Source organism: Pseudomonas sp. WT-JTC (genome assembly GCF_056711565.1).
In genome coordinates this window covers 5,537,973-5,595,643 of the sequence record NZ_CM160042.1, presented here as the reverse complement: position 1 = coordinate 5,595,643, position 57,671 = coordinate 5,537,973, and the positions used below count along the sequence as shown (strand labels likewise).

General features: G+C 60.2%; 50 protein-coding genes, 1 other RNA gene and 2 pseudogenes (2 of these 53 cut by a window edge). 35 read left to right on the top strand and 18 right to left on the bottom strand.

Going from position 1 to position 57,671, the window contains the following annotated elements; translation table 11 throughout:
• Together AC06G5_RS25365 and AC06G5_RS25360 are read left to right on the top strand one after the other, a co-directional pair.
• Positions 1–101, top strand: the 3' end of a protein-coding gene (locus tag AC06G5_RS25365) for an MBL fold metallo-hydrolase (RefSeq protein WP_413427778.1). It extends 544 nt beyond the left edge of the window; only the last 101 of its 645 coding nucleotides appear in the window; its start codon lies off the left edge, out of view; it ends in the stop codon at positions 99–101.
• 103 nt (positions 102–204) lie between these two features.
• A complete protein-coding gene (locus AC06G5_RS25360; RefSeq protein WP_413427777.1) occupies positions 205–945 on the top strand; it encodes a YiaD family glycine zipper/OmpA-like lipoprotein in 741 nt (246 codons plus the stop codon).
• A gap of 249 nt (positions 946–1,194) precedes the next feature.
• Here the strand turns inward: AC06G5_RS25360 and AC06G5_RS25355 are convergent, their stop codons facing one another.
• Entirely contained in the window at positions 1,195–1,629 is a 435-nt protein-coding gene (locus AC06G5_RS25355; protein ID WP_008016678.1) for a Z-ring associated ZapG family protein, read from the bottom strand.
• Positions 1,630–1,773: 144 nt separating this feature from the next.
• On the opposite strand from AC06G5_RS25355, the gene AC06G5_RS25350 reads away from it, so the two are divergent.
• The 3 genes from AC06G5_RS25350 (at position 1,774) to zapE (ending at position 4,968) form a co-directional block, all read left to right on the top strand.
• Complete coding sequence (locus AC06G5_RS25350; RefSeq protein ID WP_413427776.1) at positions 1,774–2,403, top strand: alpha/beta hydrolase; 630 nt, start codon at positions 1,774–1,776, stop codon at positions 2,401–2,403.
• 24 nt (positions 2,404–2,427) lie between these two features.
• Positions 2,428–3,783 carry a tryptophan--tRNA ligase gene (locus AC06G5_RS25345; protein WP_413427775.1) on the top strand — a complete coding sequence of 452 codons (1,356 nt, stop codon included), beginning with the start codon at positions 2,428–2,430 and terminating at the stop codon, positions 3,781–3,783.
• Between the two features lie 90 nt (positions 3,784–3,873).
• A complete protein-coding gene (zapE, locus tag AC06G5_RS25340; RefSeq protein ID WP_413427774.1) occupies positions 3,874–4,968 on the top strand; it encodes a cell division protein ZapE in 1,095 nt (364 codons plus the stop codon).
• A gap of 195 nt (positions 4,969–5,163) precedes the next feature.
• Here zapE and AC06G5_RS25335 read toward each other — a convergent pair whose 3' ends face one another.
• From AC06G5_RS25335 to AC06G5_RS25315, 5 genes and pseudogenes are all read right to left on the bottom strand, one after another.
• Positions 5,164–6,147, bottom strand: coding sequence for an asparaginase (locus tag AC06G5_RS25335; RefSeq protein WP_413427773.1), 984 nt, complete (start codon positions 6,145–6,147; stop codon positions 5,164–5,166).
• A 77-nt stretch (positions 6,148–6,224) separates the two neighbouring features.
• Positions 6,225–7,418: a hypothetical protein gene (locus tag AC06G5_RS25330; protein WP_480458540.1), complete on the bottom strand. Its 1,194-nt coding sequence runs from the start codon at positions 7,416–7,418 to the stop codon at positions 6,225–6,227.
• A gap of 16 nt (positions 7,419–7,434) precedes the next feature.
• Positions 7,435–8,322 (bottom strand): nitrilase family protein, encoded by an 888-nt coding sequence (locus tag AC06G5_RS25325; protein WP_480458539.1) that lies wholly within the window; start codon positions 8,320–8,322, stop codon positions 7,435–7,437.
• A 207-nt stretch (positions 8,323–8,529) separates the two neighbouring features.
• A pseudogene (locus AC06G5_RS25320) lies at positions 8,530–10,475 on the bottom strand (flavin monoamine oxidase family protein).
• Positions 10,476–10,673: 198 nt separating this feature from the next.
• Entirely contained in the window at positions 10,674–11,594 is a 921-nt protein-coding gene (locus AC06G5_RS25315; RefSeq protein ID WP_178120848.1) for a GlxA family transcriptional regulator, read from the bottom strand.
• Between the two features lie 221 nt (positions 11,595–11,815).
• On the opposite strand from AC06G5_RS25315, the gene AC06G5_RS25310 reads away from it, so the two are divergent.
• Entirely contained in the window at positions 11,816–12,952 is a 1,137-nt protein-coding gene (locus AC06G5_RS25310) for an acyl-CoA dehydrogenase family protein (protein WP_413427719.1), read from the top strand.
• Positions 12,953–13,055: 103 nt separating this feature from the next.
• Here the strand turns inward: AC06G5_RS25310 and AC06G5_RS25305 are convergent.
• Positions 13,056–14,095: pseudogene (locus AC06G5_RS25305) on the bottom strand (NADP(H)-dependent aldo-keto reductase).
• Positions 14,096–14,340: 245 nt separating this feature from the next.
• On the opposite strand from AC06G5_RS25305, the gene rplM reads away from it, so the two are divergent.
• From rplM to AC06G5_RS25270, 7 genes are all read left to right on the top strand, one after another.
• Positions 14,341–14,769: a 50S ribosomal protein L13 gene (rplM, locus tag AC06G5_RS25300; RefSeq protein WP_003228062.1), complete on the top strand. Its 429-nt coding sequence runs from the start codon at positions 14,341–14,343 to the stop codon at positions 14,767–14,769.
• A gap of 14 nt (positions 14,770–14,783) precedes the next feature.
• On the top strand, positions 14,784–15,176 hold the full coding sequence (gene rpsI, locus AC06G5_RS25295) for a 30S ribosomal protein S9 (protein WP_003228056.1): 393 nt from the start codon (positions 14,784–14,786) through the stop codon (positions 15,174–15,176).
• Between the two features lie 268 nt (positions 15,177–15,444).
• Entirely contained in the window at positions 15,445–16,038 is a 594-nt protein-coding gene (petA, locus tag AC06G5_RS25290; protein WP_008016685.1) for a ubiquinol-cytochrome c reductase iron-sulfur subunit, read from the top strand.
• Positions 16,038–17,249 carry a cytochrome b gene (locus AC06G5_RS25285; protein WP_008016686.1) on the top strand — a complete coding sequence of 404 codons (1,212 nt, stop codon included), beginning with the start codon at positions 16,038–16,040 and terminating at the stop codon, positions 17,247–17,249. Before petA ends, AC06G5_RS25285 begins: the two co-directional genes overlap by 1 nt.
• Positions 17,249–18,031: a cytochrome c1 gene (locus tag AC06G5_RS25280; RefSeq protein ID WP_413427718.1), complete on the top strand. Its 783-nt coding sequence runs from the start codon at positions 17,249–17,251 to the stop codon at positions 18,029–18,031. Before AC06G5_RS25285 ends, AC06G5_RS25280 begins: the two co-directional genes overlap by 1 nt.
• 150 nt (positions 18,032–18,181) lie before the next feature.
• Complete coding sequence (locus AC06G5_RS25275; protein ID WP_007989864.1) at positions 18,182–18,799, top strand: glutathione S-transferase N-terminal domain-containing protein; 618 nt, start codon at positions 18,182–18,184, stop codon at positions 18,797–18,799.
• Between the two features lie 16 nt (positions 18,800–18,815).
• Positions 18,816–19,229, top strand: a complete 414-nt coding sequence (locus AC06G5_RS25270) for a ClpXP protease specificity-enhancing factor (RefSeq protein WP_085715923.1) — start codon at positions 18,816–18,818, stop codon at positions 19,227–19,229.
• 149 nt (positions 19,230–19,378) lie between these two features.
• On the opposite strand, the gene AC06G5_RS25265 is transcribed toward AC06G5_RS25270, so the two are convergent.
• The 4 genes from AC06G5_RS25265 to AC06G5_RS25250 form a co-directional block, all read right to left on the bottom strand.
• Positions 19,379–19,957 carry a BON domain-containing protein gene (locus tag AC06G5_RS25265; RefSeq protein ID WP_413427717.1) on the bottom strand — a complete coding sequence of 193 codons (579 nt, stop codon included), beginning with the start codon at positions 19,955–19,957 and terminating at the stop codon, positions 19,379–19,381.
• Positions 19,954–20,547 carry a phosphoheptose isomerase gene (locus tag AC06G5_RS25260; protein WP_007972584.1) on the bottom strand — a complete coding sequence of 198 codons (594 nt, stop codon included), beginning with the start codon at positions 20,545–20,547 and terminating at the stop codon, positions 19,954–19,956. The genes AC06G5_RS25265 and AC06G5_RS25260 overlap by 4 nt, the downstream gene beginning before the upstream one ends.
• 104 nt (positions 20,548–20,651) lie before the next feature.
• Positions 20,652–21,014 carry a YraN family protein gene (locus AC06G5_RS25255; protein ID WP_413427716.1) on the bottom strand — a complete coding sequence of 121 codons (363 nt, stop codon included), beginning with the start codon at positions 21,012–21,014 and terminating at the stop codon, positions 20,652–20,654.
• The gene (locus AC06G5_RS25250) at positions 21,014–22,825 is read right to left on the bottom strand and encodes a penicillin-binding protein activator (protein WP_413427715.1); all 1,812 of its coding nucleotides are present in this window, start codon (positions 22,823–22,825) and stop codon (positions 21,014–21,016) included. The genes AC06G5_RS25255 and AC06G5_RS25250 overlap by 1 nt, the downstream gene beginning before the upstream one ends.
• A gap of 177 nt (positions 22,826–23,002) precedes the next feature.
• Between AC06G5_RS25250 and rsmI the strand changes: the two genes are divergently transcribed.
• From rsmI to lpxC, 18 genes are all read left to right on the top strand, one after another.
• Positions 23,003–23,908, top strand: coding sequence for a 16S rRNA (cytidine(1402)-2'-O)-methyltransferase (gene rsmI / locus AC06G5_RS25245; RefSeq protein ID WP_413427714.1), 906 nt, complete (start codon positions 23,003–23,005; stop codon positions 23,906–23,908).
• A gap of 75 nt (positions 23,909–23,983) precedes the next feature.
• Positions 23,984–24,337: RNase P RNA component class A (rnpB, locus tag AC06G5_RS25240), an RNA gene on the top strand.
• Positions 24,338–24,736: 399 nt separating this feature from the next.
• Entirely contained in the window at positions 24,737–25,192 is a 456-nt protein-coding gene (gene mraZ / locus AC06G5_RS25235) for a division/cell wall cluster transcriptional repressor MraZ (RefSeq protein WP_007917012.1), read from the top strand.
• Positions 25,189–26,136, top strand: coding sequence for a 16S rRNA (cytosine(1402)-N(4))-methyltransferase RsmH (rsmH, locus tag AC06G5_RS25230; RefSeq protein WP_008016693.1), 948 nt, complete (start codon positions 25,189–25,191; stop codon positions 26,134–26,136). The genes mraZ and rsmH overlap by 4 nt, the downstream gene beginning before the upstream one ends.
• Positions 26,133–26,426: a cell division protein FtsL gene (ftsL, locus tag AC06G5_RS25225; protein WP_008016694.1), complete on the top strand. Its 294-nt coding sequence runs from the start codon at positions 26,133–26,135 to the stop codon at positions 26,424–26,426. Before rsmH ends, ftsL begins: the two co-directional genes overlap by 4 nt.
• Entirely contained in the window at positions 26,426–28,165 is a 1,740-nt protein-coding gene (locus AC06G5_RS25220; RefSeq protein WP_181456704.1) for a peptidoglycan D,D-transpeptidase FtsI family protein, read from the top strand. The genes ftsL and AC06G5_RS25220 overlap by 1 nt, the downstream gene beginning before the upstream one ends.
• Positions 28,165–29,628, top strand: a complete 1,464-nt coding sequence (locus tag AC06G5_RS25215; RefSeq protein WP_413704032.1) for a UDP-N-acetylmuramoyl-L-alanyl-D-glutamate--2,6-diaminopimelate ligase — start codon at positions 28,165–28,167, stop codon at positions 29,626–29,628. Before AC06G5_RS25220 ends, AC06G5_RS25215 begins: the two co-directional genes overlap by 1 nt.
• Complete coding sequence (locus tag AC06G5_RS25210; protein WP_413427712.1) at positions 29,621–30,988, top strand: UDP-N-acetylmuramoyl-tripeptide--D-alanyl-D-alanine ligase; 1,368 nt, start codon at positions 29,621–29,623, stop codon at positions 30,986–30,988. The genes AC06G5_RS25215 and AC06G5_RS25210 overlap by 8 nt, the downstream gene beginning before the upstream one ends.
• Complete coding sequence (gene mraY / locus AC06G5_RS25205; protein WP_007989886.1) at positions 30,988–32,070, top strand: phospho-N-acetylmuramoyl-pentapeptide-transferase; 1,083 nt, start codon at positions 30,988–30,990, stop codon at positions 32,068–32,070. The genes AC06G5_RS25210 and mraY overlap by 1 nt, the downstream gene beginning before the upstream one ends.
• Positions 32,071–32,076: 6 nt before the next feature.
• On the top strand, positions 32,077–33,423 hold the full coding sequence (gene murD, locus AC06G5_RS25200) for a UDP-N-acetylmuramoyl-L-alanine--D-glutamate ligase (protein WP_413704034.1): 1,347 nt from the start codon (positions 32,077–32,079) through the stop codon (positions 33,421–33,423).
• Positions 33,420–34,637: a putative lipid II flippase FtsW gene (ftsW, locus tag AC06G5_RS25195; protein WP_413428108.1), complete on the top strand. Its 1,218-nt coding sequence runs from the start codon at positions 33,420–33,422 to the stop codon at positions 34,635–34,637. Before murD ends, ftsW begins: the two co-directional genes overlap by 4 nt.
• Complete coding sequence (murG, locus tag AC06G5_RS25190; protein ID WP_413428109.1) at positions 34,627–35,697, top strand: undecaprenyldiphospho-muramoylpentapeptide beta-N-acetylglucosaminyltransferase; 1,071 nt, start codon at positions 34,627–34,629, stop codon at positions 35,695–35,697. Before ftsW ends, murG begins: the two co-directional genes overlap by 11 nt.
• Positions 35,690–37,150, top strand: a complete 1,461-nt coding sequence (gene murC, locus AC06G5_RS25185) for a UDP-N-acetylmuramate--L-alanine ligase (RefSeq protein WP_413428110.1) — start codon at positions 35,690–35,692, stop codon at positions 37,148–37,150. Before murG ends, murC begins: the two co-directional genes overlap by 8 nt.
• Positions 37,147–38,130, top strand: coding sequence for a D-alanine--D-alanine ligase (locus AC06G5_RS25180; protein WP_480458538.1), 984 nt, complete (start codon positions 37,147–37,149; stop codon positions 38,128–38,130). The genes murC and AC06G5_RS25180 overlap by 4 nt, the downstream gene beginning before the upstream one ends.
• A gap of 4 nt (positions 38,131–38,134) precedes the next feature.
• Positions 38,135–39,001, top strand: a complete 867-nt coding sequence (locus tag AC06G5_RS25175; protein ID WP_413428112.1) for a cell division protein FtsQ/DivIB — start codon at positions 38,135–38,137, stop codon at positions 38,999–39,001.
• Positions 39,002–39,015: 14 nt separating this feature from the next.
• On the top strand, positions 39,016–40,275 hold the full coding sequence (gene ftsA, locus AC06G5_RS25170; protein WP_007989901.1) for a cell division protein FtsA: 1,260 nt from the start codon (positions 39,016–39,018) through the stop codon (positions 40,273–40,275).
• 73 nt (positions 40,276–40,348) lie between these two features.
• Positions 40,349–41,542 (top strand): cell division protein FtsZ, encoded by a 1,194-nt coding sequence (gene ftsZ, locus AC06G5_RS25165; RefSeq protein WP_223548556.1) that lies wholly within the window; start codon positions 40,349–40,351, stop codon positions 41,540–41,542.
• Between the two features lie 112 nt (positions 41,543–41,654).
• Complete coding sequence (lpxC, locus tag AC06G5_RS25160) at positions 41,655–42,566, top strand: UDP-3-O-acyl-N-acetylglucosamine deacetylase (RefSeq protein WP_008016709.1); 912 nt, start codon at positions 41,655–41,657, stop codon at positions 42,564–42,566.
• A gap of 174 nt (positions 42,567–42,740) precedes the next feature.
• Here lpxC and AC06G5_RS25155 read toward each other — a convergent pair whose 3' ends face one another.
• From AC06G5_RS25155 to AC06G5_RS25125, 7 genes are all read right to left on the bottom strand, one after another.
• Entirely contained in the window at positions 42,741–44,243 is a 1,503-nt protein-coding gene (locus tag AC06G5_RS25155; protein WP_480458537.1) for a sensor domain-containing diguanylate cyclase, read from the bottom strand.
• Positions 44,244–44,490: 247 nt separating this feature from the next.
• Positions 44,491–44,715 carry a hypothetical protein gene (locus AC06G5_RS25150; RefSeq protein ID WP_480459928.1) on the bottom strand — a complete coding sequence of 75 codons (225 nt, stop codon included), beginning with the start codon at positions 44,713–44,715 and terminating at the stop codon, positions 44,491–44,493.
• A 143-nt stretch (positions 44,716–44,858) separates the two neighbouring features.
• The gene (locus tag AC06G5_RS25145) at positions 44,859–46,223 is read right to left on the bottom strand and encodes a heavy metal sensor histidine kinase (RefSeq protein ID WP_413428114.1); all 1,365 of its coding nucleotides are present in this window, start codon (positions 46,221–46,223) and stop codon (positions 44,859–44,861) included.
• Entirely contained in the window at positions 46,213–46,890 is a 678-nt protein-coding gene (locus AC06G5_RS25140) for a heavy metal response regulator transcription factor (RefSeq protein ID WP_007998286.1), read from the bottom strand. Before AC06G5_RS25140 ends, AC06G5_RS25145 begins: the two co-directional genes overlap by 11 nt.
• A gap of 9 nt (positions 46,891–46,899) precedes the next feature.
• Entirely contained in the window at positions 46,900–50,001 is a 3,102-nt protein-coding gene (locus AC06G5_RS25135; protein WP_413428115.1) for a multidrug efflux RND transporter permease subunit, read from the bottom strand.
• Positions 49,998–51,158 carry an efflux RND transporter periplasmic adaptor subunit gene (locus AC06G5_RS25130; RefSeq protein ID WP_413428116.1) on the bottom strand — a complete coding sequence of 387 codons (1,161 nt, stop codon included), beginning with the start codon at positions 51,156–51,158 and terminating at the stop codon, positions 49,998–50,000. Before AC06G5_RS25130 ends, AC06G5_RS25135 begins: the two co-directional genes overlap by 4 nt.
• An 871-nt stretch (positions 51,159–52,029) precedes the next feature.
• On the bottom strand, positions 52,030–52,998 hold the full coding sequence (locus tag AC06G5_RS25125) for a LysR family transcriptional regulator (RefSeq protein ID WP_413428901.1): 969 nt from the start codon (positions 52,996–52,998) through the stop codon (positions 52,030–52,032).
• Positions 52,999–53,329: 331 nt separating this feature from the next.
• Between AC06G5_RS25125 and AC06G5_RS25120 the strand changes: the two genes are divergently transcribed.
• The 4 genes from AC06G5_RS25120 to AC06G5_RS25105 all read left to right on the top strand — a co-directional run.
• Positions 53,330–54,829, top strand: coding sequence for an efflux transporter outer membrane subunit (locus AC06G5_RS25120; RefSeq protein ID WP_480458536.1), 1,500 nt, complete (start codon positions 53,330–53,332; stop codon positions 54,827–54,829).
• A gap of 139 nt (positions 54,830–54,968) precedes the next feature.
• Positions 54,969–57,173 carry an FUSC family protein gene (locus AC06G5_RS25115; RefSeq protein ID WP_480458535.1) on the top strand — a complete coding sequence of 735 codons (2,205 nt, stop codon included), beginning with the start codon at positions 54,969–54,971 and terminating at the stop codon, positions 57,171–57,173.
• A complete protein-coding gene (locus tag AC06G5_RS25110; protein ID WP_413704039.1) occupies positions 57,163–57,363 on the top strand; it encodes a DUF1656 domain-containing protein in 201 nt (66 codons plus the stop codon). The genes AC06G5_RS25115 and AC06G5_RS25110 overlap by 11 nt, the downstream gene beginning before the upstream one ends.
• Before the next feature lie 24 nt (positions 57,364–57,387).
• Positions 57,388–57,671, top strand: the 5' end (the start) of a protein-coding gene (locus AC06G5_RS25105; protein ID WP_413704040.1) for an efflux RND transporter periplasmic adaptor subunit. It continues 580 nt past the right edge of the window; 284 of the gene's 864 nt are visible here — the first part of the coding sequence; the start codon lies at positions 57,388–57,390; the stop codon falls past the right edge of the window.

The following is a 57,671-nucleotide window of genomic DNA, read 5'->3' as shown; positions in this document are numbered from 1 at the left end:
GGCTGTACACCCTCGACGAAGAGGCGACGGTGGTAGCCGGGCATGGTCCTGACACTCGTCTGGGCGATGAAATGCGCGAAAACCCGTTTGTACGGGCATGATTTGTAACGAGCGGAATTTTTAATCCAGGAAGTGATCCAACGCCCGCAAAGGCTGATGCCTTGGTCCGTTGCACCACAGAATGCAAAAACGTAGGAGCTTTACATGTTCACCACGCGTCGTTTGATTATTGTCGCTACAGCTGTGGCCGTTTTGTCCGGTTGTGCCTCGCCTAACCCTTACGGCGGTCAGGGCCAGGCTCAGGGCCAGGCGGAAAGCGGCTCCGAAGGCATGAGCAAGACCGCGAAATACGGTGGCCTCGGCGCTCTGGCCGGTGCGCTGGCCGGTGCTGCCATCAACCACGATAACCGTGGCAAGGGTGCGCTGATCGGTGCTGCAGTGGTCGGTGCTTCCGCCGCCGGTTACGGCTACTACGCCGACCAGCAAGAGAAAAAGCTGCGCGCCAGCATGGCCAACACCGGTGTTGAAGTGCAGCGCCAGGGCGACCAGATCAAACTGATCATGCCGGGTAACATCACGTTCGCTACCGATTCGGCGAACATTGCTCCAGGTTTCTATCAACCGCTGAATAACCTGGCGGGCTCGCTGAAAGAGTTCAACCAGAACCAGATCGAAATCGTCGGCTATACCGACAGCACCGGTAGCCGCCAGCACAACATGGACCTGTCCCAGCGTCGTGCGCAAAGCGTGGCAACCTACCTGACCTCGCAAGGTGTCAGCGGGACCAACCTGAGCGCTCGCGGCGCAGGTCCCGATAGCCCGGTTGCCAGCAACGGCGACGTCAATGGCCGGGCGCAGAACCGCCGTGTAGAGGTCAACCTCAAGGCGATTCCGGGTCAGGAGTATGGTGCTCAGCAGCAGGGTACAGTTCAGCAGTATCCATAAGCGTCTGACTGAATCCCGGGTGTAAAAGAACCGTTCGGTCCTTATGGGGGGCGAACGGTTTTTTTGTGCTGTCAGTTCCGGCCTCTTCGCGGGCAAGCCCGCTCCCACAGGGTTCTGGGTCGATCACGGATACTGTGGGAGCGGGCTTGCCCGCGAAGGGGCCCTGACAAACACCGAAAATATTGGATCAGAAACAAAAAAGCCCCCGGACAATCATTTGTCCGGGGGCTTTTTATTGCGCAGGTCTGCTTACTTCTTCAGGCCGTAATGCTCATCGAGCATGCCCGGCGCGTTCGGGGCTTTCGGTGCGTAGTCGCGAGGCGGTTCCTGATTGCGTGGCGGCGTCAGGCGTTCCCGTGGAGCCTGCGCCGCATCGGCGTGAAGGGAGGCCAGCAGGCGTTGGCGAGTCTGTTCGTCCAGGGCCAGGCGGTTGGCGCCCTCGGCGAGATGGTCCTGCACTTCCTGATAGCTCGCAGTCAGTTTCTTGACCAGCGTTGCAGTGCTGTTGAAGTGAGTTACCACTTCGTTCTGATAACTGTCGAAACGTTCCTGAATGTCGTCCAGCTGACGTTGCGTGCTGCTAGGCGCGGCATTCGGCGCAAGGCGAGCGATCAGAAACCCAATGGCGACACCCACAACCAGGGCAAGAGTCGGTAACAACCAAACTAAGAGCGAGTGTTCCACGAGTCCTTCCTCTATAAACGGCTTTGCTTTACGTTAACGGCTCGAACCTGCGCTGTATACCGCGATTCACTCGCAATAGACAGCCACAGACAATTTGCTAGACGAGTCGACCCGATTCGAGGTCACGGAGTTCCTTCCTTGCTTATGCGCGAAACCCCTGTAGTGATTGATGGCCCGGTCGGCCAACTGGAAGCACTGTACCTGGACAATGAGCAACCGCGTGGCCTGGCGCTCATCTGCCATCCGAACCCGGTGCAAGGCGGCACCATGCTCAACAAGGTGGTCTCGACCCTGCAGCGCACCGCGCGCGACGCCGGACTGATCACCCTGCGCTTCAACTATCGTGGCGTCGGTGCCAGCGAAGGCTCCCACGACATGGGCACCGGTGAAGTCGATGATGCCCAGGCTGTCGCCGCATGGATTCGCGCCAGACACCCGGAATTGCCGCTGACCCTGTTCGGTTTTTCCTTCGGCGGTTTTGTTGCAGCAAGCCTTGGCGGGCGCCTCGAGGCCAAGGGCGAGCAGCTCAAGCATCTGTTCATGGTCGCGCCAGCGGTCATGCGCCTCGGTGATCAGGATCGGTTGCCGCAGCACGGCGAATTGACCTTGATCCAGCCGGAAACCGACGAAGTGATCGATCCACAAGTCGTTTACGAATGGTCCGACAAGCTCGAACGCCCCCATGAGCTGCTGAAAGTGGCAGAATGCGGACACTTTTTTCATGGCAAGCTGACCGATCTCAAGGATCTGATCCTGCCGCGTCTCTCGAATTGATTGCAGTCTGACAAGCGATTACCCATGACGACTCGTACCCGTATCCTCACCGGCATCACCACCACCGGCACGCCGCACCTGGGCAACTACGCTGGCGCCATCCGCCCGGCAATCCTTGCCAGCCGTGACAGCAATGCCGATTCGTTCTACTTCCTGGCCGACTACCACGCCCTGATCAAGTGCGATGACCCGCTGCGCATCCAGCGCTCGCGTCTGGAAATCGCCGCGACCTGGCTGGCCGGTGGCCTGGATGTCGATCGCGTGACCTTCTATCGCCAGTCCGACATCCCGGAAATCCCCGAGCTGACCTGGCTGCTGACCTGCGTCGCCGCCAAGGGCCTGCTCAATCGCGCCCACGCCTACAAGGCTTCGGTGGACAAGAACGTCGAGACCGGTGAAGACCCGGACGCGGGCATCACCATGGGCCTGTACAGCTACCCGGTGCTGATGGCCGCGGACATCCTGATGTTCAACGCGCACAAGGTGCCGGTCGGTCGTGACCAGATCCAGCACGTGGAAATGGCGCGGGACATCGGTCAGCGCTTCAACCACCTGTTTGGCCAGGGCAAGGAATTCTTCACCATGCCCGAGGCGCTGATCGAAGAGAGCGTCGCCACCTTGCCGGGCCTGGATGGCCGCAAGATGTCGAAGAGCTACGACAACACCATTCCGCTGTTCAGCAGCGCCAAAGAGATGAAGGACGCGATTTCGCGGATCGTCACCGACTCCCGCGCGCCGGGCGAAGCCAAGGATCCGGACAATTCGCACCTGTTCACCCTGTTCCAGGCATTCGCCACCCCGGCGCAGGCCGACGAGTTCCGCAGCGAGCTGTTGCAGGGCCTGGGTTGGGGCGAGGCGAAGAATCGTCTGTTCCAGCTGCTGGACGCCGAACTGGGCGAATCCCGCGAGCGCTACAACCAGCTGATCGAGCGTCCGGCGGATCTGGAAGACATCCTGCAACACGGCGCGAAAAAGGCCCGTGCGGTGGCGACGCCGTTCCTCCACGAACTGCGTGAAGCGGTGGGCCTGCGCTCCTTCGTTGCCCAGACTCAAGTGGCGGCGACTACCAAAAAGAAAGCCGTGAAGGCCGCACGTTTTGTCAGCTTCCGCGAAGACGACGGCAGTTTCCGCTTCCGTCTGCTGGCGGCCGATGGCGAACAGCTGCTGCTGTCGCGCAACTTCGCCGATGGTAAAACCGCCGGTCAGGTGACCAAGCAACTGCAAGCGGGCCAGGCATTGGACGTGCGCAGTGACGAACTGTGCTTCAGCCTCTGGCTGGAAGGCGAGTGTGTTGCCGACAGCCCGGCCTTCGCCGACAGCGCCGCACGCGACGCGGCCATTGAAGCCTTGCGCATTGCCCTGACGCCGGTTCAGGAATAAACAACGGTTCGGCCTGACCAAGGGCCGATTGCCATTCCTGCGGGCCGTCGCTACAGTGTCGGCCCGTTTTTGTTGCCTTGCTAACGAATTATGACGCCCCTAGAACGATATCAAGCTGATCTGAAACGCCCGGAATTCTTCCATGATGCCGCGCAGGAAACCGCCGTGCGTCATTTGCAGCGCCTGTACGACGACTTGGTCGCGGCCGAGCAAAACAAGCCGGGCCTGCTGGGCAAGTTGTTTGGCAAGAAGGATCAGGCCCCGGTCAAGGGTTTGTACTTCTGGGGTGGCGTAGGTCGCGGCAAGACTTACCTGGTGGACACCTTCTTCGAAGCGCTGCCCTTCAAGGAAAAGTCCCGTACGCACTTCCACCGTTTCATGAAGCGCGTGCACGAAGAGATGAAAACCCTGGGCGGCGAGAAAAACCCGCTGACCATCATCGCCAAGCGTTTCGCCACCGAAGCCCGGGTAATCTGCTTCGATGAGTTCTTCGTCTCCGACATCACCGACGCCATGATCCTGGGCACCCTGATGGAAGAGCTGTTCAAGAACGGCGTGACCCTGGTCGCGACTTCGAACATCGTGCCGGACGGCCTGTACAAGGATGGCCTGCAACGCGCGCGCTTCCTGCCGGCCATTGCGCTGATCAAGCAGAACACCGAGATCGTCAACGTCGACAGCGGCGTCGACTATCGTCTGCGTCACCTCGAGCAAGCCGAGCTGTTCCACTATCCACTCGACGAAGCCGCCAACGAAAGCCTGCGCAAGAGCTTCCGTGCGCTGACACCGGAATGCACGGCAGCGGTCGAAAATGACGTGCTGATGATCGAAAACCGTGAAATTCGTGCCCTGCGCACCTGCGATGACGTGGCCTGGTTCAACTTCCGTGAACTGTGCGACGGCCCGCGCAGCCAGAACGACTACATCGAGCTGGGCAAGATCTTCCACGCCGTGCTGCTCAGCGATGTCGAGCAGATGAGCGTCACCACCGACGACATCGCCCGCCGCTTCATCAACATGGTCGACGAGTTCTACGACCGTAACGTGAAGCTGATCATTTCTGCCGAAGTCGAGCTCAAGGATCTGTACACCGGTGGTCGCCTGAACTTTGAATTCCAGCGGACCCTCAGCCGACTGCTGGAAATGCAGTCCCACGAATTCCTGTCCCGGGCGCATAAGCCGTAGGACGATTCGGAAAATGAAAAAGGGCCTGCAAATGCAGGCCCTTTTTTTGTACGCGGAAGAACCCCATGGGTTCATCACAATACCCTGTGGGAGCGGGCTTGCTCGCGAAGACGTCGTGTCAGTTGATGCTCTTTTTGCTGACACTCCGCTTTCGCGAGCAAGCCCGCTCCCACAAGCTCGTACATTGTCTTGAAGTCAAATGTCTTCGTTGAGATACCGCGCAAGCTCGTGCTGCCGTTGGCAACCGAGCAACAGCCAAAGCAGAATCCGGGCTTTTCGCGGACAGAGAAAACCCGCCATCGATGCACCCTTGCGGATCAAGTCCATCTCACCGCCACCAAAACCGTAAGAGGCAAGTGCAGTGGAGCCGGAACCGGTTCGGGTCGCAATGATCACGGGGATTCGTTTGGCAATATGCTCAATCATTGTCGCCCAGCGCTGCGAGATGTGGCCGGCGCCAAAACCGCCGATCACCAGTCCGTCGTAATCGAGTGCGAGAATATTCTCCAGTAGCAGGGTGTCGGCCGAAAGTGAGGCCTCAAGCAGCGCAACCTTCTGCGTGGTCTGTTGCGGCAACGGCAACACCGTGCGCGGCCCCGGCGGGCGCAGGTAGCGAACACGGTCTTCCAGCAGCAGGCCCGCGGGTCCCACGACCGGAGAGGAAAACGCCTGCAATGCCAGCGAATCGGTTTTGCGTACGCTGCACGCTTGATGAATCTGTCCGTTCATCACGACCTGGACACCGCGTTGCCGGCTGTTCTGCGCCAGGGCAACGCGACATGCATCCAGCAGATTGGCCGGTCCATCGGCACCTGGCTGTGCTGCGGAACGCATGGCACCGGTCAGCACCAAGGGGGTGCCGTAGGGCCACAGATAATCCAGAAACACCGCGGCTTCTTCGAGGGTGTCAGTGCCCTGGGTTATCACGACCCCAACGGCGCCCTGTTTGACCTGAAACTCAGCCCAGGACAATACGTTCAGCAAAAACCCGAAATCCAGGGACGCACTGGGCAGCAGGCCGAGGGTCTCGACAGTGACTTCGGCCAGCGTCGTCAGTTCCGGTATGGAAGTCAGCAGGGCTTCGCCGCTGACGGTCGGGATGACACCTTCACCGGCATTGCTCGCTTGCATGCTTACCGTGCCGCCAAGTGCCGCGATGGACAGTTTGGGCAGGTCCATGGGTTACCTCGCTTGTTTGTAATGAAAAGTGGCTGTATCCGCTTTTGAGGCCGCGATACAGCCGAATGGCTGGGACATCAATCAGCGATCAGAAAGCCGATCAGCGGCACGATCAGCAGTGTGCTGATGGCCATCGACAATACATTGGCGATGTAGGCGTGCATGTCGGCCGGTAATTTCCTGGCAATCACACAGGCCAGCGGTGGTGCGAGCAATGCCCCCAGCAGTGCACTTGAGGCGATAATCTGCCAGCTGCCGCCATAGGCCAGGATCGCCGCGGGCACCACTGAAACCAGCGGGATGTAAGTGGGATACCAGCCGCGCAACATCCATTGTCGACGCCAGATCAGCACGCCGATGGCCGAGGCCAATGCCTGCGCGCCGATGATGTGCAGCAACAGGCCCGATCCGTACGCGGGGCTTGAAGGGTTCAAGCTGTACGCCAGCAATGCCCCCAGTATCAGGCCAAGGCTGGCCAGTTCATTGCCGAAGAACGGTGCTTCGGAAAAGTCCGCCAGAATCCTGCGCAGGCTCCAGATGACGCCATAGTCGGGGGCCTTGGCGGGGGCGATCGGGGTGGGTGGTGTTTCCGACGACCTGAATTTCACCAGGTTCGGCCAATAGCGGCAGAACAGAAACGCCAGGACGCTGGCAACCGCCATGCCCAGCACATTGCCGATCACCGCAGGCAAGGCCAGCGGTTGGCACACGTAGTTGACGATCAGCAGGCACATCGGTGTGACGAGTACGGCGCCCATGAGTGCGCCGTTGATCGTGATTTTCCAGCCTGCGCCAAACATCAGCACCATCGCCGCTGGCAGCGAGACGAACGCTACGAATGTGGGTTGCCAGGTTGTGGCTGTCACCGTCCAGCCCCACAGCAGATTGCTCAGCAGCAGCCCGAGCAACGAACTGGTGACCAGCCAGGGCCAAAGTCCGGTTCCATAGGAGATGGCAAACCCTTGCCAGGATTTCCCCGTTCGATTCGCCCAGTAAGCCAGATAAGCGCCCGCCAGCAGGCCGATCGAGGCGAACTCGTGCTTGTAGAAAGCCACCTCGCTGATGTCACCTAACACCCAGCGCAACCAGGCACTCGGTTCGGGTAGCAGCGATACCATGTCACCGTACCCGGGCCAATGCGCTCCCCAGAAAGTCCGGTTGCTGAAAGAAAGCCAGACGATCAGCAGTGTCGCGCCGATCATTAGCAGGACGACGGCTGTATCAATCGGCGATTTGCGCGACGGTTGGTTTTTGTCGGTTGTAACTTCCATGCGATAGGCCTCCTGATCAGCGTGGGAGGCAAGGGTGTTGGGTGTAACCGAGCATCTGATCGTAAAGATCGGCCCGGCGATCACGATGCAGGTCGTTCAGGTTGTTCCAGATGGGCGCGCTGCGGGAGTTGGTCAGGTCGACATCGGCAAACAGGATTTTCTGTTTGTCTGCGGAAGCCACGGCACCAATCGGCCAGCCGTTGGTTCCGGCAATCAACGAGCAACCCAGGTAGCGCGCGCCGCGCTCCTCGCCGATCCGGCTGGCGGCAGCGATAAATACGTTGTTGACGTGAGCGGCCGTCATCGTCAGATACGACGCCATGCACTTACCGGCATCGTCGAACAGCGGCGGCGGTGTCCAGACCCAGTTGTTCAGGCTGCAAATGATGTCCGCGCCTTGCTGGGCGAGGATCCGAGGCACCTCCGGGAACCAGATGTCCCAGCAGATCAACAGCCCGATGCGGCCGATGGGTGTGTCGAAAACCGGGAAACCCAGGTCGCCGGGGGTGAACCAGAGCTTCTCCATATTCCACAGATGGGCTTTGCGATACTTGCCGATAAAACCGTCTGGTCCCACCAGAACGCCGGTGTTGAAGAGTCGCATGCCGTCGCGTTCGGCCAGGCCGGCCACGAGGTAAACGTTGTGCTCGCGGGCGAAGTCGATCCAGCGCTGCACGCTTGGCCCGTCGGGAACCGCTTCTGCATGGGCGAAGGCATCCTGCCGATTGCTGAAGAAATAGCCGGTATTGGAAAGCTCGGGCAGAACGATGAGATTCGCACCGCCGTTTACCGCTTCAAGCGCCAATTCCAGGCTGCACCGCAGATTACCTACACATTTCTCGATGCCGACTTGTGGATCGAATTGCACGACTGCTACACGAACAGGGCTTGTTGGCTCGGTCATTCCGGCGTTCCTCTTTTAATTGTTTTTCAAGGTGTTAAATGGCGTGTTTATAAGAGGGGAATCAGGAATGGGGCGTAAGTCAGCTACTTCCGTTTAGGTCGTAGTCCTTGTCCGAAAATGGATCAACGTGATGTTTGATTGCAGTGGGTAGCAGGCGCGAGAGGTAGAGCCATGTATTGCGAGCATGGCTCTGGAGCGGGGATGTGATCAGGTTTTGAGTTGGTAGTGCGGGTAGTCGCTCAAGGAAAATCCGCCATTGAAGTTCGCGGCGGTTTTGTTGCAGATATGGATCACTGCATCGACAGCACCGCGAAAACATGGCTCCGTCCAACCGGCGTCGACGGAAAATGACTCGCCGGACAAATACAAGCCTGAGACATGCGCGAAGTCCCGGTTGTACTTCATCAGGCCGACGGCATCGTAGTAGGTGCCCGGTCGGTAAAGCTTGGCACAGCCCAGAGCATTTTTATCAGTGATCCAGCGCTGAACCACCGCTTGATCAATGCCTATGTAGGGAGAAATTTTCTCCTGGATGTTGGCAGAGTTCATGAGTATGCGATCCAGCTCTTCGGCGCATTTTGATACCAACTCCTTATCGCTGAATGAGGCGAGCTTGGTTGCGTCATCTTCCCAGGTATAACTCAGCAGGATGCAGTCATAGCTGTAGTTGTTGTTGTAGCGGTAGGTATAGACATCGTGGATAAAACTGTCGGTTACGATGGCTTGCGGGATGTTTTTGTTTTTCGAGAGAAATGATTTTTTCAGCGGTGCAAACACTTTGCAGCTGGTTTCCCAGTGTGCGGTCTTGTAGGCGTTGATCGTTTCGAAAGGCAGCATCTCCCGAGTGAAATTTTCGAGCTTGAGTCGAGTTTCAATCAGCCAGGAAGGTAGTGTCATGATGACCGAGTCGAAGTCGTCAAATTGCTCCCGGATTTGCTCGGGGTGACGTGTTTCCAGTTGTAATGGACGCGTATTTTTTGATTGGTCAGCTTTTCCAGTTTTGTGACGGATGAGTCGGTGAGAAGCCCATTGCTTCTTTCGAGGCTATGTTCGTAGATGGACTTTCCGGTTTCGTCGGTTTTCACAAACAACAGGCATTCGTCCAACGCGGCGAGGCCGATGTAGCGGGGGCTGTCGAAACGCTGCCCCATTGAGTCAAAAACGGCTTCGCTATTCAGGTAGGGCGAATCCAGTGGATCGCCGTTTGAGTCCACTCGACCATGGATCAGTTGCAATTGGCTGCTGAAACCGAAAATCGCGGTACGCAGAGGGTAGAGGCAGCAGACGTCATAAAAAGCTCCCCAACTACCGTCACCTATACCTATCGCGTAAAAAATTGCGGACTCTTGCGCAGACATTCCCATTCCGCCGAAATCCCCGGGTGAGCGGTCATCCCAAGCTTCCAGTGCCGGCATGCTGACCAGGTCTCGGAACGAGACGCTCTCGTATTTTTCGACGATAGAAGCCCATACAGCTTCCCATTCCTGGCTCGCGTAGAGCTCGGCAACGTGGCGGGTCATGCGATCGGCAAAGGCTTTCCACTTGGAATAAACCTTTTGCAATTCAGCGCCGGGAGGCGGTGTGACGCCGTCTTCGTTTTTCCATATCAACATTTGCGGTGCTGATCCGCCGCCCATGCTGCCCTCCCGGAGATAGATGCCTGTCGAGCTGACCCATTGGCTACCGGGGTTGGCGAAGTCTGAAAACGCCAATTCAAATTGATTGGTGTAGTAAGCCATCAGCGACCGACCTTCTGTCGGTGGCTCATCCGCCCGGTTGAAGAAGGGCATGCGCATGGCGCCCATTTCAAACGGTGTATGGCTTGCTGCCGAGTTTCGGCTACCGGGAACGGTCAGATGCCTGCCGCCGATGCGTGTGGATTGTTCGATGAGAGTGATATGGGTAAAGCCGCAGCGATAGAGTTCTCTGGCGGCAGTCAGGCCCGTGACACCGGCGCCGATGATGCAGATTTTATGTTGCGGGTCAGTTGCCCTGGCGATGCCGTTTTCCTGTTCTACCAGTGCACGATAGTCAAAGCACAAGTCCGGCGGATTGGGAAAGCGAGCCGCCCATTTGTTTTTAGCCGAGCGCTTTGTTCGGGCGGCTTCCTTGGCGATGTATGAAGGGTAGTTGTAGCTTGATCCGATAGTCATTGATGATCTTCCCTGATGGTGTTTACAGGGAAAATATTGAGTTTTTTAAGGGGCTGCGTCTGTGAGCAGGGTTGGGTGCTCTAGCGCTCTGTATTCCGCTTTTTGCGTAGGAAAATGCACAGCTAAAGAACTGCGTGGCCGGCGCAAGATTCAATGTGGAAGCGAGCAGGCTCGCTTCCACATTCGGTTTGTGTCCGGCTAAGCAGCCTGCTGAAATTGCTGCCGATACTGGTTCGGTGACAATTCCGTGTGCTGTCGGAACAGCCGGGCGAAGAAGCTCGCGTCGTCGTAACCGACTTCGTAACTGATGGTCTTGATGCTCTTGCGGCTGCCGGACAGCAAGCCCTTGGCGGTTTCGATGCGCAGGCGTTGCAGGTAATGCAGCGGCTTGTCGCCGGTGGCGGTCTGGAAGCGGCGCATGAAGTTGCGGATGCTCATGCCGTGTTCGCGGGCGACGTCTTCGAAGCGGAACTTGTCGGCGAAGTGTTCTTCGAGCCAGTGCTGGATCTGCAGGATGATCACGTCCTGGTGCAGCTTCTGGCCGCCAAAACCGATGCGTCCAGGCGAATAGCTGCGCTGCACCTCATACAGAATGTCCCGCGCTACGGCCTGGGACACGTTGGCACCGCAGAAGCGCTCGATCAGGTAGATGTACAAATCGCACGCCGAGGTGGTGCCGCCGGCACAGTACAGGTTGTCGGCGTCGGTCAGGTGCTTGTCCTGATTGAGTTGGACCTGGGGGAAACGTTCGGCGAAGGCATTGAAGAAGCGCCAGTAGGTGGTCGCTTCCTTGCCATTGAGTAGCCCGGCTTCGGCCAGCCAGAAAACACCGGTGGCCTCGCCGCACAGCACGGCACCGCGTGCATGTTGCTGGCGTAGCCAGGGCAGGACTTGCGGGTAACGTTTGCAGAGACTGTCGAAATCGTCCCAGAACGCGGGAAGAACGATGATGTCGGCGTTTTCCAGTCCGCCATCCACCGGAATCATCACATCGCTGAAGGTGTTGACCGGTTTGCCATCGGGGCTGACCAGACGGGTTTCGAACGCCGGTGTCAGGCCCTGGCCCAGCTGTTTGCCGTAGCGCAGGCTGGCGAGATGGAAGAAATCCTTGGCTTGCATGAGGGTGGAAGCGAAAACCCGGTCGATGGCCAGGATGCTGACGCGCCGCAGGGGCGTGGAGGCTTGCTTAGACATAATTCAACTTTATTTTTATAGGGGGAAGTGGTCACCAGACGGCTGGATCGTCTTATTTTTTGTCGGATGTGTCCAGTGTCCTGTATCGGAAGCGAGGCATAGTCTCTGAAGGTCAACTCCTTCTAAAAACAAAGAAAAGGTGCCGCATGATCCCCAGAACCTTGTTCAGTCCCGAGCACGAGCTTTTCCGCGACAGCGTGCGAACGTTTCTCGAAAAGGAGGCGGTGCCGTTCCATGCGCAATGGGAAAAACAAGGCTATATCGACCGACAGCTGTGGAACAAGGCAGGGGAGGCGGGGATGCTTTGCTCGCACCTGCCGGAAGAGTACGGCGGTCTGGGGGCGGACTTTCTCTACAGTGCGGTGGTGATCGAAGAAGTGGGGCGACTTGGCCTGACCGGCATCGGCTTTTCCCTGCACTCGGACATCGTGGCGCCGTACATCCTGCATTACGGCAGTGAAGCACTGAAGCATAAGTACCTGCCGAAACTGGTGTCCGGCGAGATGGTTACCGCGATTGCCATGACCGAGCCGGGCGCCGGTTCCGATCTGCAGGGCGTGAAAACCACGGCCGTGCTCGATGGCGATGAGTACGTGATCAATGGCTCCAAGACCTTCATCACCAACGGATACCTGGCCGATCTGGTGATCGTCGTCGCCAAGACCGATCCGAAGGCCGGCGCGAAGGGCACCAGTCTGTTTCTGGTGGAAGCCGACACGCCGGGCTTCGACAAGGGCAAGCGCCTGGAAAAGGTCGGGATGAAAGCCCAGGACACCTCGGAGCTGTTCTTCCAGGACGTGCGAGTGCCCAAGGAAAACCTGCTGGGCCAGGCCGGGATGGGTTTTGCCTACCTGATGCAGGAGTTGCCCCAGGAGCGCCTCACCGTGGCCGTTGGCGGGCTGGCATCAGCTGAAGCGGCGCTGCAATGGACGCTGGACTACACCCGCGAGCGCAAGGCGTTCGGCAAGTCGATCGCGGATTTCCAGAATACCCGGTTCAAACTGGCGGAGATGGCCACGGAAATCCAGATTGGCCGCGTCTTCGTCGACCGCTGCCTGGAACTGCACCTGCAAGGCAAGCTCGACGTGCCGACGGCGGCGATGGCCAAGTACTGGGGCACCGACCTGCAATGCAAGGTGCTCGACGAGTGTGTGCAATTGCACGGTGGTTACGGGTTCATGTGGGAATACCCGATCGCACGGGCATGGGCGGATGCGCGGGTGCAGCGGATCTATGCCGGGACTAACGAGATCATGAAGGAGATTATTGCCAGATCATTGTAGGAGCGAGCTTGCTCGCGATGGTCGTCAACGATAACGTTGAAAACCTGACACCCAACGGTGTGCTCAGGTTTTTCGCGAGCAAGCTCGCTCCTGCAAGTGGGGGTTATGGCGCAGGATTCGGATGATCCTTGTGAATCGCCTCGATCCCTTCCAGTACTTCCTCCGACAGTTTCAGATCGAAACTGGCAATGTTGCTCTCCAGTTGTTCCATGGTCGTGGCGCCAATGATGTTGCTGGTCACGAACGGCTGCTGCGTCACGAACGCCAGGGCCATTTGCGCCGGGTCCAGACCGTGCTCGCGGGCCAATGCCACGTAACGGCTGCAGCCGCTTCCGACTGCGGGTTGAAATAGCGGCTGAAGCGGCTGTAGAGGCTCAGGCGACCTTTTGGCGGGCGGGCGCCACCTTCGTACTTGCCTGACAGGAAACCGAACGCCAGTGGCGAATAGGCGAGCAGGCCGCATTGCTCGCGGATGGCGATTTCCGCCAGGCCGACTTCAAAGCTGCGGTTGAGCAGGTTGTACGGGTTCTGGATCGACACGGCGCGCGGCCAGCCTCGGGCTTCGGCCAGGGCGAGAAAACGCATGGTGCCCCATGGCGTCTCGTTGGACAGGCCGATGTGGCGGATCTTGCCGGCGCGGACCTGCTCGTCCAGCGCTTCGAGGGTGTCCTCCAGCGGGGTCAGGTTGGCTTCGATCTTGTGCTTGTAGCCGAGTTGGCCGAAGAAGTTGGTGCTGCGCTCCGGCCAGTGCAACTGGTAAAGGTCGATGTAGTCGGTCTGCAGGCGCTTGAGGCTGGCATCCACCGCTTCGGTGATGTGCTGTCGATTGTGTCGCAGGTTTTTATCGCGGATGTAGTCGATGGTGTTGCCGGGGCCGGCGATCTTGCTGGCCAGGATCCAGTCGGCGCGGTCGCCGCGGCTCTTGAAGTAATTGCCGATATAGCGTTCGGTGGTGGCGTAGGTTTCGGCCTTGGGTGGCACCGGGTACATTTCGGCGGTGTCGATGAAGTTGATCCCGGCAGCCTTGGCCCGCTCAATCTGGGCGAAGGCGTCTGCCTCGCTGTTTTGCTCGCCCCAGGTCATGGTTCCGAGGCAGATGGCACTCACGTTCAGGTTCGTTCGGCCTAGCTGGCGATAATCCATCGGGTGCTCCTTGGGCAAAACAATCATAAAAGCAGGTTGAATTATTTTTCGCAATCTGCATAATTGCGCACCTCTTTCTGCAGTGGAAGTGATGCGCCGCCGCCGAAGAATCTTGCCGTTGAACGGACGCGCCGACCCGAGCCCCCGAAAGCGTCTGTATCCGGCTGCCTTTGACTTGTCAAAGTACGCACTATTCAGTAAGATCCGCCGTCTAATTTACAGGGCGGCCCCTGAGGCTATAAAGAATGAAAACTTTTACTGCTAAACCGGAAACAGTAAAGCGCGACTGGTTTGTCGTCGACGCTGCTGGTCAGACCCTGGGTCGTCTGGCCACCGAAATCGCGAGCCGTCTGCGTGGCAAGCACAAGCCTGAGTACACTCCTCACGTTGACACCGGCGACTACATCGTCGTAATCAACGCCGAGCAGATCCGTGTTACCGGTGCTAAAACCACTGACAAAATGTACTACTCCCACTCCGGTTTCCCGGGCGGCATCAAGTCGATCAACTTTGAAAAGCTGATCGCCAAGGCCCCTGAGCGCGTGATCGAGACCGCGGTCAAAGGCATGCTGCCTAAGAACCCGCTGGGTCGCGACATGTACCGTAAGCTGAAAGTCTATGCGGGCGCTGCACACCCTCATACTGCTCAGCAGCCCCAAGAACTGAAGATTTAACGGAATAGTTCATTATGTCGGCGACTCAAAATTACGGCACTGGCCGTCGCAAGACCGCAACCGCACGCGTTTTCCTGCGTCCGGGTACTGGTAACATCTCCATCAACAATCGTTCGCTGGATAATTTCTTCGGCCGCGAAACTGCCCGCATGGTAGTTCGTCAGCCGCTGGAATTGACTGAGACTGTCGAGAAGTTCGACATCTACGTCACCGTGATCGGCGGTGGTGTAAGTGGTCAGGCTGGCGCAATCCGCCACGGCATCACTCGCGCTCTGATGGACTACGACGAGACTCTGCGCAGCGCCCTGCGTAAAGCCGGCTTCGTAACCCGCGATGCTCGTGAAGTTGAACGTAAGAAAGTCGGTCTGCGTAAAGCGCGTAAGCGTCCGCAGTACTCGAAGCGTTAATTCGCTTTCACGTTCAAAAAAGAACGCCCAGTATCCTCACGGAGCTGGGCGTTTTTTTATGTCTGCGATTTATCAAAGAATTGCGCTGTGACAACTTGCCACATCCGTAGGCGCCCTATACTACAAGGCTTGGGGGTGATGGGCTCCGGTAATTACCTTGTCAGGATTGGGGCTTTTCATTACCATTCGGCAAAATTTTTATAAGTACATAGATTTACTTAGTAGATGCCTGATTTAACAGGCCACAAAGCTGATGGGAGAGGACTGAATGAGCAATGACGGCGTGAATGCAGGCCGGCGTCGCTTCTTGGTAGCAGCCACATCCGTGGTGGGTGCTGCAGGAGCGGTGGGGGCTGCGGTCCCGTTCGTGGGGTCATGGTTTCCCAGTGCCAAGGCGAAAGCCGCAGGTGCACCGGTGAAAGTGAATGTCAGCAAAGTCGAGCCAGGCCAGCAGATGATTGCTGAGTGGCGCGGTCAGCCGGTGTTCATTGTCCGCCGTACACCGGAAATCCTGGGGAATCTGAAGAAGATCGAGGGCCAGCTCGTTGATCCGACCTCCAAGAACTCGACACAACCGACTTACGTTGATCCGGAAACCCGTTCGATCAAGCCTGAGGTTCTGCTGCTGATTGGTATCTGCACGCACCTGGGTTGCTCGCCGACCTTCCGTCCTGAAGTGGCACCTGCGGATCTGGGTAAAGACTGGGTGGGCGGTTATTTCTGCCCTTGCCACGGTTCCCACTACGATCTGGCTGGTCGCGTCTACAAGTCGCAACCTGCGCCTTTGAACCTGCCAGTTCCCCCGCATTCCTATGAGACCGATGAGATCATTATCATTGGCGTCGATACGGAGAAAGCGTGATGAGCAAGTTCATGGATTGGGTTGACGCACGCTTTCCCGCAACCAAGATGTGGGAAGACCATCTCAGCAAGTATTACGCTCCGAAGAACTTCAACTTCTTCTACTTCTTTGGCTCCCTGGCACTGCTCGTGCTGGTCAACCAGATCGTTACCGGTGTCTGGCTGACCATGAGCTACAACCCGTCGGCGGAGGAGGCGTTTGCTTCCGTCGAATACATCATGCGCGATGTCGAGTACGGCTCGATCCTGCGTCTGCTGCACTCCACCGGCGCTTCGGCGTTCTTCATCGTGGTCTATCTGCACATGTTCCGTGGCCTGCTCTACGGTTCGTACCAGAAGCCGCGTGAACTGGTGTGGGTTTTCGGCATGCTGATCTACCTGGCATTGATGGCCGAAGCCTTCATGGGCTACCTGCTGCCGTGGGGCCAGATGTCTTACTGGGGTGCCCAGGTGATCATCTCGCTGTTCGGTGCGATCCCGGTCATCGGCAACGACCTGACCCAGTGGATTCGTGGTGACTACCTGATTTCCGGCATTACCCTGAACCGCTTCTTCGCCTTGCACGTGGTTGCCCTGCCGATCGTTATCCTGGGTCTGGTGGTGCTGCACATCCTGGCGTTGCACGAAGTGGGTTCGAACAACCCGGACGGTGTGGACATCAAGAAGCACAAGGACGAAAACGGCATACCGCTGGACGGCATTGCCTTCCACCCGTACTACACCGTGAAAGATATCGTCGGTGTGGTGGTGTTCCTGTTCATCTTCTGCTCGATCGTCTTCTTCTTCCCGGAAATGGGCGGCTACTTCCTCGAAAAGCCGAACTTTGAAGTGGCGAACGCCTTCAAGACCCCAGAGCACATCGCTCCGGTCTGGTACTTCACCCCGTTCTACGCCATCTTGCGTGCGATTCCGGACAAGCTCCTGGGTGTGATCGCCATGGGTGCTGCCATTGCCGTGCTGTTCGTCCTGCCATGGCTGGACCGTAGCCCGGTCAAGTCGATGCGCTACAAGGGCTGGCTGAGCAAGATCTGGCTCTGGGTGTTCTGCATCGCGTTCGTGATCCTGGGCGTGCTGGGCGTATTGGCCCCAACCCCTGAGCGTACGCTGCTGTCGCAGGTGTGTACCTTCCTGTACTTCGCCTACTTCATTCTGATGCCGTTCTACACCAGGCTCGAGAAGACCAAACCGGTTCCGGAAAGGGTGACTGGCTGATGAAAAAACTATTTGCTGTATTGATGCTTGCCGCGCTGCCAGTGTTCGCTTTCGCAGCTGAACACGGTGGCCCCGAGCTGGAAAAAGTCGACATCGACGTTTCCGATAAAGCAGCCATGCAAGACGGCGCGCGTACGTTCGCCAACTACTGCATGGGTTGCCACAGTGCCAAGTTTCAGCGCTACGAGCGTGTTGCCGACGACCTGGGCATTCCCCATGAGTTGATGATGGAGAAGCTGATGTTCACCGGAGCCAAGATCGGCGACCACATGAGCATCGGCATGCAGCCGGCGGACGCCAAGACCTGGTTTGGCGCGGCGCCACCGGACCTGACCCTGGTTGCCCGTGTTCGCGGTACTGACTGGCTGTACGGTTACCTGAGGTCGTTCTACGAAGATCCGGCGCGCCCATGGGGTGTGAACAACAAGGTCTTCCCGAACGTGGGTATGCCTAACGTCCTGGCCGGCCTGCAAGGTCGCCAGGTGGTTGGTTGCAAACAGGTTCAGATCGTCGAAGACGGCAAGAAGCAATATGATCCTCTGACCGGTACGGCGCTGACCCATGAAGCGTGCGATCAGTTGACCATCGTGCCGAAAAGCGGTGCCCTGACTGCAGAGCAGTTCGATGAGAAGGTCAAGAATCTGGTAACCTTCCTGGCTTACTCGGCTAACCCGGTTAAGCTGCAACATCAGCGCATCGGTACGTATGTATTGCTGTACCTGGCGTTCTTCTTTGTATTCGCTTACCTGCTCAAGCGCGAATACTGGAAAGACGTGCACTGATAAAGCTTCAAGCTATTGCTGTTAATCGCGCGCGCCCAAGGGCGCCTCTGAGGATGTAGCGAAACTGGTTATCCAGTCGTTACGGGAGGCGCCCTCTGGGCGCGCTCGTTTTTCCGCGTTCGATTATTTCTACAAGCGAGGAGGATCGCCATGGGCGTGACCAATCGGTTGGCCTGTTACTCCGACCCCGCCGACCACTATTCCCACCGAGTGCGCATCGTACTGGCAGAGAAGGGTGTCAGCGCCGAGATCATTTACGTGGAAGCTGGACGCCAGCCACCTAAACTGATTGAAGTGAACCCTTACGGTAGCTTGCCCACCCTGGTCGATCGCGACCTGGCGTTGTGGGAGTCGACTGTGGTGATGGAATATCTGGATGAGCGTTACCCGCACCCGCCGCTACTGCCGGTTTATCCCGTGGCGCGTGCCAACAGTCGCCTGCTGATGCACCGCATTCAGCGTGACTGGTGTGGCCTGGTGGATCTGATTCTGGATTCGCGGACCAAGGAGGCGGCCCGTGCCGTGGCCCGCAAAGAGTTGCGCGAAAGCCTGACGGGTGTGTCGCCGCTGTTCGCCGACAAACCGTTTTTCCTCAGTGAGGAACAAAGTCTGGTGGATTGCTGCCTACTGCCAATACTCTGGCGATTGCCGATTCTGGGTATAGAACTGCCGCGGCCAGCCAAGCCGCTGCTTGATTATATGGAGCGCCAGTTTGCGCGTGAGGCTTTCCAGGCGAGTCTGTCTGGTGTCGAACGCGACATGCGCTAAGGCTTAAGGAGCCGCTATGAACTCCAGTCGACCTTATCTGGTCCGCGCGCTCTATGAGTGGATTGTGGACAACGATTGCACCCCGCACATGCTGGTCAATTCCGAGTACCCGTCGGTACAGGTTCCACAGGGGTTTGCCAGTGACGGGCAGATCGTCCTGAACGTATCGCCACAAGCCGTGCGTCACTTGCACATGGATAACGAGGCGGTCAGCTTCGAGGGGCGCTTTGGTGGCGTGCCGCACACCCTGTACGTGCCAATCGCTTCGATCCTGGGAATCTACGCCCGGGAGAATGGCCAGGGCATGGTGTTTGATCTGGAATCGCCGATGGGCGAGGACGAAGAGATCGAACCGGATGACGATCTTCCACCACCGGACAGCGAGCCGCCGCGTCCAAGCGGTCGGCCCAGTCTGAAAGTGGTCAAGTAATAAAAAAGGCGATCCGCAAGGATCGCCTTTTTTATTACGTTGTAGGAGCGAGCCTGCTCGCGATGGACGTGAACTATGACGCGTGCAGTCTGAATGAACGCATTCGCCAAACGTCCATCGCGAGCAAGCTCGCTCCTACAGGTTGTAGATCAGTCGATGTACTCGAACAGCTTCACAATCTTCTGCACACCGGAAACCCCTTGCACCAGGTTGGTCGCCTGCGCGGCTTCCTGCTTGGTCAGCAGGCCCAGCATGTAGACGATGCCGTTTTCAGTGACGACCTTGATGCGCGAGCCGGGGATGTTCGCATCGGCGAGCATCTGGGTCTTGATCTTGGTGGTCAGCCAGGTGTCGTTCTGGCGTGCCAGCAACGAGGAGGGTGGCAGGATTTGCAGTTCGTTGTGCACCTGCTTCACACGCTGGACCGCGGCAGCGGCCTGTTCAGCCTTGGCCTTGAGGTCTGCGCGTGGCGTTTGCCCGGCAAGCAGCACGACACCGTTGAAGCTGGTGACGACGATGTGCGAATCCCTGTCCAGGGCCGGATCGGCCTTGGCGACGTTCACGCCAACCTTGGTGTCGATCAGGGAGTCGTCGATCTTGCTGCCCAGTGTGCGAGTACCGCGGTCATCTTCAATCGGTGCTTCACGGCTGGCCGTCACGACCGAGGTGCAGCCACTGATACCGAGGCACAGGGTCAAGGCCAACAGGCCAAGGCGATTAGGGGTCATTCTTCACTCCCGAACAATTGGCTGTCGATCAAATCGCAAAGGCAATGGATCGCCAGCAGGTGGACTTCTTGAATACGAGCGGTGACGTTGGCCGGTACGCGAATCTCGACGTCCTCGGGCAACAGCAGCGACGCCATGCCGCCGCCATCACGACCCGTTAATGCTACGACAATCATTTCGCGATCATGTGCGGCCTGGATCGCCTGAATTATGTTGGCCGAGTTGCCGCTGGTGGAGATAGCCAGCAACACATCGCCCGGTTGGCCGAGTGCGCGGATCTGCTTGGAGAAGATTTCGTTGTAGCTGTAGTCGTTGGCGATCGAGGTGATCGTCGAGCTGTCGGTCGTCAGGGCGATGGCCGGCAGGCTCGGGCGTTCGCGCTCAAAGCGATTGAGCAACTCGGACGAGAAGTGCTGGGCATCGCCGGCAGAGCCGCCGTTGCCACAGGAAAGCATTTTGCCTTCGTTGAGCAGGGCGTTGACCATGACCTGGCTGGCTTGCTCGATGTGCGGTGCAAGTACTTCCATCGCCTGTTGCTTGGTGTCGATACTGGCCTGAAAAAGCTGGCGAATTCGGGATTGCATGTCCATCTGTGTGACCTTAAGTAGCGCGGCTGTTCGGCACGTGAATGTGCAGCCCGCAAAGCAAAGAGCAAAAGTGTTGGGTGATAGTGTCCGGTTCGCAATGCCGGCGATCAGCCGTCGAAGGCATTCTGTAGCCAGTTCAACTGATCGAGATTGCTGTCGATGGCAATCACGTCGAAGCGGCAAGGGGAATTGGCCCAGCGCGACTCGCACTGAAGAAAATACTGCGCGGCGAAAATCAGTTTTTGCCGTTTGCGCCCATCGATGCTATCGAGCGCGCCACCCCATTGAGTGTTTTTTCTGTAGCGGACTTCAACGAATACTACTGTATCGCCATCTAGCATGACCAGATCAAGCTCGCCGCGTTTACACAACCAGTTCTGCGCCAGCAGGCGCAGACCCTGTTGTTGAAGATGCTCGAGCGCATGGCGCTCGGCATCCCTACCGCTTTGCCAGCGTGACCTGTCAGGCATCAGCGAGCGGTGTCCGGCAGGCGCTGGACCTGGCCATTGGCGAACTGGGCCCATGGCAGCTGGCGTACGACACGCTGGCTCTGAGTCATGCCAAGGCTGCCCGATTCACCGTCGATTCGGCTGTCCGGCAGAGACTTGAGCTGGCCCAGGCGCGGTGCCAGTCGATAGGCGTCCACGCCCATGGCATACAGACGCCCCAGGCTGCCGGCGGCTTGTGGCCACTGGGCGGTGACCTGACGACGCAACGGGTCGTTGGCGTCCAGCAACCATGGCGTCTCGCAGAAGCGGATGCCATTCATGTCGTTGTACTGGTTGACGTCACCGCTGGCACTGAACACGTGGGAGGTGGCGTAGACCGGAACATCGCCTGCGTACTGGAAGTTCAGGGTCGGTTTGATCTGCTGGGCCTGTTGCGGTGTTGCGGCCAGGAAGATGAACTCGATGTCCTGGCGGCGTGATGGCTGGGCCGCTACTTGCGAGCCAACAGTGCTTTGCAGGCTCTTGGCGCGACCTTCGCTCTGACGCAGCTGGAACATGTCGGCAATCTGCTGGGCCAACTGGACCGGTTGATCGACGCGTTCGGTGACGACGATGGTGCCGCCATTGGCTTGCCAATCCTGGCTGAACGCCTTGAGCACGCGGTCGCCCCATTCGCCTTTCGGCACCATGATGGCTGCGCGATGCAGGCCGTCGGCGCGAGCGCGGCGCGACACTTCGCGGGCTTCGTCTTCAGCGGCCAGACCGAACTGGAACAGCTGTGCCGGGCCTTGATCGCCTTCGCTGTAGTTCAGCGCCAGCGTGGTGATCGGCAATTGCGGGCGGGTGCTCAGTTGTTTGACCAGCGGCTTCTCCAGCGGCCCGATTACCAGTTGCACGCCATCGGCCTGGGCCTTGCGGTAGAACTCGTCCATGGAAGTTAGGTGCGAGCTGTCATAAAACTCGATGGCGGGTGGCTTTTGCCCGGCCTGTTGTGCCTGGTAGTGAGCAGCCATGAAACCGTCGCGCAGCGCTTTGCCAACCGAGGCCAGCTGGCCGTCCTGAGGCAGCAGCAGGGCGATCTTGTTCAGGGGCTGGCTGGCCAGCTCCTTGAGTTGGGTCAGTGGCTGCGGCAATTGAATGGCGGCCGGGTGTTTCGGATTCTTCGCACGCCAGTTATCGATGGCGGCCTGCTGCTGCTCCAGGGTGCCGGCGGATTTCACGGCCAGCGCAAGGGCCATCCAGCCGCCGAGATCGTCGGTGGTGTTCGGCTGCAACTGATCGGTCGGCAGCGAAGCGATCAGGGTCCAGATGGCTTCGTGGTTTTTGCTCGCGGCTTCACCTTTGAGCATCGGGGCAATGAAGATGCGCTCACGGGCAGCGGCGAGGGTCTGGCCATCGGCTTCAAGGGCACGGGCGTGAACGGTGCCGGTGCGCACTTGTTGCTCTACGGGCAGTTCGCTCAAGCGCTGCAGGCTCGGATGGCTCAAGGCAGTAAGCGCTGCCTTGGGCTGGTTGCGGGTCATGGCCAGTTCAGCCGCCAGGGTGCTGGCGAAAATCTGTTGGCCCGGCTTGAGCTGCTCGATCGGAACCTGTTGCAGGATTTGCGCGGACTGGCCGGCATTGCCCTGGTGATAGGCCAGGTCGGCAGCGCTCAGGCGCAGCAGGGCGGCATCTTCCGGTGATTTGCTTTGGGCGGCCTTCGCAAGCAGTTGCTCGATACTGGCGTCCGGTGTCCGTGGAAGTTCGCCAAGGCTGGAGGAGGGCGAGCTGGCGCAAGCCGCCAGCAAGGCAGCGAGGCAGAGGGCAGATAACAGCCGCAGGCAAGCGATCATGTAAGCGTTCCTGATACTCGATCAAATTAGCGTGGAATTGTACCCAAGCACTGGCCGGGGCGCGATGTTAGTGGCGTGAATCGATCAATTTAGCTGGTGTAAATGTTGCGTCAGTGCACAAACGGTCGGCGATACCGCGTTTGCTTGCGCGTATCGTGAGTCTCGCTACGCGCTACAATGGCGACTTTTACCGATCATGAGGTGTGCGCTTTGACTGCTCCAGGTGCTTTGAATTCCGCTGCTGGCTCGCTTTATGTGGTGGCGACGCCCATCGGCAACCTGGATGACATCAGTGCGCGGGCGCTGAAGATTCTGCGTGAAGTGGCCTTGATCGCCGCGGAAGACACCCGTCATTCCCAGCGCTTGATGCAACACTTCGGCATTTCGACGCCATTGGCAGCCTGTCATGAGCATAACGAGAGGGATGAAGGTAGTCGCTTTATCACTCGTCTGCTTGCCGGCGACAACGTGGCGTTGATCTCCGACGCCGGCACGCCGCTGATTTCCGATCCGGGTTATCACCTGGTGCGGCAGGCCCGGGCAGCGGGTATCGATGTGGTGCCGGTCCCGGGTGCCTGCGCGTTGATTGCAGCATTGTCGGCGGCAGGGTTGCCTTCCGACCGATTCATTTTCGAAGGTTTCCTGCCAGCCAAGGCTGTGGGGCGGCGAGCGCGTCTGGAGCAGGTAAAGGAAGAGCCCCGCACCTTGATCTTCTATGAGGCCCCGCATCGCATTCTGGAATGCCTGCAAGACATGGAGCTGGTGTTCGGCCCCGAGCGCCCGGCGCTGCTTGCCCGTGAGTTGACCAAGACGTTTGAAACGCTCAAGGGGCTGCCGCTGGCTGAGCTGCGCGAGTTCGTCGAGTCGGACAGCAATCAGCAGCGCGGCGAGTGCGTGGTGTTGGTGGCGGGCTGGTCTGCCCCCGAGGAGGAGGGCGCCGTCAGCAGTGAGGCGATGCGCATCCTCAACCTGTTGCTCGAAGAAATGCCGCTCAAGCGGGCGGCGGCTTTGGCAGCGCAAATCACCGGCGAGCGAAAGAATGTGCTGTACCAGATTGCCCTGGATAAACAGAAAGGCGAGTAAAACCCGATGCGCAGGCGTGCTCAAGGGCGCTTAGCGCTTGTTCTTCGGGCGCTCTGCCGGTAACCTTTGCGGCGGAGAGTCGATCGGACAGTCGCTGCCCCCTATGAAAATTAGGGGGGGGAGGAAAGTCCGGGCTCCATAGGGCGAAGTGCCAGGTAATGCCTGGGAGGCGTGAGCCTACGGAAAGTGCCACAGAAAATAACCGCCTAAGCGCTTCGGCGCCGGTAAGGGTGAAAAGGTGCGGTAAGAGCGCACCGCACGTCTGGTAACAGTTCGTGGCTAGGTAAACCCCACTTGGAGCAAGACCAAATAGGGTCCCAAGGCGTGGCCCGCGCTGGGACCGGGTAGGTTGCTAAAGATGTCCAGTGATGGCCATCGTAGACGAATGACTGTTCAAGACAGAACCCGGCTTACAGATCGACTCTCCACCTTTTTTCTCCTCTGCTTGAATTGTTGAGCAGGGCGTTGGTGGGAGCAATGAGCCCATAATTGGGGTGGTCGCATAAACTCCACGTAGTAGCCATTTCCCTCCTTGCACAATCGTCAGCAGAACCACTTTTGTAATACCGAAAAAATCTTACTCTTAATAAATTACTTTAACTTCCGAATGCAGCCTCCTGCGCTGATTCAAGTTATCGGGCAGTTTCATGTGCCGGATTCTCGTTGCCCCTCCTTTAATGCTCCTAAATCTCAGTTCTGTAAGGGTTTTCCTTTGATCCGCGCCTTGACGGTGTGGTGGGCGCATTCCTATAGTGTGCGCAAGTGGCGGAAAGTGGCATGAAGTGGGTTTTTTGAACTCAAAACGCTAGAATTTGGAGAAACGCTGACGTGTTTCGCGGAGCCAACGCTATCAGTCTCGATGCAAAGGGCCGTCTCGCAATGCCGAGCCGGTACCGTGACGAGCTCGATTCGCGTAGTTCCGGTCAATTGATCGTAACAATTGATGCCGTTGATCCTTGTTTGTGTGTTTACCCCCTCGATGAGTGGGAAATTATTGAAACCAAACTGCGCGCACTGCCTTCGCTTCGCGAAGAGAACCGCCGCCTGCAACGTTTACTGATTGGTAATGCCGTCGACCTTGAGCTCGATGGCAGTGGTCGTTTCCTGGTTCCACCGCGTCTTCGTGAATATGCCAAGTTGGATAAGCGCGCGATGCTGGTAGGCCAACTGAACAAGTTCCAATTGTGGGACGAGGATGCCTGGAACGCGGTTTCTGCCGCTGACCTGGCTGCTATTCAACAACCGGGCGCTATGCCTGACGAACTGCGTGATTTGATCCTGTGACTATTGATAGCGGCTTTAACCACATCACCGTACTGCTTGACGAAGCCGTCGAGGCTCTCGCCGTACGTCCTGATGGCTGCTATCTGGACGGCACGTTCGGGCGCGGCGGGCACAGCCGGTTGATTCTCAGCCAGCTCGGCCCCGACGGCCGGTTGCTGGGATTCGATAAAGATCCACAAGCGATTGCCACCGGGCAGACGCTAGCGGCCGAAGACGGCCGCTTTGTCGTTGTGCAGCGCAGCTTTGCCGAACTCGGTTCGGAAGTCGCCGAGCGCGGTCTGGCCGGCAAGGTCAGCGGCGTTCTGCTGGATCTTGGCGTATCCTCGCCTCAGCTCGACGACCCTGAGCGCGGTTTCAGTTTCCTCAACGACGGTCCGCTGGACATGCGCATGGATCCGTCCCGTGGCATCAGCGCCGCCGAATTCGTCAACACCGCACCCGTGGAAGAAATCGCCCGTGTGTTCAAGGAATACGGCGAAGAGCGTTTCTCCGGTCGCATGGCCCGTGCCGTGGTCGAGCGCCGCGACATCAAGCCATTCGAGCGCACCGGTGACCTGGCGGAAGTCCTGAAGGTCGCCAACCCGGCGTGGGAAAAGGGCAAGAACCCTGCAACCCGTGCGTTCCAGGGATTGCGTATTCACGTCAACAACGAACTGGGCGATCTGGAGACCGGGCTCGAAGCCGCGCTGGAGTGCCTGGAAGTGGGTGGTCGCCTGGTGGTGATCAGCTTTCATTCGCTGGAAGATCGCATCGTCAAACTGTTCATGCGCAAGCTGGTGAAAGGCGAAGCCGACAACCTGCCGCGCAACCTGCCGGTTCGGCACGTCGCCTTCGAACCGAAAATCAAAGTCCATGGCAAAGCGCAGACGGCCTCCGACGCCGAACTGAAAGCCAACCCACGTTCCCGTAGTGCTGTCATGCGTGTGGCGGAGAAGCTGCGGTGAGCAAGCTTTTCGCCAAGCCATTGCCCGGCGGAAGCTTTTTCATGCTGCTGCTGTTTGTTGCCGTGCTCGTTTCGGCCATCGGCGTGTCTTACAGCGCCCACTGGAATCGCCAGTTGTTGAACACGCTGTACAACGAATTGAGCGTGCGCGACAAGGCGCAAGCCGAGTGGGGCCGGTTGATTCTGGAACAGAGCACCTGGACCGCCCACAGCCGTATCGAAGTGCTGGCCACCGAACAATTGAAAATGCACATCCCCGGTGCCGCTGACGTGAAGATGGTGGCGCCATGATGAAACTCGAAGGTGCACTCTTTCCCTGGCGGTTCCGTGTGGTCCTGGGTTTGCTGGGCGTCATGGTGGCTGCTATCTGCTGGCGCATCATCGATCTGCAAGTGGTCGACCGTGACTTCCTTAAAGGTCAGGGCGATGCGCGCAGTGTGCGTCATATTCCGATTCCGGCTCACCGTGGTCTGATCACCGACCGTAACGGCGAGCCTTTGGCTGTCAGTACCCCGGTGACCACGCTGTGGGCCAACGCCAAGGAAATGCAGTTGGAGAAAGACAAGTGGCCAGCACTGGCCGCAGCGCTGGGGCAAGATCCCAAAGCCCTGACCGAGCGTCTTGAAGCCCAGGCCAACAAAGAATTCATCTACCTGGTGCGCGGGCTGACGCCGGAGCAGGGGCAGGCCGTGCTCGACCTGAAGGTGCCGGGTGTCTACGGCATCGAAGAGTTCCGGCGTTTTTATCCTGCCGGCGAAGTCACCGCCCATATGGTCGGTTTTACCGACATCGACGATCACGGTCGTGAAGGTGTCGAACTGGCCTACGACGAATGGCTGGCCGGGGTCCCCGGCAAGCGCCAGGTGATCAAGGACCGGCGCGGCCGGCTGATCAAGGATGTCCAGGTCACCAAAAACGCCAAGGCCGGCAAGCCCTTGGCGTTGTCCATTGACCTGCGCCTGCAATACCTGGCCAACCGCGAATTGCGCAACGCGATCATCGAGAACGGCGCCAAGGCCGGCAGCCTGGTGATCATGGACGTGAAGACCGGCGAGATTCTCGCGATGGTCAACCAGCCGACCTACAACCCGAACAACCGTCGCAACCTGCAGCCGGCAATGATGCGTAACCGCGCGATGATCGACGTGTTCGAACCCGGTTCGACCATGAAAGCGATCTCGATGAGCGCCGCGATCGAAACCGGCCGCTGGAAGCCGAGCGACACTGTCGAGGTGTATCCGGGCTCGTTGCAGATCGGCAAGTACACCATCAAGGACGTATCCAAGACCGAAGGCCCGGTGCTCGACCTGACCGGCATTCTGATCAACTCCAGTAACGTCGGCATGAGCAAGGTCGCGTTCGACATCGGCGGCGAAACGATTTTCCGCCTTGCGCAGAAAGTCGGCCTTGGCCAGGACACCGGCCTGGGCTTCCCGGGCGAGCGCGTCGGCAACCTGCCGAACTACCGTGAATGGCGCAAGGCAGAAACCGCCACGCTGTCCTACGGCTACGGTATCTCCGTGACCGCGATCCAGTTGGTCCACGCCTTCTCGGCCCTGGCCAACAACGGTCGCCTCGCACCTTTGACGCTGATCAAGACCGACAAGCCGCCGCAGACTACCCAGGTGCTGCCGGAGGCCGTCGCGAAAACCATGCAAGGCATGCTGCAACAAGTGATCGAGGCCCCGCGCGGCGTGTTCCGTGCGCAAGTGCCGGCGTATCACGTGGGCGGCAAGTCCGGTACCGCTCGTAAAACATCGGTTGGTACCAAGGGGTACGCCGAGAACTCCTACCGTTCGCTGTTCGCCGGTTTCGGCCCGATGAGCGATCCGCGTTACGCCATCGTGGTCGTAATCGATGAGCCGACCAAGGCCGGTTACTTCGGCGGCCTGGTTTCCGCGCCGGTGTTCAGCCGCGTGATGTCGGGCACCCTGCGCCTGATGAACATTACGCCGGACAACCTGCCACCTACTCAACAAGCGAACGCTACACCGGTCGTTCCGCTGAAAGCCAATGGAGGGCGCGGCTGATGTCTCTGAGCCTGAACAAGATTTTCCCTCACGCCGGCCACGATCTGCTGATTCGCGAGCTCGCCCTGGACAGCCGCAATGTTCGCGCGGGTGATCTGTTCCTCGCCGTGCCGGGCGGGAAGTTCGATGGGCGTGCGCACATTGCCGACGCGTTGCAGCGCGGTGCTGCTGCAGTGGCCTATGAAGTCGAAGGCGCCACGGTCCTGCCGATCGCTGAAGTGCCGCTGATTCCGGTCAAGGGGCTAGCGGCGCAGTTGTCGGACATCGCCGGGCGTTTTTATGGCGAGCCGAGCCATCACCTGAACCTGGTGGGCGTCACCGGCACCAACGGCAAGACCAGCGTGACTCAATTGGTCGCCCAGGCACTGGACCTGCTTGGCCAGCACTGCGGCCTGGTTGGCACACTCGGTTGCGGTTTCTATGGCGCGCTGGAAAGCGGTCTGCACACCACACCGAATCCGATTGCCATGCAAGCGACCCTGGCGGACCTGAAAAAGGCCGGGGCCAAAGCCGTGGCGATGGAAGTTTCTTCCCACGGCCTGGACCAGGGCCGTGTGACGGCATTGGCCTTCGATGTGGCGGTGATGACCAACCTGTCCCGCGATCATCTGGATTACCACGGCACCATGCAGGCTTACGGCGAAACGAAGGCCAGGCTGTTTGCGTGGAATGATTTGAAATGCCGCGTGGTCAACCTCGACGACGAGTTTGGCCGGCAGTTGGCCGCGGACAAGCGCGAGTCGCGACTGATCACCTATAGCCTGGAAGATTCCAGTGCCTACCTGTATTGCCGCCAGGCGCAATTCGACGACGAAGGCGTGCGCGCCACGCTGGTCACGCCACAGGGCGAGCATCTCTTGCGTAGCGCTTTGCTCGGTCGCTTCAATCTGAGCAATGTCCTGGCGGCGGTCGGCGCGTTGCTCGGTCTGGATTACGCACTGGACGAAATCCTCAAGGTGCTGCCGAAGCTCGAAGGCCCGGCCGGTCGCATGCAGCGACTGGGCGGTGGCTCGCAGCCGTTGGTGGTGGTCGATTACGCCCACACCCCGGATGCCCTGGAAAAGGTCCTGATGGCCCTGCGTCCTCACGCCAGAGGCCGATTGCTGTGCCTGTTCGGTTGCGGTGGTGATCGCGATCGCGGCAAGCGTCCGCTGATGGCTGAAGTGGTCGAGCGCCTGGCCGATGGCGTGCTGGTCACCGACGACAATCCGCGTACCGAAGACCCCTCGGTGATTTTCGATGACATCCGCGCCGGTTTCACGGCTGTGGATAAAGTGGAGTTCGTTGCCGGTCGTGGTCAGGCGATTGCCCGGTTGATCGCCAGTGCCTCGGTGGACGACGTGATTGTCCTGGCCGGCAAAGGTCACGAGGACTATCAGGAAATCAATGGCGAGCGTCATGCCTTTTCCGATCTGGTCGAGGCTGATCATGCCTTGAACGCTTGGGAGGTGGCCCATGCTTGAGGCCTTGAAACTGAGCGAACTGACCGGTGCGCTGAATGCTCGCCTGGTGTCCACCGATGCCAGTTTCGACGGCGTCAGCATCGACAGCCGCGCGATCAAACCGGGCCAACTGTTCATTGCTCTGGCCGGTCCGCGTTTTGACGGTCATGACTATCTGAATGAAGTCGCCGCCAAAGGCGCGGTCGCGGCGTTGGTCGAGCGCGAAGTCGCCGATAGCACCTTGCCGCAATTGCTGGTCAAGGACACCCGCCAGGCCCTCGGCCAGTTGGGCGCGCTGAATCGTGCGGCGTTCACCAAGCCTGTCGCAGCCGTCACCGGCTCCAGCGGCAAGACCACGGTCAAGGAAATGCTCGCAAGCATCCTGCGTACCCGCGGTTCGGTCCTGGCGACCCGTGGCAATCTGAACAACGACCTCGGCGTGCCGCTGACCCTGCTGGAACTCGCCCCGGAACACAACGCGGCGGTAATCGAGTTGGGCGCTTCGCGTCTGGGTGAAATTGCTTATACCGTGGGGCTGACCAAGCCACACGTGGCAATCCTCAACAACGCAGGGACCGCCCACGTCGGCGAGTTCGGCGGGCCGGAGAAAATCGTTGAGGCCAAGGGCGAAATCATCGAAGGGCTGGCGGCCGATGGCGTCGCCGTGCTCAACCTCGATGACAAGGCGTTTGGCATCTGGAAAGCCCGCGCAGGCGCCCGCAAGGTGCTGACGTTCGCCCTGAGCAACACTCAGGCAGATTTCCATGCCAGTGACCTGGCCACCGATGCTCGTGGTTGCCCGGCGTTCAATCTGCACAGTCCTGAAGGTGTGGAGCGCGTTCAACTGAACCTGCTCGGCACCCATAACGTCGCTAACGCAATGGCCGCCGCGGCGGCTGCCCATGCCTTGGGTGTGTCGCTGCCTGGTATCGCCTCCGGCCTTGGCGCGGTGCAACCGGTCAAGGGGCGCACCGTTGCGCAATTGGCCAGCAACGGCATGCGCGTGATCGATGACACTTACAACGCGAACCCCACCTCCATGTGCGCTGCCGTTGATATACTGGCCGGCTTTTCCGGTCGCACCGTCCTGGTGCTCGGAGATATCGGCGAGTTGGGCGAATGGGCGGAGCAGGGGCACCGCGACGTGGGTGCGTACGCCCGTGGCAAGGTTTCTGCGCTGTACGCCGTCGGGCCAATGATGGCTCACGCCGTGAACGCATTCGGTCCTCAGGCTTTTCACTTCAGCACGCAGGCTGAGCTGATCAAGGCCCTGGACGCCGAGCAAGACACAAACACCACCATTTTGATCAAGGGGTCGCGCAGCGCTGCGATGGAAAACGTCGTCGCCGCCTTGTGCGGGTCCAGTCTGGAGAAACATTAATGCTGCTGCTGCTAGCGGAGTATCTGCAACAGTTCTACAAAGGCTTCGCGGTCTTCCAGTACCTGACCCTGCGCGGGATTCTCGGTGTACTGACCGCGCTGGTCTTGTCGCTGTGCTATGGCCCGTGGATGATCCGCACGTTGCAGAACCGTCAGATCGGTCAATCCGTTCGCAACGACGGCCCGCAGTCGCACCTGTCCAAGTCGGGCACTCCGACCATGGGCGGCGCGCTGATCCTGTCCTCCATCGGTGTCAGCACCCTGCTCTGGGCTGACCTGACCAACCGTTACGTCTGGGTCGTACTGCTGGTGACCTTGCTGTTCGGCGCCATCGGCTGGGTTGATGACTACCGCAAGGTCATCGAGAAAAACTCCCGCGGCCTGCCTAGCCGCTGGAAGTATTTCTGGCAGTCGGTATTTGGCCTGGGCGCAGCGATCTTCCTGTATGTGACCGCCGCCACTCCGGTGGAAACCACGCTGATCCTGCCGATGCTCAAGGACTACAGCATTCCGCTGGGCGCAGGCTTCATCGTCCTGACCTATTTCGTGATTGTCGGTTCGAGCAACGCGGTCAACCTGACCGACGGCCTCGACGGTCTGGCGATCATGCCGACGGTGATGGTGGGCGGCGGCCTGGGCATTTTCTGCTACCTGTCGGGTAACGTGAAATTCGCTGAATACCTGCTGATTCCTTACGTACCGGGCGCGGGGGAGCTGATTGTGTTCTGCGGCGCGTTGATCGGTGCGGGCCTGGGCTTCCTCTGGTTCAACACCTATCCGGCACAAGTCTTCATGGGCGACGTCGGCGCACTGGCGCTGGGCGCGGCCCTGGGCACCATCGCGGTGATCGTCCGTCAGGAAATCGTCCTGTTCATCATGGGCGGTGTGTTCGTGATGGAAACCCTGTCCGTGGTCATTCAGGTCGCCTCTTTCAAGCTGACCGGTCGTCGCGTATTCCGCATGGCGCCCATTCACCACCATTTTGAACTCAAGGGTTGGCCCGAGCCGCGCGTGATCGTCCGTTTTTGGATCATCACCGTGATTCTCGTGCTGATCGGCCTTGCCACCCTGAAGCTGAGGTAGAAATTCGTGTCTCTGATCGCTTCTGACCACTTCCGCATCGTTGTCGGCCTCGGCAAGAGCGGCATGTCCCTGGTTCGCTTCCTGGCGAACCGGGGCGTGGCGTTTGCCGTGGCCGATACGCGGGAAAATCCACCGGAACTGGCCACGCTCAAGCGTGACTATCCGCACGTGGAAGTGCGTTGTGGCGAGCTGGACGTCGAGTTCCTGTGCCGTGCCGACGAGCTCTACGTGAGCCCCGGCCTGGCGCTGGCGACCCCGGCCCTGCAGGCCGCCGCCGCCCGTGGCGTGAAACTGTCCGGCGACATCGAGCTGTTCGCGCGTAACGCGAAGGCGCCGATCGTGGCCATCAGCGGCTCCAACGCGAAAAGCACCGTCACCACCCTGGTCGGCGAAATGGCGGCTGCGGCCGGCAAGCGCGTCGCGGTGGGCGGCAACCTCGGCACCCCGGCGCTGGATCTGCTCAGTGACGACGTCGAGCTGTACGTGATGGAACTGTCGAGCTTCCAGCTGGAAACCACCGACCAGCTCAATGCTGAAGTGGCGACCGTGCTCAACATCAGCGAAGACCACATGGATCGCTACAGCGGTCTGCCGGCGTACCACTTGGCCAAGCACCGGATCTTCCGTGGCGCGAAACAGTTCGTGGTCAATCGTCAGGATGCGCTGACCCGTCCGCTGATCGGCGAGGGCCAGCCGTGCTGGACCTTCGGTCTGAACAAACCGGACTTCAAGGCGTTCGGTATCCGTGAAGAAGATGGCGAGAAATACCTGGCCTTCGAATTCCAGAACCTGATGCCGGTGCGCGAGTTGAAGATTCGCGGCGCCCATAACCAGTCCAACGCCCTCGCGGCCCTGGCTCTGGGTCATGCCGTCGGCCTGCCGTTCGATGCCATGCTGTCGAGCCTGCGCACCTTCGCCGGCCTCGAGCATCGCTGCCAATGGGTCCGTGACCTCGACGGCGTGGGTTACTACAACGATTCCAAGGCCACCAACGTCGGTGCCGCGCTGGCCGCCATCGAAGGGCTGGGCGCGGACATCGAGGGCAAGGTCGTGCTGATAGCCGGTGGCGACGGCAAGGGTGCGGAGTTCAAGGATCTGCGCGCTCCGGTGGCGGCCAACTGCCGCGCCGTGGTGCTGATGGGCCGCGACTCCGACAAGATCGGCGAGGCCATCGGCGACGCCGTGCCGCTGATCCGCGCCGGCTCCCTGATCGAAGCTGTCGAGCAATGCCGCGCCGCCGCGCAGCCGGGCGACGTGGTGCTGCTGTCGCCAGCCTGCGCCAGTTTCGACATGTTCAAGAACTACGAAGACCGTGGTCACCAGTTCGTCCAAGCCGTGGAGGATCTGGTATGAGCCTGAGAGGCATCATCAAGCCGTACCCGTCGCCGATCATCACCGGGCGCGGTATCGACCTCGATTTCCCGATGCTCGCCGGTTGCCTGACGTTGCTCGGCCTGGGGCTGATCATGATTGCCTCTGCATCGACCGAAGTGGCGGCCGTGCAGTCGGGCAGCGCCCTCTACTACATGATTCGCCACCTTATTTACGTGGTGCTGGGCCTGGGTGCCTGCATCGTCACCATGATGATCCCGATTGCCACCTGGCAACGCCTGGGCTGGCTGATGCTGCTGGGTGCGTTCGGTTTGCTGGTGATGGTGATCATTCCGGGGATCGGCCGTGAGGTTAACGGCTCGATGCGCTGGATCGGCTTCAGTTTCTTCAACGTCCAGCCTTCCGAGATCGCCAAGGTGTTCGTGGTGATCTACCTCGCCGGTTATCTGGTGCGTCGCCAGAAAGAAGTGCGGGAAAGCTGGATGGGCTTTTTCAAGCCGTTCATCGTGTTGCTGCCGATGGCTGGCCTGCTGCTGATGGAACCGGACTTCGGTGCCACCGTCGTGATGATGGGGGCTGCGGCGGCGATGCTGTTCCTTGGCGGTGTCGGGCTGTTCCGTTTTTCCCTGATGGTGGTCCTGGCTGTCGGAGCGGTGGTGCTGTTGATTCAAATGCAGCCGTATCGAATGGCGCGCCTGACCAACTTTGCCGACCCGTGGGCCGACCAGTTCGGTGCCGGTTATCAGTTGTCCCAGGCATTGATCGCTTTCGGTCGTGGCGAATGGCTGGGTGTTGGCCTGGGCAACAGCGTACAGAAACAGTTCTACCTGCCGGAAGCCCACACCGACTTCGTGTTCTCGGTCCTGGCCGAAGAACTGGGCGCGGTGGGTTCGTTGTGCACCGTGGCACTGTTCGTCTTCGTGTGTATCCGCGGCATGTACATCGGTTTGTGGGCCGAGAAGGCCAAGCAGTTTTTTGCAGCTTATGTCGCCTACGGTTTGTCCTTCCTGTGGATTGGTCAATTCCTGATCAACATCGGCGTGAACGTGGGCTTGCTGCCGACCAAGGGGCTGACCTTGCCATTCCTCAGCTATGGCGGCAGTTCGTTGGTTATTTGCTGTGCCTGTCTCGGCTTGTTGCTGCGCATCGAGTGGGAAAGTCGAACCCACCTGGGCAGCGAGGAGATGGAGTTCCATGAAAGCGACTTCGCCGAGGAGCCGAACCATGGGCGCTAACGTGATGATCATGGCCGGCGGCACCGGTGGCCACGTGTTCCCGGCACTGGCCTGTGCCCGTGAATTCCAGGCGCGCGGCTATACCGTGCACTGGCTTGGCACTCCGCGTGGCATCGAGAACGACCTGGTGCCGGCGGCCGGTATCGAACTGCACCGGATCAACGCCAGTGGTCTGCGCGGCAAGGGCAAGCTGTCGCTGCTCAAGGCACCGTTCATGTTGCTCAAGTCGGTCTGGCAGGCGCGGGCGATCATTCGCCGTCTGCAACCGGTCTGCGTCGTGGGCTTTGGTGGTTTTGTGACCGGTCCTGGCGGTGTTGCGGCAAAACTGGCCGGTGTGCCGGTGATCGTTCACGAGCAGAACGCCGTGGCCGGTACCGCCAATCGGTTGCTGGTGCCGTTGGCCGCCCGAGTCTGTGAAGCGTTCCCCGACACCTTTACCCTGTCGGACAGCCGCCGGACTACCGGTAATCCGGTGCGCACCGAGCTGTTCCTCGAGACATCGCGACCAGCCCTGGCTGGTCGCAAGGCGCGTTTGCTGATCCTGGGCGGAAGCCTGGGCGCAGAACCGTTGAACAAATTGCTGCCTGAAGCCCTGTCGCAAGTTGCTGTTGATTTGCGTCCGGAAGTGTTCCATCAGGCCGGCAAAAACCACGATGAAGTGACTGCAGAGCGCTATCGCGCGGCTGGCGTCGAAGCGCAGGTGCAGCCTTTCATCAAAGACATGGCCCAAGCCTATGGCTGGGCCGACCTGGTGGTATGTCGCGCAGGCGCGCTGACCATCAGTGAACTGGCCGCCGCCGGTCTGCCCTCGATGCTGGTGCCTTTGCCTCACGCCATCGACGATCACCAGACCCGCAACGCCGAATATTTGGCCCGTGAAGGCGCAGCCTTCCTGATGCCGCAAAGAACGACTGGTGCAGCGGATCTTGCCGCTCGCCTGACAGAGGTCCTGATGCAACCACAACGACTCAACGAAATGGCTACCGCGGCACGCCGCCTCGCCAAACCCGATGCCACCCGTAACGTGGTCGATAGCTGCCTGGAGGTGGCCCATGGTTGAGAGTCAGAAAGCCATGCCGCAACCGGAAATGCGCCGTATCCGTCGCATCCACTTCGTCGGTATCGGCGGTGTGGGCATGTGCGGGATTGCCGAAGTGTTGCTGAACCTGGGTTATGCCGTGTCCGGTTCCGACCTCAAGGCCTCGCCGGTGACTGAACGCCTGGAGTCCTTCGGGGCACAGATCTTCATCGGCCACCGCGCCGAGAACGCCGCTGCCGCCGACGTGCTGGTGGTGTCGAGTGCCGTGAACACGTCCAACCCGGAAGTCGCTACCGCGCTGGAACGCCGTATTCCGGTGGTGCCGCGTGCAGAGATGCTGGCTGAGCTGATGCGTTATCGCCACGGTATCGCCGTTGCCGGTACCCACGGCAAAACCACCACCACCAGCCTGATCGCTTCGGTGTTTGCGGCCGGTGGCCTGGACCCGACGTTCGTGATCGGTGGCCGCCTGAATGCCGCGGGTACCAATGCCCAGCTTGGCACCAGCCGTTACCTGATCGCCGAAGCCGACGAAAGCGATGCCAGCTTCCTGCACCTGCAGCCGCTGGTGGCCGTGGTCACCAACATCGACGCCGATCACATGGCGACCTACGACGGTGACTTCAACAAGCTGAAGAAAACCTTCGTCGAATTCCTGCACAACCTGCCGTTCTACGGTCTGGCGGTGGTGTGCCTGGACGATCCGGTGGTGCGTGAAATCCTGCCATTGGTCAAACGCCCGACAGTCACCTATGGCTTCGGCGAAGACTGCGACGTGCGCGCCATCAACGTGCGCCAGCAAGGCATGCAGACCTTCTTCACCGTGCTGCGCCCTGACCGCGAGCCGCTGGATGTTTCAGTGAACATGCCGGGCAACCACAACGTATTGAACGCTCTGGCAACCATCTGCATTGCCAGCGACGAAGGCGTCAGCGATGAAGCCATCGTCCAGGGTCTGTCCGGGTTCCAGGGTGTCGGTCGACGCTTCCAGGTCTACGGCGAACTGCCGGTGGACGGCGGCAATGTGATGCTGGTCGACGACTACGGTCACCACCCGACGGAAGTTGCGGCCGTGATCAAGGCCGTACGCGGTGGTTGGCCGGAGCGCCGCCTGGTGATGGTCTACCAGCCGCACCGCTACAGCCGCACCCGTGACCTGTACGACGATTTCGTCAATGTACTGGCCGACGCCAACGTACTGCTGCTGATGGAGGTCTATCCGGCCGGCGAAGAGCCGATTCCGGGTGCCGACAGCCGCAAGCTGTGCAACAGCATCCGTCAGCGTGGCCAGCTCGACCCGATCTACATCGAGCGTGGTGTCGACCTCGCGCCAGTGGTCAAGCCGCTGCTGCGCGCCGGCGACATCCTGCTGTGCCAGGGCGCCGGTGATATCGGCGGTCTCGCACCAAAACTGCTGAAGAGTGAGTTGTTCGCCGGGGCCGTTGCCGCGCCGGAGAAGGGGAAGTTGAAATGACTGCTGCCTACGCCAACCTGGTCTCCACGATCGCGCCGAAAGATTTCGGCCGCGTCGCCGTGCTGTTCGGCGGCAAGAGTGCCGAGCGTGAAGTCTCCCTGAAGTCGGGCAACGCTGTACTCGACGCGCTGCTGAGCGCCGGTGTGGACGCATTCGGCCTCGACGTAGGCGATGACCTGCTGCAGCGTCTGCAGAGCGAAAAGATCGACCGCGCCTTCATCATCCTCCACGGTCGTGGCGGTGAGGACGGCAGCATGCAGGGCCTGCTCGAATGCCTGGGCATTCCGTACACCGGCAGCGGCATCCTGGCGTCGGCCCTGGCCATGGACAAACTGCGCACCAAGCAGGTCTGGCACAGCCTGGGCATTCCGACGCCACGTCACGCAGTACTGAGCAGCGAGGCCGATTGTATTTCGGCGGCGACGGAACTGGGCTTCCCTTTGATCGTCAAACCGGCCCATGAAGGTTCAAGTATCGGGATGGCCAAAGTGAGTTCTGCGTCCGAGCTAATCGACGCATGGAAAGCGGCCAGTACCTACGATTCGCAAGTGTTGGTCGAGCAATGGATTCACGGTCCGGAGTTCACCATCGCCACCCTGCGTGACCAGGTGTTGCCACCGATTGCCCTGGGCACGACGCACAGCTTCTACGACTACGACGCCAAGTACATCGCCAACGATACCCAGTACCGCATTCCGTGCGGTCTGGACAGCGCCAAGGAACAGGAACTCATGGACCTCACGGCCAAAGCCTGTGAGGCGCTGGGTATCGCCGGTTGGGGCAGGGCAGACGTGATGCAGGACGCCGAAGGGCAGTTCTGGTTCCTGGAAGTCAACACTGCACCAGGCATGACCGATCACAGCCTGGTGCCGATGGCGGCCCGTGCCGCCGGTCTGGATTTCCAGCAACTGGTTCTGGCCATTCTGGCCGAGAGCGTTGCCGGCAACACTGCCGGTAACCAAGAGTCGACGAGAGGTTAAGGCCATGCAAGGCGCTCAGCTCAGACATCAGCCTCCCGCACCCGGCCGCAAGCCGGTGCCGCGGGGTGCCAGCCGAATGGTGGCCAAAGAGCCGATGTCTGCGCGCCTGCCGAAAGCCAATTTCGGCTTTCTGAAAAGCCTGTTCTGGCCGGTAGTGCTGGTGGCGTTGGGGTTCGGTACTTACGAAGGCGCCACTCGGCTGCTGCCGTATGCCGACCGGCCGATCACCAAGATCAATGTGCAGGGCGACTTGAGTTACATCAGCCAGCAAGCGGTGCAGCAGCGGATCGCCCCATACGTGGCGTCGAGCTTCTTCACCATCGACCTGGCGAGCATGCGCACCGAGCTGGAAACAATGCCGTGGATTGCCCACGCCGAAGTGCGCAGGGTGTGGCCGGATCAAGTGGTGATCCGCCTGGAAGAACAACTGCCGGTGGCCCGCTGGGGCGACGAGTCGCTGTTGAACAACCAGGGCCAGGCCTTCACTCCACGTGAGTTGGCGAACTACGAACACTTGCCTCAGCTGTTCGGCCCGCAGCGGGCTCAACAGCAAGTGATGCAGCAATACCAGGTATTGAGCCAGATGCTCAGGCCGCTGGGTTTCTCGATTGCACGCCTGGAACTGCGTGATCGCGGCAGCTGGTTCCTGACTACCGGCCCCGGCAGTGCCGGCCCGGGTATCGAACTGCTGCTGGGACGCGGCAACCAGGTGGAAAAGATGCGCCGTTTCATTGCCATCTATGACAAGACGCTCAAAGAACAGATTACGAACATTGCGCGCATCGATCTGCGCTACGCCAACGGCCTCGCTGTTGGCTGGCGGGAACCTGTAGCGCCGACGGCAGCCGTACCCGCTGTCGCGAAGAATTAAGAGAGGCAGGACCCATGGCAAACGTGCAAAGCGGCAAAATGATCGTCGGTCTCGATATCGGCACCTCCAAGGTGGTGGCGCTGGTGGGCGAGGTCGCGGACGACGGCACGCTGGAAATCGTCGGGATCGGCACCCATCCGTCCCGAGGCCTGAAAAAAGGCGTGGTGGTGAACATCGAGTCCACCGTGCAATCGATCCAGCGCGCCATCGAAGAAGCGCAGCTGATGGCTGGTTGCCGCATTCACTCGGCGTTCGTCGGCGTGGCCGGCAATCACATCCGCAGCCTGAACTCCCACGGCATCGTGGCGATTCGCGATCGCGAAGTCAGCTCGGCGGACCTTGAACGTGTGCTCGACGCAGCCCAGGCCGTGGCGATTCCGGCTGACCAGCGCGTGCTGCACACCCTGCCGCAGGATTATGTGATCGATAACCAGGAAGGCGTCCGCGAGCCGCTGGGCATGTCCGGCGTGCGTCTGGAGGCCAAGGTCCACGTGGTCACCTGCGCCGTCAACGCCGCACAGAACATTGAAAAATGCGTGCGTCGCTGCGGTCTGGAAATCGACGACATCATTCTCGAACAGCTTGCTTCCGCGTACTCGGTGCTGACCGATGACGAGAAAGAGCTGGGCGTGTGCCTGGTGGACATCGGTGGCGGCACCACCGACATCGCGATCTTCACCGAAGGCGCGATCCGTCACACCGCGGTGATCCCGATTGCCGGTGACCAGGTGACCAACGACATCGCCATGGCGTTGCGCACTCCGACCCAGTACGCCGAAGAAATCAAGATTCGCTACGCCTGCGCCCTGGCCAAGCTGGCCGGTGCCGGTGAAACCATCAAGGTGCCAAGCGTTGGCGACCGTCCGCCGCGTGAGCTGTCCCGCCAGGCCCTGGCCGAAGTGGTCGAGCCGCGCTACGACGAACTGTTCACGCTGATCCAGGCCGAACTGCGCCGCAGCGGCTACGAAGACCTGATCCCGGCCGGCATCGTGCTGACCGGCGGTACGTCGAAGATGGAAGGCGCTACCGAACTGGCCGAGGAAATCTTCCATATGCCGGTCCGCCTGGGCGTGCCTCACGGCGTGAAGGGTCTGGATGACGTAGTACGCAACCCGATCTATTCCACCGGCGTCGGCCTGTTGATGTACGGCCTGCAGAAGCAGTCCGACGGCATCTCGTTCTCGGGCATCGGCAGCCGCGACAGCTACAGCAACGAAGAGCCACAGGCTCCGCTGCTGGACCGCCTGAAGAAGTGGGTCCAGGGCAATTTCTGAAGATTTACCGCTACACCGTTACACCGAAGCACGCAGTAGGCGAAAAAACTAGAGAATGTAAAGGAGAGGGAAAATGTTCGAACTCGTAGACAACATCCCCGCAAGCCCGGTAATCAAAGTTATCGGTGTCGGCGGTGGCGGCGGCAACGCTGTCAACCACATGGTCAAGAGCAACATCGAAGGCGTCGAGTTCATCTGCGCCAACACCGATGCTCAAGCGCTGAAAAACATCGGCGCGCGCACCATCCTGCAACTGGGCACCGGCGTGACCAAGGGCCTGGGCGCTGGCGCCAACCCTGAAGTCGGCCGTCAAGCCGCTCTGGAAGACCGTGAGCGCATTGCCGAAGTGCTGGCCGGCACCAACATGGTGTTCATCACCACTGGCATGGGCGGCGGTACCGGTACCGGTGCTGCGCCGATCATCGCCGAAGTGGCCAAGGAAATGGGCATCCTCACCGTTGCGGTGGTGACCCGTCCGTTCCCGTTCGAAGGCCGCAAGCGTATGCAGATCGCCGACGAAGGCATTCGCATGCTCTCCGAAAGCGTCGACTCGTTGATCACCATTCCCAACGAGAAGCTGCTGACCATCCTCGGTAAAGACGCAAGCCTGCTGTCGGCTTTCGCCAAGGCTGACGATGTACTGGCCGGTGCCGTTCGCGGTATCTCCGACATCATCAAGCGTCCGGGCATGATCAACGTCGACTTCGCCGACGTGCGTACCGTGATGAGCGAAATGGGCATGGCGATGATGGGCACTGGCTGCGCCAGCGGTCCGAACCGTGCACGCGAAGCCACCGAAGCGGCCATTCGCAACCCGCTGCTGGAAGACGTGAACCTGCAAGGCGCTCGCGGCATCCTGGTGAACATTACCGCCGGTCCGGATCTGTCCCTGGGTGAATACTCCGACGTGGGTAGCATCATCGAGGCATTCGCCTCCGAGCACGCGATGGTCAAGGTCGGTACCGTTATCGATCCGGACATGCGCGACGAGCTGCACGTGACCGTCGTTGCCACAGGTCTGGGCGCTAAAATCGAGAAGCCTGTGAAGGTCATCGACAACACCGTCCACACCTCGATGTCTGCACAGCCACAACAACAGGCCCCTGTTCGTCAGGAAGCTCCAGCGGTGAACTACCGTGACCTGGACCGTCCGACCGTCATGCGCAACCAGGCCCAGGCCGGTGCTGCGGCTGCCGCGAAGATGAATCCGCAAGATGACCTGGACTACCTGGACATCCCGGCTTTCCTGCGTCGACAGGCCGATTGATGAAATGTATCAGGGGTATTAGGGTGATTGGTGTTCAGCAAAGGCCTGGTCTGCTATCATCGCCAGCCTTTGTTGATACCAGTTCGCAATTTGCGCTGAAGCGGCCCATGCCATGATTAAACAACGCACCCTGAAGAATATTATCCGTGCCACAGGTGTCGGCCTGCACTCCGGGGAGAAGGTCTACCTGACCCTCAAGCCAGCGCCTGTCGACACCGGCATCGTGTTTTGTCGCGCCGACCTCGATCCCGTGGTGCAGATTCCTGCCCGCGCGGAAAACGTTGGTGAAACCACTATGTCGACCACGCTGGTTAACGGTGACGTCAAAGTGGACACGGTAGAGCACCTGCTCTCGGCCATGGCAGGCCTGGGCATCGATAACGCCTACGTCGAGCTCTCCGCGTCCGAAGTCCCGATCATGGATGGTAGCGCCGGACCTTTCGTATTCCTGATTCAATCGGCTGGCCTGGAAGAACAGGACGCCGCCAAGAAGTTCATCCGCATCCTGCGTGAAGTGACAGTGGAAGATGGCGACAAGCGCGCTACTTTCGTCCCTTTCGACGGGTTCAAGGTAAGCTTCGAGATCGATTTCGATCACCCGGTTTTCCGTGACCGCACACAAAGTGCAAGCGTGGATTTTTCCAGCACTTCGTTTGTAAAAGAAGTCAGCCGCGCCCGTACCTTTGGTTTCATGAGTGACATCGAGTACCTGCGCAAGCACAACCTCGCACTCGGCGGCAGCGTTGAAAACGCTATTGTGGTCGACGCCGATGGCGTACTGAACGAAGACGGCCTTCGCTATGAAGACGAATTCGTGAAGCACAAGATTCTCGATGCAATTGGTGACCTCTACCTGCTGGGCAATAGCCTGATTGGTGAATTCAAGGGCTTCAAGTCCGGCCACGCACTGAACAACCAGCTGCTGCGCAAGTTGATTGAGCAGACAGATGCCTGGGAAGTCGTGACGTTCGAAGACGCCAGCACTGCACCGATCTCTTACATGCGCCCGGTTGCGGCCGTGTAAGCAAAAAACCTCTCTAGTTTTTAAAGGCTGCCTTCGGGTGGCCTTTTTTTATGCCCTGAAGTTTGTATTGTCTGGGCTGGCCTCATCGCGAGCAAGCTCGCTCCTACAGGGGGGACGCGGTCAACTGTGGGAGCGGGCTTGCTCGCGAAGAGGCCAGTCGATTCAGTATGGAATTCAACGGGCACACACCACCCGATTACGCCCCCCGTCCTTGGCCTGATACAACGCCTTGTCCGCACTGAACAGCAATTGCTCCAGGCTGGTATCGCTGGTCGCCGTCCAGGTGGCAATGCCGATACTCACGCTCATCGGCGACTCACCCGGATCCACCAGCGGCAGTTTTTGCACCGCCCCACGGATATGTTCGGCGATCTGCCGCGCGCCTTCACTGCCGGTTTCCGCCAGAATTACCGAGAATTCCTCGCCACCATAGCGCGCCACCAGGTCTGCCGGGCGATGGACATTGGCGCGGATGACCTCGGCCAATGCCCGCAAGGCATCGTCGCCGGCCTGATGCCCGTGCCGGTCATTGAAGGCCTTGAAATGATCGGCATCGATCATCAGCAATGACAACGGCTTGCCGCTGCGCTGTGCACGAAACCATTCATGGCGCAGCGTCTGGTCAAGGGATCGACGGTTGGCCACACCGGTCAATGCATCGGTGGCCGCCAGTTGTGACAGTTCCTGCTCGGCATGTTGGCGCAGGCGCAGCTCGCGGCAGAGCAGCCAGGTCAGCCAGAACAAACCGATGCACAAAACCCCGGTAGCACCGCTGATCACATAGGCCGTGCGGCTCCAGGTGGCGAACACTTCATCGATGGAAAGGGCCACGATGACGGTCAGCGGCAGATTGCCGACCCGGGAAAAGGTGTACAGGCGTCGTTGATGGTCGACACTCGATACGCTTTCGAAGGTCCCACTGCGCTCCTGCAGTATGCGTACGACGTTGGGACGGTTGGAGAAGCTTTTGCCGATGGAGTTTTGTTCCCGGTACGGTTTCTGCGCCAGGAGAATCCCGTCATTGTTGATAATGGCCAGCGTACTGCCGGTGCCGATGTCGAGGCTGTTGAACAGCTGATCGAAGTAGCTCATGCGCATCGACGCCACCGCGACCCCCAGAAACTCACCCGTGGGTGAGGAAATGCGTCGGCTGAAACTGATGCGCCATTCGTCGCTGTCATCGCAGTCGCAGCGCGGCTTGAACGGTCGGCTGATGAACATGCCGGTGTCGCGATTGGCGACATGGGCCTGGAAATAGTCGCGGTCAGCGAAGTTGCCCGGTTTCGGTTCGATCAATGATGAGTCGGCCAGCACGTCGCCGTGCTTGTCCAGCAGCAGGATGTCGCCTTTGTAGCGCGCGGTGGTGGAGCGGTCGAACAGCACCAGATGGCGGATCTGCGGTGATACCTGTTTCAGGTCGTCCCGTTGGGCGGCGGCGATCAGGCCCTGCAAGGTCAAATCATAAAGCTCGACCGTACGCAGGACATCGGCATCGATCAGTTGCGCAATGGTGGTCGCGCTGCGTGTGGCGGTCTGCTGGGCATAGGCGTGTTCGCGGATCAGCAGGAACGTGACGATGCACAGGATCGAGATGACGGTCAGGGTGCTGCCGAGGATCACCATGATCTCCGGTCGCCCGGGCGGGCCTTGAATATGTGGGGTGCGGCTTGCGGTCATAGGGCTGACGTCTGTTAAAGGGACGTAGTAAGCGTAGTTGCATAAACGCAGCAGCCGAGTGAATCGCTTCTGTTGCTCGAACGATTGATCATTGCCATTCGTGTCAGTGACTTTCGTTGCAGCAATTGCAACGAAAGTTGAGTCGCCACGATAAAAAAAGCCGCTGACAGCAGCGGCTTTGAAGACAACTTTTCGAAGGGAAGAGCCGATGAAAAGCGTCGAGGGAAACAGGCGCGACAGGTATGGATCAGCTGTCTTTTTCGGCCCGTGGCTGGGTCTGGGTGCTGGATGCTTGCGGGGCCTGGGCATCTTGCGCAGTCTTGGCCGTCATTTCGATCCGGTGCTCTTCGAACGCCGCGGAGCGTGCAGCGTTATGCGCGACGAAAGTCTGCGATTCTTCCGCCATCGCCAATGGCGACAGGAACAAAGAGGACAAAACGAAAGCGCTGGCAATACCCATACTGTTGGACATCTTTAAAACCTTCTTGCTTGGCAAGTGCTGTTTGGTGCGGGCAAAGATAAGGATCTGGAGCGAAGGGAAAAAGAGCGGATTCATGAAAGGACTGTTGCGTCTATGGCAACAGTTGATTGGCCGCACCCACAAAGGAAAAGGGATCAGACGGGCAGGTGGATGCCGAAGGTATTCATCCCGTGGTCGCTGCGCACGAACACATCGCCGCCATGCATCAATGCAATCGCCTTGACGATGGCCAGTCCCAGGCCGTGATTGTTGCCGCTGTTGCTGCGCGAAGCATCGACCCGATAGAAGCGCTCGAACAGCCGTGGCAGGTGTTCACGGGCAATCGGCGAACCGGGGTTGGCGACGCCGATGCTGACCTGGTGTTCTTCGGCTTCAATGCGCACCTGAATCACCTGCCCGGGCGCCGTATGCTGCACTGCGTTGTTCAGCAGGTTGATCAATGCCCGGCGCAGGTGGGCGATCTCGATGCGCACTTGCGCGTCACCACTGACCTCAACCTGGACCTGAGCGTCTTCGAGAATGAAATCCAGATATTCCAGCGTCGTGGCTACCTCTTCGGCCAGCGAGGTGGAGGTGAGTTTGGTCGCCTTGCTGCCCTGGTCGGCACTGGCGAGGAACAGCATGTCGTTGATGATCGAACGCAGTCGCTCAAGCTCTTCGAGGTTCGATTGCAGCACTTCGAAGTAATGCTCGGCGGAGCGTCCACGGGTCAATGCGACTTGGGTCTGGCCGATCAGGTTGGTCAGTGGCGAGCGCAATTCGTGGGCGACGTCGGCATTGAACGACTCAAGGCGCGAGTAGGCTTGCTCGACCCGTTCCAGGGTCGAGTTGAACGAACTGACGAATTGATCGAGTTCCGGCGGCAGCGGTGACAATCGCAAGCGCCCCGAGCGCAATGGCGGGGCCAGGCGCTGCGCTTCCTGGGACAGTTTGATCAGCGGCTTGAGACCGATCCGCGCCACCCAGTAACCCAGTGCCGAGGCCAGCAGCACGCCGACGATCGCCAGGCTGATCAGCGCGATCAGCAGTTGATGCTGGGTATGGAAAAACGTTTCGGTGTCGATGGCGATCATGAAGCGCAGTGGTGGGCGCTGGTCCTTGGCCGGGAACTCGCTGACCAGCACTTTCAGCGGATATGGGTGGTCCGGCAGATGCATGTCCCTTGTGCCCAGCGGGCCTTGGGCAAAGGCGCGGACCTGTGGGGTCAGGTTGCCGTACTCATAGTGCGGATCGCCGCTGATGATCCAGAAACTGATGCGCTTGTCTTCTTCGCTCAGCAGATTGAGCTTGTTGTTGATCTTCACCCAATGCTCGGGCGTACCGTATCGGCCGACCGTGGACTCGAGCACGCTGTAGCGCGCATCGAGTTCAGCTTCTGGCAGCAGGCCCAAGCCTTTATCCACCTGTTGATAAAGTGCCCAGCCGATCAGCAGAAACACCAGCAGCGCCACCAGCGTGAACATCCCGCTCAGCCGCAAGGCGATTGAATTACTGGACACCACGGCTCTCCAGCACATAACCCATGCCGCGAATGGTGTGCAGCAGTTTCTCTTCGAACGGCCCGTCGAGCTTGGCCCGCAGGCGTTTGATCGCGACTTCGACGACGTTGGCGTCGCTGTCGAAGTTAATGTCCCAGACCATTTCGGCGATGGCGGTTTTCGAGAGGATTTCACCCTGGCGGCGGGCCAGCACACTGAGCAGCGAGAACTCCTTGGCGGTCAGGTCCAGCCGTGTGCCGCCACGTGTAGCCTTGCGGCTGATCAAATCTATCCACAGGTCGGCGATGCTCACTTGCACCGGTTCATGGCCGCCGCTGCGCCGGGTCAGCGCTTGCAGGCGTGCCACCAGTTCAAGGAAGGAAAACGGTTTGCCCAGATAGTCATCGGCGCCGTCACGCAGGCCCTTGATGCGATCCTCCACACGCTCGCGGGCGGTGAGCATAATCACCGGGGTTTGCTTGCGCGCACGCAGGGCGCGCAACACGCCGAAGCCGTCGAGGCCCGGCAACATCACGTCGAGGACGATCACCGCGTAGTCGCTCTCCAGCGCCAGGTGCAGGCCTTCGACCCCGTCCCGCGCCAGATCCACGGTGTAACCCTGTTCCGTCAGACCGCGGTGCAGATAATCCGCGGTTTTTTCCTCGTCTTCGATAATCAGAACGCGCATGACCCTGCCTCAGTCTGTGCTTGCCAGCGCTGGCACTGGCGAAGGTTTGGGCCTGTGAAACAACCGCTCCAGCCACAAGTATATGACCGGCGTGGTGAACAGCGTCAGAGCCTGGCTCACCAGCAAGCCGCCGACCACCGCGATCCCCAGGGGCTGGCGCAACTCGGCGCCGGTGCCGTAGCCGAGCATCAGCGGCAGGGCGCCGAGCAGGGCGGCGAGGGTGGTCATGATGATCGGCCGGAACCGCGTGAGACAGGCCTTGAAGATCGCTTCTTCAGGCGACAATCCGGCATTGCGCTGCGCTTCGAGGGCGAAGTCGATCATCAGGATGCCGTTTTTCTTGACGATACCGATCAACAGCACCAGGCCGATCAAGGCCATGATCGAAAAGTCCTGGCCGCAAATCCACAGCATGATCACCGCGCCGAGGCCCGCCGATGGCAAGGTGGAAATGATCGTCAGCGGATGGACGAAGCTCTCGTAGAGCACGCCGAGAATGATGTACACCGCCACCAGTGCCGCCAGAATCAGCCACGGCTGGCTGGCCAGAGAACTCTGGAACGCCTGGGCCGCGCCCTGGAAATTGCCGCTGATGGCGCTCGGCATACCGATGTCGGCCTTGGCCTGGTTGAGCATGATCACCGCATCGCCCAACGCCACGCCCGGCGCCAGGTTGAACGACAGGTTGGCGGCCGGGAACATGCCGTCATGGGCGATGGACAGCGGGCCGACGGTCGGCGCGTCGAATTTGGCCAGGGCTGACAACGGCACCATTTGCCCGCTCAGGGGCGAGCGCAGGTAGAAATAGTTGAGGCTTTCGGCCTTGCCGCGCTGTTTGGTGTCCAGCTCCAGAATCACGTTGTACTGATTGACCTGGGTCTGGAATTCGTTGATCTGGCGCTGGCCGAATGCATCGTACAGGGCTTCGTCGACGTCGCTGGCGGTCAGGCCGAAACGCGCCGCCGCGCTGCGGTCAATGCTGATGTGGGTAATGCTGCCGCCCAGTTGCAAATCGTTGGAAATGTCGCGGAATGCCGGGTTGGCGCGCAGTTTTTCCGTCAGGCGCTGGGTCCAGGTGCTGAGTGTGCCGCCGTCGTTGCTCTTGAGTACGTATTGGTACTGGGCACGGCTTGGGCCGGAGCTGAGGTTGATGTCCTGGCCGGCGCGCAGGTACAGGACGATGCCCGGCACTTTCATCAGTTGCGGACGAATCCGGTCGATGAACTGACTGGCCGAGACATCGCGGTCGCTGCGTTTTTTCAGGGTGATCCAGAAGCGGCCGTTGGCGATGGTCTGGTTGCTGCCGGATACCCCGACCGAGTGCGAGAACGTTTCCACCGCAGGGTCGGCGGCGACGATTTCCGCCATTGCCAGGTGTTTTTTCACCATGTCGCCGTAGGAAATGTCGGCAGCGGCTTCGGTGGTGCCGAGGACGAAACCGGTGTCCTGGATCGGGAAGAAACCTTTCGGGATCAGAATGTACCCGGCAACGGCCAGGCCCAGTGACAGGCAGAACACGCCAATCATCAAGCGCTGATGGGCGAGGGCGCGGCGCAGGCCTTTTTCGTACCATGCCAGCAGACGCTCGCCAAAGCCCGGTTTGTCGTGGGCATGATGTACTGGCGCGCGCATGAACAGCGCGGCCATGGTCGGCGCCAGGGTCAGCGACACCACCACGGAAATCAGGATGGTCGAGGTGGCGGTCAGGGCGAATTCCTTGAACAACCGTCCGACCACGCCACCCATGAACAGCAGCGGGATGAACGCCGCCACCAGCGAAAAACTGATCGAGACAACGGTGAAGCCGATCTCGCCCGCACCCTTGATCGCCGCTTCGCGCATGCCGTCGCCGGCCTCCAGGTGCCGGTGAATGTTTTCCACCACCACGATCGCATCGTCGACCACAAAGCCCACGGCCACCACGATCGCCACCAGCGTCAGGTTGTTCAGGCTGAATCCCATGACGTACATCAGCGCAAAGCTGGCGGTCAGCGAAACCCCCAGCACCGCCGAGACGATCAGGGTCGCCGACAACTGGCGCAGGAACAGCGCCATCACCGCCACTACCAGCATGATTGCAATCAGCAGGGTGATTTCCACTTCATGCAGCGAGGCACGGATGGTCTGGGTGCGGTCGATCAGCGTCTTGACCTGCACCGAGGCGGGGAGCATCGCTTCCAGCGCCGGCAAGGCGGCCTGGATGCGGTCCACGGTTTCGACGATGTTGGCCCCCGGCTGGCGGAAGATCACCAGGTTCACCCCCGGTTGCGTGCCCGCCCAAGCCTGTACGTAGGCATCTTCCGAACCGTTGACGACTTTGGCGACGTCACGCAGATGAACGGGTGCGCCGTCCTTGTAGGAAACAATCAGCTGGCTGTAGTCCTCCGGGTGGAACAACTGGTCGTTGGTGGACAGGGTCGAGATGCTCGATTCCCCGTACAGCGCACCCTTGGCCAGGTTGAGGCTGGTCTGCTGGATCGCCAGGCGGATGTCGGCGAGGGTCAGGCCGATGGCCGCGAGTTTGTCCGCCGAAACCTGGACGCGAATCGCCGGACGCTGCTGACCGGTGATGGCGACCTGGCCTACACCGTCGACCTGACTGAGCTGACGGGCCAACAGGGTTTCCGTCAGGTCGCTGAGCTCCGGGCCGGGCATCAGCGAGGAGTTGACGCTGAGGATCAGCACCGGGCTGTCGGCCGGGTTGACCTTGCGCCAGGTCGGCAGGTTCGGCATGTCCTTGGGCAGCTTGCCCGCGGCAGTATTGATCGCCGCCTGCACTTCCTGGGCGGCGGTGTCGATGCTCTTGTCGAGGGTGAATTGCAGGGTCAGGTTGGTCGAGCCCAGTGCACTGCTCGAGGTCATCTGGGTCACGCCGGGAATGGCGCTGAATTGCACTTCAAGGGGCGTGGCCACCGAGGAAGCCATGGTTTCCGGGCTGGCGCCGGGCAGTTGCGCGGCCACCTGGATGGTCGGGAACTCTGCTTCCGGCAACGGCGCTACCGGCAGGCGCGGAAACGCTATGACGCCCAGCAGCACCAGGGCGAACGTCAGCAGGACCGTGGCCACCGGGTGGTCGATGCACCAGGCTGATATCGAACCGTGGCCCTTCATTGCGCCGCCTCCGATTGCACCACTTGCGACGGCTCGGTCAGTACTTGCACGGTGGCGCCGGGCTTGAGCCGCGACTGACCATCGCTGACCAGCACATCACCGGGCTTCACGCCTTTGATGATGTCCTGGCCGCTGCCTTGATAGACCATCTGCACCTGCACGGCTTCGACTTTGTCGCCATTGACCCGGTACACGAAGTGCTGGTCCAGACCGCGTTGTACGACGGTCGGCGGTACCACCAGCGCATCTTTGTCCAGGGCAGTCTGAATCTTTACCGTCACCAGCAGGCCTGGCCACAGCTTCTGCCCCGGATTGTCGAATTCGGCCTTGGCGCGGATGGTGCCGGTGCTGGCGTTGATCTGGTTGTCGATCAGGGTCAGGTGACCTTCGCCGAGCAGGTTGCCGGTTTCACCGTCGGTGTCGGCGCCGATATAGGCCTTGACCTGGGCGTGCTGTGGGTCGTTGATCAGGCCCTGCAAGGTCGGCAGCATTTGCTGCGGCAGGGAAAATTCTACGGAGATGGGGTCGATCTGGGTCACGGTGAACAGGCCTTGGGCGTCGCTCATGCGCAGGAAGTTGCCTTCGTCGACTGTGCGAATACCGACACGACCACTGACCGGGGAGTGTATTTGTGTGTAGGAAAGCTGTACCTCAGCGGAATCAATCGAGGCCTGGTTGCCTTGGGCGGTGGCCTTGAGTTGATTGACCAGAGCCTGTTGCTGATCGTAGGTCTGCTTGGACACCCCGTCGTCGACGCTGAGCAATTTGTAGCGTTTGAGGTTGACCAGCGCCACTTGCAGTTGGGCCTGGTTTTCGCCCAGTTGTGCCCGGGCCTGGTCGAGACTGGCGCGGATCGACCGGTCGTCGATGGTGGCCAGCAGATCACCTTTTTTCACCAGTTGGCCTTCCTTGACCAGCAGTCTGGTGAGGATGCCGTCGATTTGCGGACGGACTACGACGCTGTGCAGGGACAGTACCGAACCGATGCCGCTTACGTAACGTGGCACGTCTTTTTCTGCCACGGCGACCACTCGCACGGGGATGGCCGTGGGGGCGGCGAGCTTGGCCTTGGCCGGTTTGGTGGCATACCACAGGCCCAGCGCTGCCAGGACGATCAGAAGGGCGACGAGCAGAGCGGGTTTTTTCTGGATTCGCATGCGAGTGGGGCGCCGGGGCTGGGTGGTCGGTAGGTAAGTGGGTATTTTCCTTTATAAACCTGTTTGCCGGTCAGGAGGGTGACGGCTAACTGACGGCGCTGTCAGTTTGGCTTTGGCGGCCTCTGGGCCGACCATATTCTTGGTTGACCGTGTATATATCCGTTTTTTGGGTTGTGGCGGCTGGTGGTTTCGCCCTTACGGCGACTCACTTTTTTTACAAGCGCCTAAAAAAAGTAAGCAAAAAAACGCTCGCCCCGAACGTCCGGCCCCTCGCCAGGGCTCGGGGTTCCTTCGCTCCGGCATTCATCCGGGGGCATTGCCCTCCGGTCGGCTGCGCGCGACCTGCATGCAATGAGTTCGACTGCGTCGAACGGCGCTGCGCGCCCATCCCCGGATGAACACCTCCACTCAGCCTGCCGAGGGGGCGGGTGGATCAAGATCAAGAGCGGCAGGCGAGCTAACGCTCGGCCTTGTAGGAGCGAGCTTGCTCGCGATGGACGTCAACGATGACGCGGGCTGTCTGAATACCCGCGGTGTCCTGGTGTTTTTCGCGAGCAGGCTCGCTCCTACAGGGGGGAACGCGTTCAGTTGTGGTCAGGTCGGCTGTCAGGCCGCCTCGCTTTTGCTTTGGCTTTTGATCTTCTTGCCCCCTCGAGAGGCCCACGGAGCAGGACCGGAGCGAGGGAATGCCGAGCCTTGGCGAGGCACCGAACGTAAGGGGCAAAGCGCTTTGGTTACTTTCGCGCTCTTCGAAAGTGACCCGCCGTAAGGGCGGAACCAATAGCCGCCGTTACCGCAGAAACGGATATGTACACAAAAACAACGTCGCCAGACACAAAGCCTTCGCGAGCAGGCTCGCTCCCACAAAGGCTCAATTCGCCACCCGAACCCCACCCAGGCTCCCGCTCAATTCATACGCCGCCAATTCAGCCTGATGCGCCGCGAGCAATTCCGGCAACGATCCACGCAAGTACTCGACCCAGGTCTTGATCTTCGCGTCCAGGTACTGGCGCGACGGGTAGATGGCGTACAGGTTCAGTTCCTGCGAGCGGTACTTGGGCATCACGCGCACCAGAGTGCCGTTGCGCAGGCCTTCTATCGCGGCGTACAGCGGCAGGACGCCAACGCCCATGCCGCTGATGATCGCGGATTTCATCGCGTCGGCGGAGTTCACCAGAAACGGTGAGCTGTTGATGGTGACCATTTCCTGGCCTTCAGGGCCGTCGAAGGCCCATTTCTCCAGCGGAATCACCGGGCTGACCAGGCGCAGGCAGGCGTGGTTGAGCAGGTCGCTGGGTTTTTGTGCGCAGCCGTTGGCTTTGACGTAGGCCGGCGAGGCACAAACGATGCTGTAGGTGATGCCCAGGCGCTGGGAGACGAAACCCGAATCCGGCAGTTCGCGGGCGAGGACGATGGACACGTCGTAACCCTCGTCGAGCAGGTCAGGCACGCGGTTGGCCATGGTCAGGTCGAAGGTCACGTCCGGGTGGGTCTTGCGGTAGCGGGCGATGGCGTCGATCACGAAGTGCTGGCCGATGCCGGTCATGGTGTGCACTTTCAGTTGCCCGGCCGGGCGTGCGTGGGCGTCGCTGGCCTCGGCTTCGGCTTCTTCGACGTAGGCCAGGATCTGTTCGCAGCGCAGCAGGTAACGCTTGCCGGCTTCGGTCAGGGCAATGCGGCGGGTCGTTCGGTTGAGCAGGCGGGTTTGCAGGTGGGCTTCCAGGTTGGAGACCGCGCGCGAGACGTTGGCCGTGGTGGTGTCCAGTTGTATGGCGGCGGCGGTGAAGCTGCCGGCTTCGGCCACGTAACTGAAGGCGCGCATGTTTTGCAAAGTGTCCATGGGGTGCTCTCGGGTGCGATGGCAAATTGTGACACGAAGTTTCGGGGTCGGTGACCCCCTACCTACGGATTATCTCGTTTACGGTAACAAAGATTCACAGGAATCCCAGCTTATCGCCCTTCAGGCCGCCCCCTAGAATTGCGCAACTTGGGCAACCGGGGCTCGACCCACCGCATAACCTGTGGGAGCGGGCTTGCTCGCGAAGACGGTCTGACATTCACCATCAATGTCGACTGATGTACCGCTTTCGCGAGCAAGCCCGCTCCCACAAAAGCGGAACTCCTGTTTCCAGAAAATCTCGTACCTCTCCCTATTTCAGGAAATCGCAGCAGTGCCGCGTCGCATCAGCAGAGCGCTTCAGCCGCTCAGTTTTTTGGCTTTAACCCTGGCAATCAGCGGCTGCATCGGAACCGGAGGTATTGCCCCGCAGGACAAAGCGCTGGAGGCCAATTCGCTGGCCACCGACGAAGCGATCCAGAGCGCCGCGCAAGATGCGCACTGGCCCACCGCGCAATGGTGGCAGGCCTATGGCGACCCGCAACTGAACCGCTGGATCGACCTCGCCCTGCAAGGCAGCCCGAGCCTGGCCATGGCCGCCGCCCGGGTACGTCAGGCCAGGTCCATGGCCGGCGTGGCGGAAGCGGCCGAGTCGCTGCAAATCAACGGCGAGTCCACCCTCAAGCGTCACAACTGGCCTACCGACCAGTTCTATGGCCCCGGCAAGCTGGCCAACAGCACCACCTGGGACAACAACGCCGCGCTGGGTTTCAGTTATGCCCTCGACCTCTGGGGCCGCGAAAGCAATGCCACCGAGCGCGCCGTCGACATGGCGCACATGACCGTCGCCGAGGCCCGTCAGGCCCAGCTCGAATTGCAGGACAACATCGTCCGGGTCTACATCGAGCTTTCGCTGCATTACGCACAGCGGGACATCGTCGAAGCGACCCTGAAGCAGCAACAGCAGATTCTCGATCTGGCACAGAAGCGCCTGAATGGCGGCATCGGTACCCATTTCGAAGTCAGCCAGGCTGAAACACCGTTGCCGGAAACCCACCGCCAGATCGATGCCCTCGACGAAGAAATCGCCTTGAGCCGCAACCAGCTCGCCGCTCTCGCCGGCAAGGGCCCGGGGGAAGGCGCGCAGTTGCAGCGGCCAACGCTGTCGCTGGGTGCGCCACTGAAACTGCCGTCTGCGCTGCCGGCGCAGTTGCTCGGGCAGCGCCCGGACGTGGTTGCCAGCCGCTGGCAAGTGGCGGCGCAGGCGCGGGGCATCGATGTCGCCCATGCCGGTTTCTACCCCAACGTCGACCTGGTCGGCAGCCTCGGCTACATGGCCACCGGCGGCGGGGCGCTGGAGTTCTTGACCGGCAAGAAGCTCAACTACAGCGTGGGTCCGGCGATTTCGTTGCCGATCTTCGATGGCGGACGTTTGCGCGCTGAGTTGGGCGAAGCCTCCGCCGGGTACGACATCGCCGTGGCCAAGTACAACCAGACCCTGGTCAATGCCCTGAAAAACATCTCTGACCAGTTGATCCGCCGCGAGTCCATGGACAAGCAGCAGGCTTTCGCCGCCGAGTCGGTGGCCACTGCGCAGAAGACCTACGACATCGCCATGATCGCCTACCAGCGTGGCCTGACCGACTACCTCAACGTGCTCAACGCCCAGACCCTGCTGTTCAAGCAGCAGCAAGTGCAGCAGCAGGTTCAGGCGGCGCGCTTGAGCGCCCATGCGGAACTCGTGACGGCGTTGGGCGGTGGGCTCGGTGCCGGCAATGACGTGCCGAACACCGAACAGACTCAAGTGCCGAAAACCCCGAGCCTTTTGCGTTGAACACGAACCCTGTGGGAGCGGGCTTGCTCGCGAAAGCGGTTTGTCAGACGGAAAAAATGCTGACTGATACTCCCTCTTCGCGAGCAAGCCCGCTCCCACAGGTCCTGAGTCTGATCTTTATTTTTTTGAGCAGGATTTGATGACTCCCTTGCCCGCACCCTTGCGCTGGCTGTATTCCCTGGAATGGCGCCGGGGGTTCTTCGACTGGGCACGCAGCGACGGCGTGACCTGGGTCTACATTTTCAAGGTGCTGTTCGCGGCATTCCTGACGCTATGGCTGGCCATGCGCCTGGAACTGCCGCAACCGCGCACGGCGATGATCACCGTGTTCATCGTCATGCAGCCGCAAAGCGGCCATGTGTTCGCCAAGAGCTTCTATCGTTTTCTCGGCACCCTGGCCGGTTCGTCGGTGATGGTCGCGTTGATTGCGCTGTTTGCGCAGAACACTGAACTGTTCCTCGGTTCGCTGGCGATCTGGGTCGGTATCTGCACGGCCGGCGCCGCCCGCTGCCGCAACTTCCGCGCCTACGGTTTCGTCCTTGCCGGATACACCGCGGCGATGGTCGGCTTGCCCGCGCTGGCCCATCCGGAGGGGGCGTTCATGGCGGCAGTCTGGCGGGTGCTGGAAATCTCGTTGGGCATTCTCTGTTCGACCCTGATCAGTGCCGCCATCCTGCCGCAATCGGCTAGCGCGGCAATGCGCAATGCCTTGTATCAGCGCTTTGGCGTGTTCGCCCTGTTCGTCACCGATGGCTTGCGCGGACGCAGCCGGCGTGAGGCGTTTGAGGCCGGTAACGTGCGTTTCATCGCCGAAGCCGTGGGCCTGGAAGGCTTGCGCAGCGTCACTGTTTTTGAAGACCCGCACATGCGTCGGCGCAATGGCCGGCTCAGTCGCCTGAACAGCGAGTTCATGGGCATCACCACGCGCTTCAATGCCTTGCACCAGTTGCTCGAACGCTTGCGCAGCAGCGCGGCGGACACCGTGGTGGCGGCCATCAAGCCGGGTCTTCAGGACCTCGCCGAGTTGCTCGACGGCTTCAGTGGTCGTGCCCTGACCAGCGCCGATGCGGCACGCCTGGTCGCGGTGCTGAGCGCCTACAAGGAAGGCTTGCCGGCGCGAGTGCGCTGTCTGCGGGCAACGTTCCAGCAGGGCGATCCGAGCGATGCCGAACAACTGGATTTCCACACCGCGTACGAGCTGCTCTATCGCTTTGTCGACGACCTGCACGGTTATGCACAGACCCACGCATCCCTGGCCGATCACAGTCACGAACGGGAACGCTGGGACGAGCCGTTCACCCCGCAAACCAACTGGATGGCCGCTGCGGCATCGGGGATTCGCGCAGCATTCATCCTGGTGGTACTGGGCAGCTATTGGGTGGCAACCGCCTGGCCGAGCGGGGCGACCATGACCCTGATCGCCGCTGCGACCGTGGGCTTGTCCGCCGCCACCCCGAACCCGAAACGCATGGCCTTTCAAATGGCGTGCGGGACATTGCTCGGGGCGCTGATCGGCTTCGTCGAGATGTTTTTCATCTTCCCGTGGATCGACGGATTTCCGTTGCTGTGCGTGATGCTCGCACCGGTGATCGTGCTGGGCTCGTTCCTGACTTCGCGGCCGCAATATGTCGGTGTCGGCCTGGGCTTGCTGATCTTTTTCAGCACCGGTTCGGTGCCGGACAACCTCACGGTCTACAACCCCTACACCTTCATCAACGACTACATCGCCATGGTCCTCGGCATGCTGGTGTGCGCAGCGGCCGGGGCGATCATTCTGCCGCCCAATAGCCGCTGGTTGTGGCGCCGGCTGGAGCAGGACCTGCGCGCTCAGGTGGTGTACGCCATCAGCGGCAAGCTCAAGGGTCTGGCGTCGAGTTTCGAAAGTCGCACCCGCGACCTGGTGCATCAGGCCTACGGCTTCGCGGCGGGTCAACCGCAAGTGCAGCGGGACTTGCTGCGCTGGATGTTCGTGGTGCTGGAAGTCGGCCACGCGATCATCGAGTTGCGCAAGGAGCAGGCGATACTGCCGGTGCATCCGGCCTATGCCGAATCCCAGCCATGGCGCCAGGCGATCCGGGTGATGGGGCGTGCGCTGGTGCGGCTGTTCCTGCAACCGAACGGCAGCAACCTCGAGCGTGCGCTGATCGCCGTCGATCACGCGATCAGTCGTGTGCAGTCCACCGACGAGCCCTTCGCTCCCCATTTCGATACCTCGGCGTTGCGCCGGGTGAAGAGCTACCTGCACTTCATCCGCACCTCTCTGCTCGATCCGCAATCACCGCTCGCCGGCTACATGCATGCCAGTGCCAGCGGCAAGCCACAAGGACTTGAACATGCCTCGTGAAATCGCCTTCCACGGCGTGTACATGCCGACCATGACCCTGATGTTTTTCATTGCGGCGGCACTTGCCTGGGCACTGGACCGGTTCCTCTCCGGGTTCGACCTGTACCGCTTCTTCTGGCACCCGGCGTTACTGCGCCTGAGTCTGTTTATCTGTCTGTTCGGCGCCATGGCGCTGACTGTCTACCGTTGACTCTCTATCACTGAGAATGCCCCGATGAAAAAGTTTTTCAGCCTGCTCGCGACCCTGTTGGTGCTGGCCCTCGCGCTGTGGATCGGCCGCTCCTTGTGGGAGCACTACATGAACACGCCGTGGACCCGTGACGGCCGCGTGCGGGCCGACATCATCAACGTTGCCGCCGACGTCACTGGCGAGGTGGTGGACGTGCCGGTGCGCGACAACCAGTTGGTGAAGAAGGGTGATTTGCTGATGCAGATCGACCCCGAACACTACCGCCTCGCGGTGAAACAGGCGCAAAGCCTGGTGGCATCGCGCAAGGC

Bases quoted from the DNA above. Each gene is read 5' to 3' on its own strand.
- AC06G5_RS25360 (WP_413427777.1), top strand. From the start codon at position 205: ATGTTCACCACGCGTCGTTTGATTATTGTCGCTACAGCTGTGGCCGTT.
- AC06G5_RS25350 (WP_413427776.1), top strand. From the start codon at position 1,774: ATGCGCGAAACCCCTGTAGTGATTGATGGCCCGGTCGGCCAACTGGAA.
- AC06G5_RS25345 (WP_413427775.1), top strand. From the start codon at position 2,428: ATGACGACTCGTACCCGTATCCTCACCGGCATCACCACCACCGGCACG.
- zapE (WP_413427774.1), top strand. From the start codon at position 3,874: ATGACGCCCCTAGAACGATATCAAGCTGATCTGAAACGCCCGGAATTC.
- AC06G5_RS25335 (WP_413427773.1), bottom strand. From the start codon at position 6,147: ATGGACCTGCCCAAACTGTCCATCGCGGCACTTGGCGGCACGGTAAGC.
- AC06G5_RS25330 (WP_480458540.1), bottom strand. From the start codon at position 7,418: ATGGAAGTTACAACCGACAAAAACCAACCGTCGCGCAAATCGCCGATT.
- AC06G5_RS25325 (WP_480458539.1), bottom strand. From the start codon at position 8,322: ATGACCGAGCCAACAAGCCCTGTTCGTGTAGCAGTCGTGCAATTCGAT.
- AC06G5_RS25315 (WP_178120848.1), bottom strand. From the start codon at position 11,594: ATGCAAGCCAAGGATTTCTTCCATCTCGCCAGCCTGCGCTACGGCAAA.
- AC06G5_RS25310 (WP_413427719.1), top strand. From the start codon at position 11,816: ATGATCCCCAGAACCTTGTTCAGTCCCGAGCACGAGCTTTTCCGCGAC.
- rplM (WP_003228062.1), top strand. From the start codon at position 14,341: ATGAAAACTTTTACTGCTAAACCGGAAACAGTAAAGCGCGACTGGTTT.
- rpsI (WP_003228056.1), top strand. From the start codon at position 14,784: ATGTCGGCGACTCAAAATTACGGCACTGGCCGTCGCAAGACCGCAACC.
- petA (WP_008016685.1), top strand. From the start codon at position 15,445: ATGAGCAATGACGGCGTGAATGCAGGCCGGCGTCGCTTCTTGGTAGCA.
- AC06G5_RS25285 (WP_008016686.1), top strand. From the start codon at position 16,038: ATGAGCAAGTTCATGGATTGGGTTGACGCACGCTTTCCCGCAACCAAG.
- AC06G5_RS25280 (WP_413427718.1), top strand. From the start codon at position 17,249: ATGAAAAAACTATTTGCTGTATTGATGCTTGCCGCGCTGCCAGTGTTC.
- AC06G5_RS25275 (WP_007989864.1), top strand. From the start codon at position 18,182: ATGGGCGTGACCAATCGGTTGGCCTGTTACTCCGACCCCGCCGACCAC.
- AC06G5_RS25270 (WP_085715923.1), top strand. From the start codon at position 18,816: ATGAACTCCAGTCGACCTTATCTGGTCCGCGCGCTCTATGAGTGGATT.
- AC06G5_RS25265 (WP_413427717.1), bottom strand. From the start codon at position 19,957: ATGACCCCTAATCGCCTTGGCCTGTTGGCCTTGACCCTGTGCCTCGGT.
- AC06G5_RS25260 (WP_007972584.1), bottom strand. From the start codon at position 20,547: ATGGACATGCAATCCCGAATTCGCCAGCTTTTTCAGGCCAGTATCGAC.
- AC06G5_RS25255 (WP_413427716.1), bottom strand. From the start codon at position 21,014: ATGCCTGACAGGTCACGCTGGCAAAGCGGTAGGGATGCCGAGCGCCAT.
- AC06G5_RS25250 (WP_413427715.1), bottom strand. From the start codon at position 22,825: ATGATCGCTTGCCTGCGGCTGTTATCTGCCCTCTGCCTCGCTGCCTTG.
- rsmI (WP_413427714.1), top strand. From the start codon at position 23,003: ATGGCGACTTTTACCGATCATGAGGTGTGCGCTTTGACTGCTCCAGGT.
- AC06G5_RS25220 (WP_181456704.1), top strand. From the start codon at position 26,426: ATGAAACTCGAAGGTGCACTCTTTCCCTGGCGGTTCCGTGTGGTCCTG.
- AC06G5_RS25215 (WP_413704032.1), top strand. From the start codon at position 28,165: ATGTCTCTGAGCCTGAACAAGATTTTCCCTCACGCCGGCCACGATCTG.
- AC06G5_RS25210 (WP_413427712.1), top strand. From the start codon at position 29,621: ATGCTTGAGGCCTTGAAACTGAGCGAACTGACCGGTGCGCTGAATGCT.
- mraY (WP_007989886.1), top strand. From the start codon at position 30,988: ATGCTGCTGCTGCTAGCGGAGTATCTGCAACAGTTCTACAAAGGCTTC.
- ftsW (WP_413428108.1), top strand. From the start codon at position 33,420: ATGAGCCTGAGAGGCATCATCAAGCCGTACCCGTCGCCGATCATCACC.
- murG (WP_413428109.1), top strand. From the start codon at position 34,627: ATGGGCGCTAACGTGATGATCATGGCCGGCGGCACCGGTGGCCACGTG.
- murC (WP_413428110.1), top strand. From the start codon at position 35,690: ATGGTTGAGAGTCAGAAAGCCATGCCGCAACCGGAAATGCGCCGTATC.
- AC06G5_RS25180 (WP_480458538.1), top strand. From the start codon at position 37,147: ATGACTGCTGCCTACGCCAACCTGGTCTCCACGATCGCGCCGAAAGAT.
- AC06G5_RS25175 (WP_413428112.1), top strand. From the start codon at position 38,135: ATGCAAGGCGCTCAGCTCAGACATCAGCCTCCCGCACCCGGCCGCAAG.
- ftsA (WP_007989901.1), top strand. From the start codon at position 39,016: ATGGCAAACGTGCAAAGCGGCAAAATGATCGTCGGTCTCGATATCGGC.
- ftsZ (WP_223548556.1), top strand. From the start codon at position 40,349: ATGTTCGAACTCGTAGACAACATCCCCGCAAGCCCGGTAATCAAAGTT.
- lpxC (WP_008016709.1), top strand. From the start codon at position 41,655: ATGATTAAACAACGCACCCTGAAGAATATTATCCGTGCCACAGGTGTC.
- AC06G5_RS25155 (WP_480458537.1), bottom strand. From the start codon at position 44,243: ATGACCGCAAGCCGCACCCCACATATTCAAGGCCCGCCCGGGCGACCG.
- AC06G5_RS25150 (WP_480459928.1), bottom strand. From the start codon at position 44,715: ATGTCCAACAGTATGGGTATTGCCAGCGCTTTCGTTTTGTCCTCTTTG.
- AC06G5_RS25140 (WP_007998286.1), bottom strand. From the start codon at position 46,890: ATGCGCGTTCTGATTATCGAAGACGAGGAAAAAACCGCGGATTATCTG.
- AC06G5_RS25135 (WP_413428115.1), bottom strand. From the start codon at position 50,001: ATGAAGGGCCACGGTTCGATATCAGCCTGGTGCATCGACCACCCGGTG.
- AC06G5_RS25130 (WP_413428116.1), bottom strand. From the start codon at position 51,158: ATGCGAATCCAGAAAAAACCCGCTCTGCTCGTCGCCCTTCTGATCGTC.
- AC06G5_RS25125 (WP_413428901.1), bottom strand. From the start codon at position 52,998: ATGGACACTTTGCAAAACATGCGCGCCTTCAGTTACGTGGCCGAAGCC.
- AC06G5_RS25115 (WP_480458535.1), top strand. From the start codon at position 54,969: ATGACTCCCTTGCCCGCACCCTTGCGCTGGCTGTATTCCCTGGAATGG.
- AC06G5_RS25110 (WP_413704039.1), top strand. From the start codon at position 57,163: ATGCCTCGTGAAATCGCCTTCCACGGCGTGTACATGCCGACCATGACC.